Raw genomic sequence first — 54,271 nt, 5'->3', positions numbered from 1 at the left:
GGCCTACCAGCAGCAGTATCTGCACAAAGACGAGGCCGGAGGCGAGCGCACGTTTCATGCCCCGAGAGTACGCCCGCGTCACGGTGCTGGGCAGGGCACCCGGCGCGTCGTGTCTGCAGGCGGAACGGCCCGCAGGTCAGCTTCAGGGAGCAATGCCCCCTCAACCTGGGCCGCGGGCCGGTCAGGTGATGAAAATGTGCCTGGTGGGTTAGTACCAGCCCACAGATTCGGATTTGGCCCAGGCCGCGCACGGTGTGCCGTAGGAGCCCGAGATGTAGCCCAGGCCCCAGGAGATCTGGGTGGAGGCGTTCGTCGCCCAGTCCGACCCGGCCGTGGCCATCTTGCTGCCGGGCAGCGCCTGCGGAATACCGGTGGCACCGCTCGAGGCGTTGTACGCGTTCACGTTCCAGCCGGACTCCTTGTCCCACAGGCTGACGAGGCAGCCGAACTGGTCGGCGCCCCAGCCGTACTTGGCGGACATCATGTCGCGGGCGACGGCCTGTGCGCCGCTCGGGTTGGACGGTGCAGACGGGGCCGGAGCAGTGCTGGTCTTCGGGGCAGCCTTGGCGGCCTGGGCAGCCTCGGCAGCCTCAGCTTCGGCCGCGGCTTGTGCCTCGGCGGCCTCCTGGGCCGCGGCGGCAGCGGCAGCCTCCGCGGCGGCCTGCTCGGCAGCCACTCGATCAACCTCGGCCGTTGCGGCCTGCAGGGGTGGGAGCTCTGCGTTCGTCTGGCTGACGAGCTCGTAGATTCGCTCTGGTGCCAGGTACTTGTAGTTGTTGAGCATCGCGACGGGCGTGGCCACCTGCGTAGCGTCGACCTTGTTCGCGGCCGCAGCGATCACGGGGGTCGCGCCGGCGATGGTGTCGGTGGCAGCCTTCTCAGCGTGGGCGTGCGTGATGCTGCTGTAAGCCTCGAGCTGCTCTGAGTGCGCCGCGCTGGCTGAGAGGGTCTTGGTTTCGGACGCGCGATCGTTCTGGGCGGCCATCGCAGGCTCCAACACGAATCCAGTTCCGACCATTGCACCGATGGAGAGCACAGCGATCGCTGCAGCTGAGCGACGGGTGACGCGGGTGCGATGGGTCTTCGACGCGCGGGTCTCGATGGGCACCGCGGGGATTACGGCGGTAGCGGATGTAGCTGATGTCTTGGGTGTTGCGGGAGTGCGGGAGTTCGGGGTAGTCACAGTTCTGTATGTCTCTCACTGAGCGAATCGCATGTACGAGGACGCAAAGCGGTTCTTAGTCGACGTCCACGGGCGGGGGCCCACCCGGGCGAAGTGACTAACCCTGCAGTATGTTTCTGCATAGATCCTCACCGCTCACCGGGAAGGTCCTCCGAATCGGCGTACCCCTGTTGCATGCCGCCCGGAGGTCTGGATCACTTCTCGATTGCCGGTGAGATGCCTATTCGACCCGCAGTTGCCGGGTCAATCCGGGCTTCGAAGCGCCGTCACGCGACCCAAAACTTTTCTCAGAATTTTCGCAACCCCCCTTGAAAAATCATCCGTGAGCGCCAGCAGATTGTAGGTCCAGGCCGGGTGTCGTTCGCGGGCTGGTGCGAGTGAGCGGCGCGGCGGCCGAGCGAACGAGGTGCACACCTGTGGACATGCGACCAGTCTGGACCCGTCGCTCCGGAGCCGCTGGGGCGCTCGTGTCCCGTATCGGTCATCGGCGCCACTAGAGGCTTTAGCCTCCCTCGGCCGGGGGTAGCGGTTGTTAGCGTAAGACTCCCCATCTACTCCCCGCACCACTTCCCCACACGTCAGGAGCCGGCATGCTGTCCCCCCAGTCCCACCCCCTCATCGAAGCAACGCTCCCCCTGGTCGGCGAACGGATGCCCGCCATCGCCACCGGGTTCTACGCGCGCATGTTTACCGCGCATCCCGAACTCTTCGACGGCCTTTTCAGCCGCTCGAACCAGAAGAGCGGCGTGCAGCAGCAGGCCCTCGCGGGCAGCATCGCCGCGTTCGCCGCCCATCTCGTGAAGGACCCCCTCAGCGCGCCGGAGATCATGCTCTCCCGCATCGCCCACAAGCACGTCTCCCTCGGCATCCTGCCCGAGCAGTACGACGTGGTCTACAAGTACCTTTTCGAATCCATCGCCGCCGAGCTCAGCGATGTCATCACGGCCGAGATCGCGGATGCCTGGACCGAGGTCTACTGGCTGATGGCCCACGCCCTGATCAAGCAGGAGAGCGGCCTGTACGCCGCCGCGGCCAGCGACAAGCCGCTCGCGCCGTGGACGGTCACGCGCCGGGACCCCGCCGGCAGCGACGCCGTGACGTTCACGCTCGTGCCGTCCGATGACACCCCGGCGTCCGCGTCCCGGCCCGGCCAGTACGTGGGCGTGACGGTGCGGATGCCCGATGGGATCCGCCAGGTGCGGCAGTACTCGCTCTCGGCCGGCACCGGCACCGAGACCCGGGTGTTCACGGTGAAGCTGGACAACGACGGGGAGGTCTCCCCAGTCCTGCACCGCGACGTGCAGGTCGGCGACCAGCTGACGCTCTCCAACCCCTGCGGCGACATCACCCTCAGCACGGGCGACGGCCCCCTGGTGCTGGCGTCGGCCGGTATCGGCTGCACCCCGCTGGCGTCGATCCTGCGCTCGCTGGTCGAGACGGGGTCGGAGCGGAAGGTGCTGGTGCTGCACGCCGAGAGCACCATCGAGCGCTGGGCCCTGCGCGAACAGATGCGCGCCGACGTCGCAATCCTGGAAACAGCCGAACTGGAACTCTGGCTCGAGGCGCCGAGCGCCCAGGACACCGCGCACGACGGTTTCATGTCTCTGGATTCGGTGACCATCCCGCTCGACGCCTCGGTGTACCTCTGCGGGCCGCTGCCGTTCATGCGGGCGATGCGCGCACAGGCGCTGGCGTCGGGGGTCCCGGCCGCTCGCATCCACTACGAGGTCTTCGGCCCTGACCTCTGGCTCGCGAGCGCCTAGGCGCAATTCTCAGAGACGCGGCGAAACGGTGATGGCAGCGATTTCTTTCACCCGGGGCCTCGCCCGGCCATCGCCCCGGTCGATGCCTGTGATCCAGCGGAACCGTAGCCCCGCCGGCGTCGCCGAGACGCTGGCGAGGCAGTTCTCGAACCACGGCCCAAGGATCCCCCGCCACCGCAGGGGTGACGCGGGCACCCCGGCCGACCGAGCCAGCATTTCGCTGGGACGGTTCGCGATGGCATAGGACAGCACGGCCGAGAACGACCGAAGCGGCAGGGCCAGCGGGTTGCGGATCGGCGAACAGACGGCCTGGATGATGCGGCTGCCCGAGCTGCGCTCCACCTCGGCGACATAGGAGTAGTGCACGTCGCCGGAGAGGAATGTGATGGTGTCGGGGGCCGGGCCACGTTTGCCGTCGGCCACCTCGGTGGCCATCTGCGCCACCCGGCGAAAGCTCGACTGGAAGGCGGCCCAGTGTTCGAGGTCGAGGGCCTGGCGCAGCTTCTCGCCGACGACGGCCATCGGCCCGCCCCAGGCGCCCTCTGCGGTCGCCTCGTTCCAAGCCTCCAGGTGGTGCAGGCCCGTCGGCAACAGGAAGGGCAAAGACGTGCCCACCAGCAGATGGCGGAAGCCGCCGCGCATCCGCTCGTCGAGCCAGCCGGATTCGTCGTCGTCGATCAGGGCCCGGTCTTCGGGGTCGAGCCTGCGCGCAATGCGGGAATCGACCACAATCAGCCGGCTGTCGCCGTAGTCCCGGCAGTAGCTCCAGCGATAGCTGGCCGGCTCGGCGTCGGCGCGCTCGACGAAAGCGTCGAGCCTGTCGCTGAGGTCAAGCTCGGCGTCGCCGGCGTGGCCGGCGATCAGCCGCCAGATCACATCGGCTGCCCGCTCGACGGGCGACAGGTTGCCCAGATGCTGGTACACCCAATACGAGGCCAGGCCGGCGACCAGCCTCCCGTGCCACCAGGAGGTCTGCTCCATCTCGCGCTTCCAACTGAGCGACGCGTTCCAGTCGTCACGGATGTCGTGGTCGTCGAAGACCATAGCGGTGGGCACCGTCGACAGGAGCCACCGATTCGCCGGGTCGGACCAGGCGAGGCCGTAGAGATGCGCATACTCCTCGAAGTCGGCCAGCTCCTCCCCGGGAGGCTCGTTGAGGTCCCGCCGGGCACGGATGAACTGCTGCATCTGCTCGCTCGTGGTGTCGGCGTAGACCTGGTCGCCCAGGAAGAGCACGAGGTCGGGCCAGGAGAATCGGCCCGGCTGCGCGGCCATCTGCAGCGCGTAGCTGCGCAGGGCATCCACACCGTGGGTGCGGTTGCCCTTCGCGTCGTGCGGCACGCTGGTTCGGCACGATCCGAATGCCAGCCGCAGGGGTGCGCCGGGCGTGAGCGTGCTGATGACGGATGCCGGAAAATGTGACGGCGCCGTCGGCCAGACCTGCACGCCGTCGATGTCGACCGCATACGGAGTGGTCGTGCCCGGTGCCAGCCCGTCGACCTGCACCAACGCGTAGTGGTGCGCGTGCACGGCGAAGGTGCGCGCCGACCACGTCCTGGCGTCGGCCCTCACCGTGACCTGCCCGGCCCGCGCGGTCTCGACCCACACACTGGCGGAGTCGGTATCGACGTACCGCAGCATCGGACCGAGGATCAGCGCCGACGTCGTCATGGCTGAGGTGTGGCGCTGTCTGCACGGCTCTTGGACATGCCGCCATTCTGGCCCGGTCGTCGGCCGGGCGCAGCAGGAATGTCCGCGCCCGTACGGCTCAGTCCGCGAGGATGAGGTACAACGCGCGGCGCACCTCGTCGAGCTTCTCGGTGGCGGCGGCACGCTGGGCATCGGTCGCCGACGAGCGGAACTGATGCACAACACCGAAGAGCTTGCCGACGCTCTCGTGGAAGGCGGCGTCGGCGTCCGACTGTCCCGGGGTGGCTTCCCACGCCTTCTTGAGGTCGTCGGCGTGCTCGGCCAGATAGGCCCGGCCGGCTTCGGTGAGTTCGTAGTCCGTGCGGCGTTCGGTACCGGTCGGCGAGATGAGCTCCTCGTCGACGAGCTGCTGCAGGGTCGGGTAGATGGAGCCGGGGCTGGGGCGCCAGGCGCCGCCGGTCTTCTCCTCGATGGCCCGGATGAGTCCGTAGCCGTTGAAGGGACCGTCGGCCAGCAGGGAGAGGATCGCCGAGCGAACGTCGCCCCGGTTGGCGCGACGGGAGCCGCGGGGACCTCCGGGGCCGAATCCGGGACCGAAACCGCCGAAGCCGGGACCGCCCGGACCGAATCCCCGGCCGAAACCGCGACCGTGGCCCTGCGGCGAGTCGTGGTGGGCGCGGCTCATGCCCGGCCCGAACTGCGGGGCACCGAACTCAGGGGCGCCGGAATCTGAATGGTGTGTGTGGTGATAGCGCTTCATGATCGTCATCGTCCTTTCACGATGTCGTGCCTCGCTGGTGTCGCGAGCACGCGCCGCGGAACTTCCACGACACTCAACGATATATCGCTGAATGTCGCAATGTCAATAATTTTGTCGAGCCCGAGAAAAATTCTCGAGAGTCTTTTGGCCGCTCTCGCCACTCTGGCCATCGTGCGCCACGACTGCGAACGGCGCGCCTGCTCGGCTGATTCGCCGATGGTATTACGGCCGATTCAGAGCGAAATATCGCGGCCCGACCAATCCAGGGGCGCAGAGGCTCCGGACCACCTATGCGGCCCGGGTAAACACCGAGGCCGGAGCGAAACTAATGAATTGGAGTTCAGACAATGAAGACCATCACGAAGCGAATCACTGCATTTGGCGTTACCGGTGCAGCAGCATCTGCCCTCATCGTGGGAGGCCTCGTGGCTCCCGCCCAGGCCGCGGAACTCGACAACGCCGGCTCCACGGTGACAGACAGTTCCACGTCGGCCACGAGCACCCAGGCCATCGACGACATCCTGCGGGATGCCGTCACCGGGAACAGCGCAGTCGGCACAGGCATCCTGGCCCCCGTGGTTTCGGGTGCCGACGTTTCCGGCACGGAAGTGTCCGGCAACGGAGTCTCCGGCACCGACACCTCCGTCAACGACGGTGGCATTGTCAATGGCCCGGTCGTCAGCGGTCCCATCGTTGAGGACTCGCTGAACAGCGACACCGGCGACGTCGCCTCCGGCAACAACGTCGCCAACGGGATCGACGCCCCTATCGCTTCCGGCAACGGACCGGTGGCATCGGGCAACGACACCTCCGCCAGCGTTCCCGTCACCGCGCCGGTCGACGCACCGGTGGAGGCCCCGGTGGGTTCGGCGAATGAGGCTGACCTGGGCGATGTCACCGGCGGCGATGTCACCGGCGGTGATCTCGGCGCAGAGATCAGCGACGCTGTCGACTCCACTGTGGGCGACTCCCTCGGCGACGTCGACCTGGGCGCCGTCCTCGGCGACTAACCCTCTCCAGCAGTCACCGTTCAGCACTGGACGGTCAGAGCGGGCGGCTCCCTTCCGGGAGTCGCCCTGTGATGGTTAAGGCGCACTCGCCCTGCCGGCTTCACAGCCGGGCCGGCCTCGGTCACACCGGATCAGCGGCGGTCGCGCCTGTCGTCCCGGCGGTCGCCGCGGCGGCGCACCCGGTGGGCGACGACAGCCGCCGTCCCCACTGTGGCGGCGGTGCGGGCCATGGGTGCCCCGATCACCCCTGGCCAGCCAACTCGTCTGCGTGCGATAGGCATATCAGGCTCCTTCCGTGTCATCGGCTTCGATCGCGGCGAGGAGTACCTGTACCGGGATGCGGCCGCTGGCCACCAGCTGGCCGCCGGCGTGCCGCACCGACGCTCCGAACGGAGCGGCCCAGAGGTTGTCCCAGACCAGGAGCGCGGCGGTGCTGCCGGGCTCGATGGCCTCGGCCGCCGAGATCACGTCATCCTCGCTGAGGAGGGTGGCCAGTTCGGTCTCGAAGGCTCGCAGTTCCCCGAGTTCGCCGTCTTCGAGGTCCGAAAGTTCGGCGATTTCCAATGCGCCGTCGGCGTCCTTCATGAGGATCAGCAAGTCCAGGATCTTCACCAGACCCCGGTCAACGAGCGACGTGATCTCCGGAGCGATCGACCCGTTGAAGGTGCTGCCCGGAAACTCCACTACGATCCAGTCGACCGGCCCGAGTTCGATGGGCACGGAGGTGCGCCGTCGTCTCAGTCTGCCGGAGGTGTCAGTGTCCAACCCTCCGGCAGCGCCAGCGTCACCCGCGATGGGTGAAGGTCATTCAGAGGGTCGGCAGCACCTGCTCGCGCACCTTGCGGCGCAGCACCTTGCCGAGCATCGTGCGCGGAGTGTCGGTGATCTGCACGATCCGTCGGGGAATCTTGTACGCGGCCAGGTGCTCCCGGCAGTGGTCCTGCAGGGCCTTCTCGTCCAGGGTCGCCCCGGGTTCGAGCTCGACCGCGGCGACGACCATCTCGCCGCCCCGCTCCAGTGTCTTGCCGAACACCGCCGCATCCACCACCGAGGCATGCAGGCGCAGCACGGTCTCCACCTCGGTGGGCGACACGTTGAAGCCGCCGGTGATGATCAGGTCCTTGGCCCGGTCGACGATGGTGGAGAACCCGTCTTCGTCCACGGTCACGATGTCACCGGTGCGCAACCAGCCGTCCGGGGTCAGGGTCTTGGCGGTCTCCTCAGGGTTGTTCCAGTAGCCCTGGAACACCTGCGGTCCCTTGAGCAGCAGCTCTCCTGGCTGTCCCTGCTCCACCTCCACGGTCGGGTCATCGGGGTCGGTGACCTTCATCAGGGTCGAGGAGAACGGGATGCCGACGGTGCCGGGGCGGCGGGTCGGGTAGAACGGATTGCCCATCGCCACCGGCGACGCCTCGGTCATGCCGAAGCCCTCTACAAGCAGCCCGCCTGACACCGACTCCCACAGCTCCACGACATGGTCGGGCAGGTTCATCGCCCCCGAGATGCAGAATCGGCAGGAGCGCAGCGAGATGCCGCGTTCCTTCGCGGCGAGCGCGGTGCGCTCATAGATCGGCGGCACCGCGCAGTACACCGTGGCCGGGGTCTTCTTCATGGTGTCAAGCACGGTCTTCGGGTCGAACTTGGGGAACAGCACCAGCAGCGCCTGCTTGTGGATGCCGTACGTCAGGTACAACGTGAGGCCGAACGAGTGGAACATCGGCAGGATCGCGTAGAAAACCTCTTTGCGATACTCGGCGCCGTGCATCCACGCCTCGCCCTGCAGAGCGTTGCAGTGCAGGTTGTAGTGGGTGAGCATCGCACCCTTGGGCCGGCCGGTGGTGCCGGAGGTGTACTGGATGGCCGCGAGATCGTTCAGCGCCGGACGGGGGTGGGTCGGGTCGATCGCACCGTGGCTGAACAGGTCCTTCCACGGGGTTGTCCCCGGCGCCGAGCCGGTCAGTGCCGCACGGGACTCGCGCAGGCTCTTCACGGGAAGGTAGAGGGCCAGCCGTTTCACGGTGGGAAAGGCCTGCAGCAGGTTGACCGAGACGATGTGGTCGATCTCGATGTCGGCCGGGAACGCGCGCACCGTCGGGGCGACCTTGTCCCAGGCGATCACGATGCGGGCCTGGTGGTCTTCGAACTGGTGTCGCAGCTCGGGTGACGTGTAGAGCGGATTGTGCTCAACCACCACGCCGCCCAGGCGCAGCACGGCGTAGAACGCCACGACGTGTTGCGGGCAGTTCGGCAGGATCAGCGCAACCCTGTCGCCGGCCCGCACCCCGAGCAGGCGCAGCCCCTCGGCCGCCTTGTCGATCAGGGCGCCGAGTTCGGCGTAGCTGGTGCGGCGTCCGAAGAATTCGAGCGCCGGATGGTCGCCGGCCTCCGAGACGGCATGCTCGAGCATCTCCACGAGCGAGGTCGTGGGGTAGTCGATCTCGGCGGGCACGCCCGGCTGATAGTGCTTAACCCAGGGCTGTTGCTCAGTAGTGGCCATGCAGACATCCTCCCGCGAACCGCTCCGCGGGGTCGGCACAACACGGTGCGAGGCGGAGCACGTCTGTGCAGACCCGGCAGATCTTCCGGCGCTAGCCGGTTGACCGCTCCCCTCACCCGGTGGCACGGTGTGAGGGAGAAGCTCTGCCGTCGCAGGACATTCCGACCCCGACGAACCATCGAAGGAGACACCATGCCCACAGTCAGGTCGCCCGACGGCACCACGATCGCCTTCGACAGCCTCGGTGCCGGGCCCGCCCTCATCCTGGTCGACGGCGCCACGTGTTACCGCGATGCCGGGCCGATGCGCCTCCTCGCCGCGCTGATGGCCGACAGCTTCACCGTGTACGTCTACGATCGCCGCGGACGAGGCGCAAGCAGCGACACCATGCCGTTCGCGGTTGACCGGGAGATCGATGACATTGCCGCTTTGATCCAGCTGGCCGGCGGCAACGCGGCCCTCTTCGGCATGTCCAGCGGCGGCGCCCTGGTCATCGCAGCTGCCGCTCGGCTCGATGGGTCGGTGAGTGAACTGGCGCTCTACGAGGTGCCGGTGAGCATCGACCTCGATCCCGTCGTCATCGCATACTCCCGGGAACTCGCCGCGGCGCTGGCCGCCGGGCGCCGCGGGGACGCCATGGCCCTCTTCCTGGCCCGGGTGGGCATGCCCGCCGAGCAGATCGCGGGCATGCGGCAGACGCCGATGTGGGCCGGGTTCGAGGCGATCGCTCCCACGCTTGCCTACGACGATGCCGTTCTCGGCGACGGCCTGCTCCCCTACGACCGGATCGAAGCCATCCAGGTTCCCGCTGTGGTGATGAGCGGCGAATTCGCAGCGGAGTTCATCCGCGAGTCCGCCAGGGCCCTGGCCACCGCCCTGCCGAACGGGAGGCACGTCGAGCTACCCGGCCAGTCCCACGATGTGGACATCGCCGTTCTCGCCGCCGCACTGCACCGGAGCCTGACCTCGAGCACACCAGCGTCCGGCAGCGCGGCAAGCGCCGTCGACGACTGACGCTTCCAGCTCAGTCCGTGTCGGCGGCGGACGCTGCCGCGTTCCGGGACTCCCGGGCCAGGAAGGTGCCGAGTTCGCTGATGGTGCTCATCAACGGGGCGGGGAACACAACAATGGTGTTCTTGTCAACACCGATCTCGACGAGGGTCTGCAGGTTGCGCAGCTGCAGGGCGATGGGATGCGCCATCATGATATCCGCCGCCTGGCCGAGTGTGGCGGCGGCCAGCTGCTCGCCCTCGGCGTTGATGATCTTTGCCCGCTTCTCCCTTTCGGCCTCGGCCTGCTTGGCCATCGACCGCTTCATGGTGTCCGGCAACATGATGTCCTTGAGCTCGACGAGGGTCACCTGCACCCCCCAGCCGAGGGTTTGGGCATCCAGAATCTCCCGCACACTCACGTTGAGCACCTGGGTATTGGTCAGGGTCTCGTCCAAGACGTGCTGACCGACCACCTTGCGGAGGGTGGTCTGGGCGATCTGTTCGATCGCGGTGCGGACGTTCTCGATTTCCACGATCGACTTCACCGAATCGATCACCCGGTAGTAGGCCACCGCCGAGACCCCGACGCTCACGTTGTCCCGGGTGATGATGCCCTGCGATTCGATGGGCAGGGTTACGATGCGCAGAGAGACCCGGTGCATGACGTCGACGAACGGGATGATGAAATGCAGGCCAGGCTTCAAGTTGCCGACCAGCCGGCCGAAACGCAACAGCACGCCCTGCTCGAATTGCGTCACCACTCGGATCGACATTGCCAACAGCACGATCAGCAGTATCACGACGAGTGCCAGCAGCACCCAGAACGCCACCATCAGGAACACCTTCCACGGGACGGATGCCTCAGTCACATTCACCGTCTATGGGTCATTTTGCGCCTGTCCGGACCCTTCCACCAGTGCCGGCAGCCGGTCCGCAGCCGGCCGATGTGGTGCTCCCGAACGGGGTGAGCACTTCGACCGGCTACCGTAGTACTATGACGCCTCCTGATTCAACTGCACCGACCGAGGCAGCCACTGCCCGCCCGACCATCACGTTCTCCGAGCTTGGGCTCAGTGACTCCGTTCTCAAAGCCCTCAAGGATGTCGGCTACGAGACCCCGTCGGCCATCCAGGCTGCCACCATTCCTCCACTCCTCGACGGCCGCGACGTCGTCGGACTCGCCCAGACCGGCACTGGCAAGACCGCTGCGTTCGCGCTGCCAATCCTCTCCCGCCTCGACATGTCCCAGAAGAGCCCCCAGGCCCTGGTGCTCGCCCCCACCCGCGAACTCGCCTTGCAGGTCTGCGAGGCCTTCGAGAAGTACGCCGCCCACATGAAGGGCGTGCACGTGCTGCCCGTCTACGGCGGACAGGGCTACGGCATCCAGCTGTCGGCGCTCCGCCGAGGCGTGCATGTTGTCGTCGGTACGCCTGGCCGCATCATGGACCACCTCGAAAAGGGCACCCTCGACCTCACCCAGCTCAAGTACCTGGTGCTCGACGAGGCCGACGAGATGCTCAAAATGGGCTTCGCCGAGGACGTCGAGACCATCCTCGCCGACACCCCGGACGACAAGCAGGTGGCCCTGTTCTCCGCCACCATGCCCGCCCAGATCCGTCGCATCTCCAAGCAGTATCTCAACGACCCCGAAGAGATCACGGTCAAGAACAAGACCACGACCTCGGTGAACACCACCCAGCGTTACCTGCTGGTCTCTTACCCGCAGAAGGTGGATGCGCTCACCCGCATCCTCGAGGTGGAGAACTTCGAGGGCATGATCGTCTTCACCCGCACCAAGAACGAGACCGAGACGCTCGCCGAGAAGCTGCGCGCCCGCGGCTACTCCGCGACCGCGATCAACGGCGACGTTCCCCAGGTACAGCGTGAGCGCACCGTGGAGCAGCTCAAGAGCGGCAAGCTGGACATCCTCGTCGCCACGGATGTCGCCGCCCGCGGCCTCGACGTCGAGCGCATCAGCCACGTCATCAACTACGACATCCCGATCGACACCGAGTCGTACGTGCACCGCATCGGCCGCACCGGCCGCGCGGGCCGCAGCGGCGCCGCGATCAGCTTCGTCACCCCGCGTGAGCGTCACCTGCTCAACGCGATCGAGCGGGCAACCCGCCAGCCGCTCACCCAGATGCAGCTGCCCAGTGTCGAAGACGTCAACGTCACCCGGCTCGCCCGCTTCGACGACGCGATCACCGCCGCACTCGAGGAAACCGCACGTATCGCCGCGTTCCGCGACATCGTGGGTCACTACGTCGAGCACCACGACGTGCCGGAGGCCGACGTGGCCGCCGCCCTCGCCGTGGTCGCGCAGGGCGAGACCCCGCTGCTGCTCAACGCCGACGACATGCGCGCCGCGGCGCGTTTCGACCGTGAGCGCACCGAGCACCGCGACCGCGACCGGCCCGTGCGCAACGACCGCAGGGACGACCGCGGCAGCCGCGACGACCGAGGCGGCCGCGACGACCGCCCGCTGCGCAGCGAACGGCCCGAACGCCGCTCGCGCGACAGCAGCCGGGCCATGGCCTCGTACCGCATCGAGGTGGGCAAGCGTCACAAGGTGGAACCGCGCCAGATCGTGGGCGCGCTGGCCAACGAGGGCGGTCTGAGCCGGGAAGACTTCGGCGCGATCCAGATCCTGCCCGAGTACTCCCTGGTGGACCTGCCCGCCGACCTGACCAGCGACGTGCTGGGCCGCCTCTCGGCGACCCGCATCAGCGGCAAGCTCATCGAAATCCACGCCGACAACGGCGCCTCGGCCGGTCGCAACGACCGTGCGCAGCAGGGCGACCGCTCGGAGCGCCCGCCGCGCCGCTACTAACTCACCTGCCAGCCTCGCTGGTTGAGCTTGTCGAAACCTCGTGACATACGTCGATAGGTCGACTCACCGGGTCTCGACAAGCTCGACCAGCGGACGGGGCTCGACCAGCGGACGGTACTGATACCCCCGGGGGCAGGCCGGGGCCTCGTCGACCAGCAGGGTTTCAGCACGGCCCAGGACCCGGTTTGAGCAGTGCGCGCACCCTTAGCGTGTTCGTGGGCCATGCCTTAGTCTGGAATGTGCACGGGAGCATCGACCGATCCTCCTGCCCTGGAGCTCTCCTTGAACATCACTCCCCTGACCTGGATCATCACCATCGGCGTGACGATCGCGTTCTTTGCCTACGAGTTCTTCGCGCACGTGCGGAAGCCGCATGAGCCCACGGTGGGCGAGTCCGCACGCTGGTCGGTCTTCTACATCAGCCTCGCCCTGGTGTTCGGCGTCGGCATCGGCCTGGTGTCCGGCTGGCGGTACGGCGGCGAGTACTTCGCCGGGTACCTCACCGAGAAGGCGCTGTCGATCGACAACCTCTTCGTGTTCCTCATCGTGATGGCCGCGTTCTCGGTGCCCAAGGCGTACCAGCAGAAAGTGCTGATGTTCGGCATCATCATCGCGCTGATCATGCGTGGCGGGTTCATCGCCGTGGGGGCTGCCCTCATCGAGAACTTCTCCTGGGTGTTCTATCTCTTCGGCGCGCTGCTGTTCGTGCTGGCGTACCTGCAGGTGCGGGGCCACGAGAGCAACCCCGCCGACAATCTCTTCGTGCGCCTGGCTCGTCGGGTGTTGCCCGTCACCGACGAGTACGACCGCGACAAGCTCACCACCAGGATCAACGGCAAGCGCTACGTCACCCCGATGCTGCTCACCATCATTGCGATCGGCTTCATCGACCTGGTCTTCGCCATCGATTCAATCCCCGCGATCTACGGACTCACGTCGGAGGCGTACATCGTCTTCACCGCCAACGCCTTCGCGCTGATGGGCCTGCGCCAACTGTTTTTCCTCATCGGCGGACTGCTCGAGCGCCTGGTCTACCTGTCCCAGGGCCTGGCCGTGATCCTCGCCTTCATCGGCCTCAAGCTCGTCTTCCACGCGTTGCACGTCAACGAGGTGCCGTTCATCAACGGCGGCGAGCCGGTACTGTGGGTGCCCGAGATCCCGATCTGGTTCTCGCTGGTCTTCATCGCCGCCACGGTCACCGTCGCGACCATCGCGAGCCTGGCCAAGACCCGCGGGGACGCCGCCAAGGCCGACCGCGCCCAGGTCGACGGCGAGCCCACCACGAAGGCCGGGGACTCGAACTAGCCGAGCAGGATCGTCGCGAGGTTATCCACGCTCACACTGCGGTAGCCGCGGAACTCCACCGGGACTTCGATGACCGTCGTCCACGGGATGCTGGGTTCATTGCAGCCGTCCTGGCCGGCGGGAATGATGACCTCGCTGACGATCTCCAGGCTGCCGGTCGGCGCATCGTGCCGGTACTGTGTCGGCCTGGAGGCACAGCCAGACCCGAAGATCACCAGCGTGAGCTCGTTCCGGCCCGGCCCGGCCAGGGCGTAGGAATCCCGGGCCCCGTCGTCCGCCGGCAGGGCCGGCATGGCGACGTCCGTGCTGACCATCCGCACGGGTGAGAGGTCGTCCTCTGCGAACTCCACGGTGAACTGCGCGCGGGGAAAGTAGCAGGCGTCGGGCGTGTCCGCTGCCATGGCGGCCTCGGTGCAATCTGATTCGGCGGGCGGTATCGCGGTGATCACGGCCCGCTCGAGCCGGATGTCCGTGGGCACCGGCATCGTGGCCTCGAATGACCCGTCGGTGCCGACAACCACTGCGGTGGTCTGCCGGGCGGAGTCGTTCGCGACGATCGAGCGCAGCTAGAGGGTTTGGGTAGTGCCGGGGGCCAGCGTGGTGCAGATCTCACCCGACTCAGTGGCGGGCCGGGAGATAGTCACGTTTTCGCCGACGACCGCCCGCTGCGGTGTCACCACGATGCCGCAGCCGAACGGGTCGGTGGGTGCATCCGGTGCGCCGGACGCACCCGCGCAGCCCGCCAGCAACACGGAGCAGGCCAACAGCAGCGTGACCGCGGCGGCCAGAGGGCGCCTCACGGGGTCAGCCCGGCTGGATCGAAGTACCCCAGCACGGTCACGCCGTCGACGCGATAAATCGGCACCCGCCCATCGTCGCCCGACGATTCGACGGCATCGTGGGTGGCGCCCAGATGAGCGAGCTTCGCCTCCTGAATATCGCTCCGGTAGGCGTAGCCGGTCTCGCCGTTCAGCTCGAGGACCGGCGTGAACTCCTCGGCCGCGGCCGCGGTGACGCCGACGTCCGTGTCCGCTGATGCGTCGGCGGGCCCGCTGGCGTCCTGGGCGACGAGATCGTCTGACCACCGGTCGTAGGCCACAACGGTGCCTGCCCCGATGCCGCCGGCGAACAGCAGCGCCGCGGTCGCGGCCAACGAGAACGCTGTCCGGGAGAGTCGCGCGGCGCGGGGCCGCGGGGTTGCTGACACCGTGCGGACGAGCAGGGCCCGAATCTCGGCGCTGCGGCCCGGGTCCATCACGTGGTGGTCAGGGGGACCCTGGGGGCGGTCGGGGGTCATCACTGGCTCCATCCTTCTCGCACATCGGGTGCGCTCTGCATCATCAACTCGGCCATCCGGTTCTTAGCCCGAGACAGCCGGGACTTCACGGTGCCGATCGGGATCCGCAGCGCCAGTGCCGCCTCGGCGGTGGTCAACTCCTCCAGCACGCAGAGCGTGAGGATGTCCTGGTCGCGGGCGCTCAGTTGGGCGAAGACCTCGCGCACGCCCGGCGCCTTGCGGTCGCGGTCCAGCGCCGCACCGAGCTCGTCCGACGGGTCCGGATGCGAGCGTTCGGGCGAGAGCTTCGACAGGGCCAGCCGGTATCGCCGCGCCGAGCGGGCCTGGTTGCGGCAGACGTTGTTGGTGGTCACGAGCAGCCAGCCGATCACCGAGCCGTTCACCACCCGCACCCGGCGCCGGTGGCGCCACAGCTCGAGGAACACGATTGCCGTGGCGTCCTCAGCGTCGTGCCGCGAGGCGAGCGCGCGCAGGGCGTGACCGAAGACCCGGTCACGATGCTCATCGAAGAGCGCCCCGAACGCCCCCGCATCCCCCTCGACGGCGCGAGCCCACACCTCGTACTCGTTGGTCCCCCGGGCTGCCGTCATACCCTAATAATGTCCGCACCCCCGCAAATGGTTCCATCCGGCCATGTTGACGTTCCGTCCCCACCCGCCGCCGCCCGCATGCCGTCATTGCGCCCCCTGTGGCGGGGCGCGCCAGTTATAGAGGGCGCATTGGGCCACACGGGGTGCACCGAGCAGTACTGAGCACCCGAGCACCACCGAGCGCCCCGGCACAAGCGCGCCCGCTAGCGGTCGAGCTGCACGATGCGATCGTGGTCCCAGGGCCCAGCCCAGCCGAGCTCGTCGAACATGCGCGAGAGCACAATCCCTGTGAAGCCCCAGACCAGCCGGCCGCCCACCGTGAACGCCGGCGCCCGATATTCGGTGCCGCCGACGTTGTGCACGGTATTCGCCCGGTTGGCGGGGTCGAGCAGATCCGCCACGGGCACCCTGAAGACGTCGACGGTTTCGGCGTGATCCATCGCGGCCACCTGGGAGGGGCTGGTCCACCAGGCCGGTACCGGGGTGACAAGGTGGTTGCTCACCGGCACCGGCATGGCCGGCAGCGTGCCAAGCGGTTCGAGGCCGGCGACATCCAGCCCGGTCTCTTCGACGGCCTCCCGCAGCGCCGCCGCGATCGGGCCCGCATCGGATGCTTCGAGCCGGCCGCCTGGGAAGGCGATCTGCCCCGGGTGACTGCCCAGGGTTGAGGCGCGGCGCAGCAACAGCACATCGAGGTCCCTGGGCACCCGGCCGGGCCCGGCCGGCGACTGCGCCGGAACCGCGTCGAGCACACCGAACAGCACGAGAACCGCGGCCCGGCGAGCGCTCCGCAAGTCGGGGAGGTCGCGGCTTCGGCCGGTCCCCCAGTCCAGCCCACGCTCGCAGAGCGCCACGAGTTCGGCGCGGGGGTCCTTCGATGCAGCAGGCATGCATCCACCATACGCAGCGGGGTTGACGCCTCCCCCGGCTGCGTAGGCGCGATCCGCCGGGTCGAGCGTTGGCAACGGCATCGTCAGGGATAACTGTGGTGCGCACCGACCCGCCCCGCTACCACCGTCAAACGGAGGTCACCCGCTTATGAAATTCCCGCCGATCGCCGACTACGCGTTCCTCTCCGACTGTGAAGTGAGCACCCTGATCGCCACGGGCGGTGCCGTGGAATGGTTGTGCCTGCCCCGGCCGGACAGCCCGAGCGTCTTCGCCGCGCTGCTCGACCGCACCGCCGGCCTGTTCAACTTCTCCCCCACCAACACTGCGGTGCCTGAGCAGCGACGCTACCTCTCCGGCACCATGGTGCTGGAGACTACCTGGCACACGCCCACCGGCTGGATGACGGTCAAGGATGTGCTGGTGATGGGTCCGCTGGCCGAGCACCGCCGCGAGGGCTTCCGGCGCTCCCCCGGAGACTCCATTGCGCAGCGCACCCTGTTGCGCATCGCCACCTGTTTCGACGGTCGCGTGGAACTCCAGGTCAACTGCTTCCCCCTGTTCGACCACGCCAGGCAGCAGGGCGTCTGGAACTTCGAAGGCCCCGGCTACACCAGGGCAAAGGTCGTCAACGGAGACGTCTCGCTCGTCCTTGGCGGCAGTGTCAGGTGCGGATGGAGTTTACCTACCATGGCGGCGGGCTGGGCAAGGGCGGCGATATCGCTCTGTACTACGACATCAAGCTGGTGGGCACCGGCCGGGTGGGCGCCACCCAGGCCATGATCTTCTCGGCCGACGAGACCACCGACGTAGGCTACGGGTACGGTACCCCGGTCACGGCCGACTACACCACGAAGGACAGCCGCTCTAAGGGGCGGATCAATCGGGTGCAGATCGACCTGGGCGACGACGAGAACGACCACTTCATTGACCCCGACGAGCGGATGCGCATAATCATGGCCGGCTGAGCGGTGCGGTCACCCAACGCCTGGTACGCACCGTTTCGCGCGCGGCCAATGCTCATGTCAAGAAAGTGTAGCGCCGGGCCTGCAAAACAGCGCGTCCCCACTTCGAGGTCGGAACGCGCCCCCTCACCCGCCCTCAACCGCCTAACATTGCGAGATGAACACGGGCAAGCATCCTGAGGTTGCGGCACAGCCGCGGACTAAGCGCCTCTCCCACTGGTGGCCGGTGGTGAGCGGCCTCCTCGCCCTGGGCCTCGCCGTCGGCCTCGGGGTGTTGATCGTGAGGCGGGGTATGCCCCTCTCCATCGACACTGAGTGGTCGGACGAGCTAGGGGAGAATCGCGCGCCTGTCTGGGATTCCCTTGCGCTCATAATGGACACGCTCGGCGGTGGCGTGATTGCGACCTTTGTGCTGCCGGCTGTGGTCGCCGCCGCCCTGGTACTTGTCGCGAAGCGGCCGTGGGCGGCCGGGTACTACCTAGCTGTCAGCATCGTCACCGGCGGCCTCGTGCAACTACTCAAGCATCTTTTCGGTCGGGCACGACCCGACAACATCTTGACGAATCTCGACTTCGGATCGTTCCCTTCCGGGCATGTGGCCAATGCGGCGGCGACAGCCGCCGTGCTGGCAATCCTTTTTCCGCGGGTCTGGGTGTGGGTGGCCGCGGCGCTGTACACGGTCCTGATGATGATGAGCCGCACCTATCTGGGTGCGCACTGGCTCACCGACACCGTCGGCGCCCTATTCCTTGGCGTCGGGGTCGCAGTTGCGCTCTGGGCTCCGGTGGCCGCGAAACTCGACGGCGAGCACAAACTCGCCCGGAAGCATTCGCCTAAACAGTAGACGAGCGACGCCATTTGGACATGCGGCCTCAACGATGTCGCTATTGCCCTAGACCCCGGCACTATTTCATCTATTTACCGCGACAGCAGGGGCGATATCGTGACAACATTCGGTCCCGACGGGGACGACGCGAACGCAGGCATCCTGCGGGGACGCTATCGGCTACGGAAAGTCATCGGGCGCGGTGGTCTCGGATCGGTTTATCGTGCTCGCGACCAGTCCCTGGGCCGAAAGGTCGCGGTACAAATCTTCGACACGACCGCCACCTCGAAGGACGACATCCACCTTCAGGAGAACGAGGTGAACGCGCTGGCCAGCCTGACCCACCACAGCCTGGTCACCCTGTTCGACGCCGGCGTGGACAGGTCAGATCCCGACCGGCCGCACATCTATTTCCGGGGCCTCCTGTGCTGGCCGACCGTCCGCTGATCTACACCGCCGGACGGCGCGTTCGACCGGATCACAGCGATGGCCGCTCGCGTCTTCTCAGCGCCTATCTCGCTGGTGAGCATCGTCGACCATGACCGAATTTGGTTCTAGTCCAGTCATGGACTGGGCATCGATCAGATCGACCGGGAGCCGGGATTGTGCTCTTGGATTACGAGTTTCGTACCGCCACCGAGGAGGAACACCGCCAGTGCCCCATCCCGCCACACCAGCGTCATCGACCCGGGCGCACCCGATAGCTAGGGTGGCGGGTGCAGACTATCGTCATGACCGTACGTAATGAACGCACACTACTCGTGCTTCGGCACGCCAAGTCCGGTTGGTCGGGCGGCGAGGCCGACATCGACCGCACGCTCAATTCACGCGGGCACAGTCAAGCTACGGATGTCGGCAGCTGGCTGGCCGAGCAGTTCAGCATTATCGACGTGGCCATCGTCTCCCCCGCCACCCGGGCCCGTGCCACCTGGGCGTTGGTGGCAGCGGAACTGAAGTCGAGCCCCGAGGCTCGGGTCGATGAGCGAGCATACGCCGCATCCGTTTCAGACCTGCTCCAGATCGTGCAGGAACTGCCCGACGAACTGCGCACCGTGATTCTCGTGGCCCACAATCCTGGGCTCGAGGAACTTGTCTCCGTGCTCACCGGCGAGAGCGTCACGCTGCCGACGTCGGCCCTGGCTGTGCTGGGCGTGCCGGGCACCTGGGCAGAGCTTGCGGCCTCCACGGCCGTTCTCGTGACCAGCGGCCGTGCCAGCCGGGCCGGACTCGCCTAGGCACGCGCAAAAATCCAGCGTCATTCCGCTCCTGTGGCCTCCGCCGGCAGCGGCAGCCTTCGCACGCTCTCGAAGCGTCGCAGGGCACCGTCGATTGGATCGGTGAAGGCCAGTTCGCTGGCCAGAAGTTGGAGCGGCCGCCTGAAATCATGCACCGATACATCCTGCACCACGGGGTAGAGCGGGTCGTCGATGATCGGGATGCCGAGACCCAACATGTGCAAGCGCAACTGGTGGGTGCGCCCGGTCCGGGGTGTCAGCCGGTACTGTCGGGGATCCCCGTGTGCACCCTCTCGTTCGATCAGAGACTCGGCGTTGACCGGGGCGTCGGGCACAACTTCGCTCTGCCAGTGGCCCGGCCGGGTTCGGAGGTGGTTGCGCACGGTCACGGGCAGCTCGAGGTGCGGTCGCAGCGGCGCCAAGGCCCGATACACCTTGCTCACCTCGCCGCGCTGGAAGAGGGTCTGGTACGCCCCGCGCCAGCGGCGTTCGGTGGCCAGGACCAGCAGGCCGCTGGTCACCCGGTCCAGGCGGTGCAAAGGGGAGAGTTCGGGTAGTTCCAGTTGGGCGCGGAGGCGAACCACGACGCTCTGCACGACGTGCCTTCCCCGCGGGATGCTGGAGAGGAAGGGCGGTTTGTCGATCACCACGATCCGCTCGTCCCGATAGATCAGGTGCAGAGGGCCCGGCACCACCGGTTCGTCGGCCAGGTCGCGGTGAAACCAGACAAAGGTCGTCGGCCGGTACCGGTCCGCCCCGGCTACCGACGTGCCGTTCTCGTAGACGAACCGACCGTCGGCCAGGAACTCGGCCACATTCACACTCTCGGCCAGCCGGTCGTGGAGCCAGGCTCCCATAGTCGGCCAGGTCGGCTTCGGCGAGCCGGGCCGGCCGCGCTCCGGGGTGCCCAGCCACGCCGCATCGAGCCCGTGTCGTGGCGGAAGGGGCGAGCGCGGGGGCATCCTCCGATCGTACGTGCTGACCGTCCCGGCTACGAGGTGGGGAGCGCCGCGCCGATGATCGCGTCGAGTTCGATCTCCACGAGGAGGTCGGGGGCGGCCAGCGCGCCAACCGCCACGGCGACGAGAGCCGGGCGGATGGCGCCGAAGATCTCGCCGTGCACCGCACCGACGGCGTCGAAGTCGGCAATGTCCGTCAGGTAGACACGGCTGCGCACGACTTCTTCGAAGCTCGCGCCGGCCTGCTGCAGGGCCGCGCCGATGCGCACGAAGATTTCGCGGGCCTGCGCCGCGGCATCCGCCCCGCCCACGGCCCCGTCGGGCGAGCTGGCGGTGGTGCCGGCCACGAACACGAAGGCGCCGGCACGCACGGCGCGGGAGTAGCCGACGACCGGCTCCCAAACCGAGCCGGACGAGATGTTCTGACGGGTGTACTCGGTCATGGGGTCCTCACGTGGGGTGGGCTGTGGCCGTCGCGATACGACGGCGAATCACCGACATTACCGGGTCGTCGGTGCCCGTCGCCGGCATCATCGTGCTGGTCATCCGCTGGTGCGAGCCGACAAGACCCGGCGTTCCCACGACCTGACGGGCGCGCAGACTCGCTCTCAGGAGGCGGCGGCCCGCGCGGCTTCGAGCGCCCAGACGACCAGGTCGTGGTCGAGGTTCTCGACCAGGCCCGACACCCCGACAGCGCCGATGAGGGAACCGTTCACCCGCAGCGGGAACGCTCCGCCGGCGGCCGCGTACTCCGCGATGGGCAGACCGGTGACCTCGTTGAAATCCTGGCCCCTGGCCCGGTACTTGGTGCTGATCAGGAACGACGGCGCGTTGTACCGGGCCACCACGCGGAACTTCCTGGCCAGCCAGTCATCGTTGTCTGCGGTCGTGCCTGGCCGCGCCGCGTGGAAGACGCGCTGCTGACCGAAGGACATCGCCACCGTGATCTTCAGGTCGTCGGCGGTTGCGCGCGCCATGATCGCGCTGCCGAGCCTGTACGCATCGTCGTAGTCGAAAGAGGTGAAACCGATGCTGGAATTCTGTTCCTCCAGGAGCGGCAGGAGGGCCTGGGCGGCGGGGTCAGGGGTGAGTGACATGGCAGAGTCCGATTTCGTTGGGGTGTCGGCAGCGGTGCGCCGCACTACCGAGCACGATACCGGTGCCGGCCGGACCTGGTAGGGAGCGCGGCCTGGAGTTGGGCGGATGCTCCGCCGAAGGTGACTCCCCAGAGCACGGTGGCGGCGACGATCGCGGACCCGCCACGCTTGGCTGGCCGCGAAGATCCCGTAGCGCTCGAGCAACGTGCATGTCGACGGCCACTCCCGACCGGCTGATGGATGCCATTGGCGACGGTACGCGCGTCCGGCACGACCGGCAACTCGCCGGTCGACGAACCGGTCACGGCGTCTCGGGCGCCGGGGCATCCGCTCGCACGGTCTTGATATCGGCGGGGTCGTTCTGGCGCCGGCTGGCGAGCATGATCGGAACACCGATCAGTTCCACGAGGCCGCCGATCATCAGGGAGGCGCCGTAGCCCCAGAGGTCGGCGGAGCGGCCCAGGGCGGGCTGGATGAACACGCCGCCCAGGCTGCCGAACAGCGAATCGAACGAGAGCACCGTGGCGCGTTGCTTCGACGGGATCATGTCATTGAGGTAGGCCTGCCGCACCGGCTCGGCGACCGCGAACACGAACCCCCAGACCATCAGGAAGACCACCGCGAGCCAGAACAGGCTGTTCAGGCCGAGCACTACGAGCGAGACCACGCTGAGCAGGGAGGCGCCGATCACGGTGCTGGTGCGCTTGGCGAAGAGGGTGCGAATGCGGGGCGCGACGACACCGCCGACCACCTGCGCCAGCGAGAGGATGGCGGCGGCCAGCCCGGCGATGGAATACGCCGACGGGTCGCCGTACAGCTCGAGCAGGTAGGGCTGCAGCGCGTAGAAGGCGTAGAAGCCGACGCCGGAGGCGAACGGCGCGGAAAGAATCATGTAGCGCACCGACCGCCGCTTCAGCCCGTGTTCGATCGACTCCGACAGCACGAGGCGGGTCGCCTTCACCGGGCCCCTCGAGCGGTCAGGGGTGAAACCAAGATCCCTCATCACGACGAACGCGTAGATGAACATGATCACGAGCACCCCGGCGCGCACGAGGAACGGCACGCCGAGATTGGTGGCTTGAGCGATCACTCCGCCGAGCACCGAACCGGCGAACATGGCGATTCCGGTCACCACCAGCCCGCGGCCGAAGACGGCCTCGAGGCTGCCCGTGTACCCGGTCGACGTGAGCGCGTCGACCAGCCAGGCCTCCACGGCGCCGGAGAAGAAGGTGAAGCCCAGGCCCAGCAGCACCGACACGATGGCCCACCAGACGAACGGCGAATGCCAGACCCAGAGCATCCAGTACAGCGCCGTGGTCACCGACAGTGTGATGGTGCCCAGCAGATACGAGGCCTTGCGTCCCACGGTGTCCGCGACCACGCCGGTGGGGATCTCGAAGATCACCATGCCCACGGTGAAGAACGCGTTTGCGGCGAACGCCTCGAAGTTGCTTAGCCCGGCGTCGAGCAGGAACAGTGTGTTGATGCCCCAAATGAACGACGCCGCCAGGGTGTTGCCGAGCAGCAGAATCAGGTACGTGCGCTGGACGCGCTGGGACGCCGGGTTCACGACCCGGGTCCGATCGGCGCACCATGTCCCGTCACGAAGTAATCATCGACCCCCGCAGGGCGGATGGCTAGGTCACGCGGGAACCCTTCCTTAGCGACGAAACGGCACTACGCTGCCGCTGAAGCAGTGAGCTTCTCCCCCGAGAGGCCGATGAAGGGTCATAAACATGAGCGATGTTGACAAGGCAACACTCGAGAAGGCCGCCGCGGTGTCGATCGACGGCCGGCATTTCCAATTCGTGGGCGCCACCGGCTCCCGGTTCGAGCCGGGTGGCCTGGTGATCCTGCGGTCCACTGATGAGGGCGAAGAGGAGACGGATCAGCTGGGCCAGGTTGAGGAGGTCGCCGTCACGATCGGGGGCGCCCCGCACGGCTCCGGTCGCATCCTGGGTCTGCTCGATGGGGATGGGCGGCACCTCGACGTTCGTCGCTCCGTCGCGTTCGGATCGGCCACGATCCAACCGACGGATGCCCGCACGACCGAGGTGCTATACGGCGACGCCACGGCGTCCCTGCCCATCGGCTCCTTCCTGGCCTCCCAGCACATCCCGGCCCGGCTGATCGCCCAACGCTTCAACAGGCACACCTTCTGGTGCGGGCAGAGCGGATCGGGCAAGACCTACGCCCTGGGCGTGGTGCTGGAACAGCTGCTGATCCACACGGCGCTGCCCATGGTGATCTTTGACCCGAACGCGGACTTCGTGCACATGAGGCAGGCCCATCCGGCGGGCGCCCCAACGGATGCGCAGCGGGCGCTGGCGTCCCGGGACATCCGTGTACTACGCCCGTCGTCGTCGAGCCCGGATGCCCTCCGGGTGCGATTCCTGGACCTGTCATTGCGGGCGAAGGCGGCCGTCTTTCGGCTCGATCCGCTCGATGATCGTGCCGAGCACAACGAACTGATGCACATCGAAGACACCGTAGGCCTGGTCGATGCGACGAGGGTCGTCCCCGGCCTGGTGGAACGGGGCACCCCGGCCGCGCGGGACCTGGCGGCGCGCACCGAGAATCTCCGGGTCACCGACTGGAGCGTCTGGGCGAAGGGGCTAGCTGCCGTCACCGACATCCTGGAGACCCGGCCCGATGCGACGGTTCTCGACCTCGGTGGCTTCGCCTACCCGGAGGAGTCGCTGGTCGTCGCTTTGGCGGTGCTCGATGACCTGTGGGACAAAAGGGAGCAGCGCCGTCCACTCCTGATCGTGATCGACGAGGCGCACAACTTCTGCTCACCCGACCAGACCAGCCCGTTGCACGTGGCGGTACGGGAGAGGATCGTGCAGATCGCGGCGGAAGGACGCAAATTCGGTCTCTGGCTGTTGCTGTCCACCCAGCGGCCGTCCCGGGTGCACCCCAGCATCATCTCGCAGTGCGACAACCTGGCGCTGATGAAGATGACCTCTCCGGTGGACCTCGCCGAGCTCGCGACCATCTTCGGCTTTGTGCCACCCGCGATGCTCGCCCGGGCGTCGCGGTTCAAGCAGGGCGAGGCCCTCTTCGCCGGCGGTTTTGTGCCCGCGCCCACCATGGTCACGATGGGTTCGCGGCTCACCCGAGAGGGCGGAGCCGACGTTGGAGTACCCCTGCGGACGGGGTGAGATTCCCAACCGCGAGCTGTGAGAAAAGCCCCAAGAAATCGAAGTTTTTGGGGCTTTGCTCACAGCTCGCGGGCCAGGTAACCGGCGAGCAGCGTCAGCCGGGGCAGGCCGGCGGCGTTCTCGTCGTCGCCGAGCATCCGCGCCAGCCGGAGGGTGTCGGTGATCTCGCCCCGGCGAAGGAATGCGGCGGTCGAGACCACGGCGGTGCGGCGCTCGGGCCAGAACGACGACCCCGCGAGGGCGTAGAGCGGGTCACGTGGTTTGTCGATGAGCCAGCCGCCGACCACCTGTTGCGCGACCAGGTCTACGAGATCCCAGGTGTCGATCCGGTCGCGGCGCCGCAGGTACAGCTCATAGAGTTCTTCGCGCCGTTCGACGCTGGCCTTACGGTGCGTCGCCGCTTTGCCCATGATCGAGCACGCGCCGACCCGCACCTCGTGGATCGGGCTCTCCAACAGCGTCTCGATGTCGTGCGCCGGCATGGCGAGCACCCGGCCGGCCAGGGCGAACACGTCGCCCATCCGCACGCCGATGAAGGAGTCGTCTCCCGGGAAGTACCGGGTGTACTTCTGCCGCTGCTCCGGGCTGGCCAGGGCCACCAGGCTCTCGTGGAACTCCGCGGCGGTGATCTCATCCGTCATGCAGTCAGGATGCCACCGGCTCCGGCCGCCCTCAACGCTCGCGTTTGGCCCGGCGGCGTTCCCGCCAGGTCATGGCGGCGAGAGCCGCCGCGTCGCGGTCCCGGGCCCCGTCCCGTTCGATCCGCACGGCCTCGCGGCGTGCCTGCCAGCGAGCGACCTCCGCATCGACGTCGCGGATCGCCGTGACGACGGGCGGGCCGCCGCGTAGCTGCCGGCGGGCCTCGATCACGCGCCGGTTGAAGTCGTCGAGGGTCTCGCGCACCTGTCGTTCGGAGACCACGGCGTCGAGGCGCGCGTTGAGTCCGGCATCCTCGGAGCGCAGGGTGAGGGCAGCCGGTCCGAGGCCGGTGATCTGCTCGCGATCGATCTTCTGGCGGATCCACCAGTCAGGGTCGTACGGGGCGGTGAGCCCCGGGATCGGCTTGCCCGTGCCGGGCAGGTTGTCGAAGTCGCCGCGACGCATGGCCTGCTGGATGGAGATCTCCACGTACTGGGCGCGGGCATCCATCATGGCCTGGCCGGCCTCGTTGGTGTCCGGCTCGACGGCCTCCGGGCGTTCGGATGCGGGAGTCTCTCGGTTGATCTTGTACCGCGCCACGTTGAGCGGCGTATCGCGGGGTTCGCGTGGGCCAGTCATGACACCAGCCTAGGTTCACCTGCTCCGTGACGGGCCGCTCCGCGTACACTGACCGGCATGTTCCGTAGCCCGCACCACGCGCCCACAGGCCAACCAGCGTGAAGGCCGTCGTCTACGACCGGTACGGGCAGCCCGACGTGCTCAGGGTCGAGGAGCTACCGAAGCCCTCGCCGGGCGTGAACCAGGTGCTGGTGGAGGTCGTCGCGACCTCCCTCAACCTGTCCGACTGGGAGGGCCTGACCGGAAGCCCCGGGTATGCCCGGATCGGCGGGCTCCGCGCCCCCAGGCGCCGGGTATTGGGATCCGACGTTGCCGGACGGGTCGCCGCGGTCGGCTCCGGCGTCACCCGGTTCCGCGTGAACGATGAGGTGTACGGCGACAATATGGGACTTCTGGGCGGATTCGCCGAATTCGCGGTGGCGCCGGTCGCGGCGCTCGCCCACAAGCCCGCGGAGCTGACCTTCGCTGAAGCGTCGACGCTGCCCCAGGCGGGAGCGATCGCGCTGCAGGGCATCGCCCGCGCTCGCCGCGGGCAGCGCGTGCTGATCAACGGCGCGGGCGGCGGGTCGGGATCATTCGCGATTCAGCTGGCCAAACGCTCCGGAGCTCACGTGACCGGCGTCGACAATGGGAGAAAACTCGACTTCATGCGCGGGCTCGGCGCCGACGAGGTCGTCGACTACACCACCTCGGACTTCACCCGGCTCGAACCGTTCGACCTGATCCTCGACCTCGTGGCACACCGGTCGGTGTTCGCCTACCGGCGTGCGTTGGCCCGCGGCGGTCGCTACCTCTGCGTCGGCGGAACCGTGCGCAGCGTGCTGAGAGTCGTGACCGTCGGCGCGACGCTCGGCCTCGTCACCGGGCGCCGGTTGGGGCTGCTCATCGCCCGGGAGGGACCGGCCTACTTCGAGCCCGTCGCCGAACGTTGCGCCGCCGGCGAGCTGAGCATCAACATCGACCGCACCTTTCCGCTGCTGGAGGCGGCGCGGGCGCTCACCTACCTTGGCGAGGGACGTGCGCTCGGCAAGGTTGTCGTCACCGGCTAGGGAGGACGTATGCATTTATCGCAGAACATTCGCATCGTGGTGGAGGACGGGACAGTGTCGGGCGCGTTCGCCCGGCCGGCCGACGCTGTCGCCACGCTCGTTCTGGCTCCGGGCGCGGGTTCCAGCTTCGATCATCCATTCCTCATCGGGTTCAGCGAGGCGATGAACGCTGTCGGGGTGGCGACTTTGCGGTTCAATTTTCCGTACCGGGAGGCCGGCCGACGGCTTCCGGACCGGTCACCCAAGGCGATCGTCGCCTGGCGGGCGGCCATGGCAGCGGCAACCGACCTCTCCCCCGATGAACCCGTCTGGGCGGCCGGTAAGTCCTTCGGCGGGCGGATGGCCTCAATGGCGGTGGCCGCGGGCATGCCGGCGGCGGGCCTGGTCTTTCTCGGCTACCCGCTGCATCCGCCCGGCAAACCGGAGAAACTACGCGATGAGCACCTCTACGGGATCGACCTGCCGATGCTGTTCGTGCAGGGAACGCGGGACCCGTTCGGCACCCCGGACGAGCTCACTCCGGTGGTGGACAGAATCGGCGCGGCGACCCTCCAGTTGATCGACGAGGCGAACCACTCATTTGAGGTTCGGGGAGCCAAGCGCCCGCCCGCCGGCGTGGGCGCGTCTCTTGCGCCGATCGTGGCCGAGTTCATGCGCGTGAGCGTGGCGTAACCGCTGCTACTCGGCGGACGGCCGCTGTCGTTGCGCCTTCGTTGCTGAGCGCTGCTGCTTGGCGGCGAGGTGCCGCCGGCCGGAGCCGCGGGTGGGTTTGGTAGCCCGGCGGCTCGGCCCATCGGGGGCGAGACCCGCGGACACGAGTTCCGCGAGCTTGGCCAGTGCGATCTCACGATTCCGCAGCTGGGAACGCTGTTCGGATGCGGCCATAGTGACGACCCCGTTGATCAGGCGCCGGTCAAGTCGGGTGAGCAGCAGTGTCCGCTGCTCGTCGGTGAGCACCGCAGACTCGACGACGCTCCAGGACACCTGGACACGGCTGTCCGACGTGTTCACGTGTTGGCCGCCGGGTCCGGACGACCGGGAGAACCGCCAGCCGAGTTCCGTCGACGGAATCGTGAGCGCGGGCGATACCTCAAGATCCATGCATCAAGGGTCCCACGATGTGGGCGCGGCCGGTGCCGTTCGGCGGGAATCGTTGACCGGGACCGTCAGAACAGCGGCCACGGCACCGCGGGCATCTGGCCCTCCGGGGCCGGGAAGCGGCCATCGGTGCGCAACCGGTCGCAGCGGGAGGCCAGGGCGACGATTTCGGCAGGAGTGAGCAGGCCGGCGAGCTCAAGCCCGAGCCCGGCAGTGAGCCCGGCGCTGACCCGGTCGATTCCGGCCAGCTCGTCGATGCTGAGGTCCTCGCCCAACCACCCCCAGAGCACGGTGCGCAGCTTGTGCTCGGCGTGGAAGGTGAGCCCGTGGTCGACCCCGTGCCGGTGCCCGTCGGGCATGGCCAGGATGTGGTCGCCCTTGCGGTCGGCATTGTTCACGATGATGTCGAACACGGCCATCCGGCGCAGCGCCACGGAGTCCTCGTGGATCAGCGACACCAGCCGATCCTGCTCGTCCTGGCCGTCGAGCACGTGCCGCCAGCCCTGCTCCGGCATGGCCTCGGCGGGGATCAGGTCCACGGCATCATGGTCGGGGTCCCGCTCCTGCCAGAGTTGCGCCATCCCCGGGCCCATCGGGCCGTCGCGCAGCCAGGTGCGGGGCACGACGTTCCAGCCGAATACTTCCGAGACCAGGTACGCCGCGGCCTCACGGCTGGCCAGGTTGCCGTCGGGGAAGTCCCACAGGGGGTTTTCCCCCGCGATGGGCTTGTAGACCACCGTGACACCGTTGATGCTGCCCAGGAACGTCGCGTTGGACGCGGTCGTGATGCGGCCGGTGAGTTCGAGGTCGCCGTCGGCGAGGTCGGCATCCGGCATGGTCAGGTGCCGGGGAGGGTGCAGGTGTGCCCGTCCGCGTCGATGGGATGTCCACAGAGCGGGCAGATGGGCCGGCCGGCGCCCACCACCTCGCGGGTGCGGGTGGCGAACGCCCGTGCGGTGCCGACGGGCATCCGTACCAGCAGCATTTCGGCCGGTTCGATGACAGCGACGTCGAGCAGTTCGTCGTCGTCCTCGTCCACGAACGGGAAGGCCTCAAGGACGATCTGCACCGTCGTCGGGTCCCAGCCCAGGCTCATCGAGCCGGTGCGGAATTCCTCCTCGACGGGTTCCAGCGGGTCGTTGTCGACCAGTTCGATGGGGGTGACCGTGGGGATGCTGAACGGGTTGCCCTCGTAGGCGATCAGCTGGTCGAGGATCTCATCGATCTTCTCGGCGAGAAGAGCGGATTGTTGCTTCTCCAGGGCGATGCTGACGATCTGTGCGCCGGTGCGCACCTGCAGGTAGAAGGTACGGGAGCCGGGCAGACCGACGGTGCCGACGACGACCCGATCCGGCCAGGCGAACTCATGGACGATTGTAGGCATGCAGGTATTTTAGGCGCGCGATGCGTGCGGAGTCTGATGACCCGCGCCGCCGCCGACCGGAGCGTCCTCCGCTGGGGCGCTCGTCGCGAGCCAGGAGAGGTCCCCCGCGTCGGTATTGGTGGCGTGCACGGTCGGACGACTGGTGCCGTAGCGCACGATCGAGACGGATGCCGGACCAACGTTGATGCGTTGGAACAGGTCCAGGTGCATGCCGAGGGCGTCGGCCAGGATCGACTTGATGATGTCACCGTGACTCACCGCCACCCAGACGGCATTGGGGCCGTGCTCCGCTTCGAAGGCGGCGTCCAGGCGGCGGATCGCGGCGACCGACCGGGCCTGCATCGCCGCCATCGCCTCCCCGTTCGGGAAGGTGACGGCGGACGGTTGAGTCTGCACAACCGACCAGAGCTTCTCCGCCGACAGGTCCTTGAGGGTGCGGCCCTGCCAGTCGCCGTAGTCGCACTCGGAGAGCTCGTCCTCGATCGGCGTCAGCAGGGTGCCGGGCTGACGGTCGATGATGTGCTGCGCGGTTTCGCGGCAGCGTTCCAGGGGGCTGGAGACCACCCCGACCAGCGGCACCGCGGCCAGGCGCCCTCCCGTGACGGCGGCCTGGTCCCGCCCGGTCTGGTCGAGAAGAACGCCGGCGGTTCGCCCGGCCAGCAGGCCGGTCGCATTGGCGGTGGTGCGGCCGTGCCGCACGAGGAGAACTGTGGCCATGGCTACAGCCTAGACAGCCATCCGGGCCCCGAGTGATCGCACGCTTGTGGGGACTTCGTGAGGTTTCTGGGACGCAATAGCCCGCAAGCATCCTAGAAACCTCACTATCTCCTTGTTGGGGCCGTGGCGAGATGTAGGCCCTGGGCCATAGCTTGGAGGATTTCGGCCTCAACGCGTGGCCAGTCGAACAGGATTTGTCGGTAGTCATAGCGGAGAACCGTGTAGCCCAGCAGGGCGAGCCTCCGATCGTGAGAGATGTCCGCCCGCCGCTGCTCCGCTGTGGAGTGGAAGCTGAATCCATCGCTCTGCAGCACAAGCCGGTGCCCGATGAGCCCATCGACTCTGTGTCCTTCGAGCATGACCTGTTGGTTGACCCGGATGCCCATGGCCGCAAGCCGAGAGACAGGCAGCGTCTCCAGGCCAGAATCTGCGAGCCCCGACGAGGCCGCTCGCACGGCGCAGGCCGCGGCGCTGCGCAGGTGAAGCCTCGCGAGTGATGCCTCGGTCACAAGCTTCTTGTTCAAGGCGGAGTCCCAGACGACGAGAGCGTTCTCGAAGGGTTGGCACTCGGCGATGTGCACGAGCGCGTTCTCGATCGGTTCCACCAGAGCGAACCGGGCAACCGGGATCGGTCCGACACTCCAATGCACCCGCAGGGTGTCGGATGCCGGCACCGTGGCGTTTCTCGGCACGCTGACGTGGTTCATCCCGTCGGAGAGATGCCACAGCTCGAGTCGCCTGGCCGCGCTGAGGCACGCCACCCGCCCGCCGAGCGCCGCTGCGGCGCACAGATCGGATGGAGCCGTGGGCAGAGCCAGCCAATCGCGTCGGATCCGGGCACACTCACCGCCGGCGATGCGCTGCCTGATCGCGTAGCGGGTGAAGCCGGTGCGCGCGGCCTGCTGGGCGTGCGCAATGCCCCCGTGCTGGGCGAGCCAGATGCCAAGTTCCATGCGCCCAGTGTCATGGCCGGCATCCGCTCACTCACAGACACCGTACTCACCTGTTGAAACTCGCCCCGCCCGCGTCCCTGTGCAGAAACAGCACCTCGAAAACAGGACATAGTGAGATTACAAGGATGCGATTGGACACAGAGTCCCTATTTGCGGCCTCTATCGCAATAATCGTTCGAAGACCACAGGCGACTTAGTCGGTCACCCGGAACCCCGCCGCCAGCAGCACCTCGGCGCGAGACGACGGGCCCACGAGCAGCGAGAACTCCCCGGCTTCCACCACCCGGTTGCCGCGCGCATCCACCAGGCTGCAGTCGGCCACAGGTACCCCAATGGAAACCGTGACGGTCTCCCCCGGGGCGATGCTCACCTGAGTGAAGGCCTTGAGCTCCTTCTCGGCCCAGCTCACCGAGGTGACCCGGTCGCTCAGGTAAGCCTGCACCGTTTCCACGACCGGACGCTCACCACTGTTGTGCAATGTGATCTCGGCCCGAACGGTCTCGGTTCGGGTCAGCTCCTGCTGCCGAAGCCGCAGGTCGGAATACTCGACCTTCGTGTAGGAGAGGCCGTCGCCGAAGGCGTAGGCGGGGTCCTGGGTCAGGTCCGCATACCGGTCGCCGTGCTGCCCGCGGATCTGGTTGTAGAAAGTGGGCTGCTGGCCCGCGTGCCGGGCGAACGAGATCGGCAGCCGTCCGGATGGTTCGATCAGGCCCAGCGCCACCTCCGCGATGGCCCGGCCGCCCTGCATGCCGGGGCTGGCGACCCAGATCACCGCTGCCGCGTTCAGCGCCGATGCCGGCAACACCAGCGGCTTCGAGGCCATCAGCACCACGATCATCGGGGTGCCGGTCGCCGCCAGGGCATCCAGGAGCGCGATCTGGCCGCCCATCAGTTCGAGCGTTGCGGTGGACCGGCCCTCGCCGGCGAGTTCGATGCGGTCGCCGACCACGGCCACCACGTAGTCGGCGGCGCTCGCGACGGCCACGGCCTGGGCGATGAGGTCGGCATCGGGCTCGCAGGGAATGACCACCGGGGGTCGAGGCTGTCCGTCCGGGAAGGACTCCCCCTCGGGGTTCGGGGCCAGTCGCAGGATGTCTGCCCCGTGCGCCTGGCTGAGTTCCCACTCCGCGGGAAGCAACTCGCGCAGCCCGTCGAGCACCGTAGTGATCATCTGCCGCGGGTGGCCATCCGGCAGCCAACCGGCCTGGCCCGACGAGCCGGCCCAGTCGCCGAGCTGGGTTTGGGCGTCGTCGATCAGCGGACCGACCACGGCGACCTTCTTCGCCGCGGACCCGCCGATGGGCAACGGCAGGACACCGTCGTTACGCAGCAGCACCACCGAGCGGCGGGCGATCTGCAGGTTCAGGTCGGTGTGTGCGGCACTGGCAACGGCTGAGCGCTGCGCCTCCGCGTCGGGCAGCCGGGGGTTCTCGAACAGCCCCAGTTCGAACTTGAGGGTGAGGATGCGCGACACGGCCGCGTCCAGATCGGACTCGGCCAGCAGGCCCAGCTCGATGGCCTCGAGCGCGCCGGCGAAGAACCCCGGAGTGGTCATCACCATGTCGTTGCCGGCCTTCACGGCCGCGGCCGCGGCGTGGGCGTAGTCCGGTTGCACCTGCTGTTCCCAGACCATCCGGCCCACGTTGTCCCAGTCGGTGATCAGCGTGCCGGTGTACCCCCACTCGCCGCGGAGCACGTCGTTGAGCAGCCAGTCGTTCACGGTGATCGGCACACCGTCGATGGACTGGTAGCCGAGCATGAACGTGCGGCAGCCTTCTCTGGCCACCCGTTCGAACGGCGGCAGGAACCACGAGCTCAGCTTGCGCTGCGAGATGTCGGCCTCGCTGGCGTCCCGGCCGCCCTGGGTCTCCGAGTACCCGGCGAAGTGCTTGGCGGTGGCCAGGATGGCCGTCGGGTCGGTCAGTCCGTCGCCCTGGTAGCCGCGCACCATCGCCGAGGCCAGCTCGCCGATCAGATACGGGTCCTCGCCGAACGTCTCGCCGACGCGGCCCCAGCGCAGGTCGCGGGCGATGCAGAGAACCGGTGAGAAGGTCCAGTGGATGCCGGTCGACGCGACCTCGACCGCCGTGGCCCTAGCGACCCTTTCGATCAGTTCCGGGTCCCACGAGGCGGCCATTCCCAGTTGGGTGGGGAAGATCGTGGCACCGATCCAGAACGAGTGTCCGTGGATGCAGTCCTCCCCCACGATCAACGGAATCCGCAGCCGGGTCTGGGCGGTGAGGCCCTGCGCCTGGTTCAGCCGCTCCGGCGAGGCATGCAGGATCGAGCCCACGTGCTTGGCCAGCACGTGATCGTCGATGTCGTCCCGGGCATCCAACTGCATCATCTGCCCCACCTTCTCCTTCACTGTCATGCAGCCGAGCAAGTCGGCGACGCGGTCGCCGATGGGAATGGTCGGGTCGAGGTACGCGACGAACGGGGTGACGACTGCGCTCACGATGAATCTCCTACTGCTTGGTGCCGGCGTGGGTCACGCCTGGATCTGTTGAGGTGCTGGGGCGGGGGCGCACGGCCGTGGCGGTGTCCGAGAGCACGAAGCCCTTCTTGCGCATGGCACGGGCCCGCTCGCCAGCTGAACGCAGGCGAGGATTCACGTACTCGTCGATGCCGAAATTGATCAGCGACAGTGCCATGCCCAGCAGGGCGATGCACAGGCCGGCCGGCACGTACCACCACCAGAAATCGGGGAACGCCCCGTTCTGCTGGGCCCAGAACAGGATCGTTCCCCAGTTCAGGTTGGTGATCGGGATGACGCCGATGAACGCCAGGGTGGTGAGGCCCAGGACCGCGGCAATCACGGTGCCCACGAAACTCGACGCGATGATCGCCGTGAGGTTGGGCAGCATCTCCACCGCGATGATGCGGTACAGCGGCTCCCCGTTGGCGCGTGCGGCCTGGATGAAGTCGCGGTTGCGCAGCGACATGGTTTGGGCGCGCAACACCCGGCCACCCCAGGCCCAGCCGGTGATGGCGAGCACCGAGGAGATCAGCAGCAGGCTGGGGTTCTCATATTGTGAGGCGATGATGATGATCAGCGGCAGTCCGGGGATGACCAGGAACACATTGGTCAGGGCGGACAACGATTCGCTGCGCCAGCCGGTGACGTAACCGGCCGTCACCCCGATGGCGACGGCGATGACCGTGGCGATGACGCCGGCGGTGAAGCCGACCACCAGCACACCGCGGGTGCCGTAGATGATTTGGCTGAGCACATCCTCGCCCATGTGCGTGGTGCCCAGCCAGTGCACCCACGACGGTGGTTGCCGCAGGGCCGTGAAGTCCTTCTCGAGCGGGCCGTACGGGGCGATCCAGTCGCCGAAGATCGCAATCAGCACGAAGACGCCCAGGATGCTCAGCCCCGCGAGGGACTTGCCGTTGCGGAACATCGCGAAGGTCTGGCCCAGCCGGCTCAGGGCCGTGCGCTGGCGGGTGCGGCCGGGCAGAAGCGCGGGAACCGCTGTGGCTACGGGGTTCGGGAACGTCATGGCTCAGGCCTCCATCTGGCGGGTGCGCGGGTCGAGGATCGCGTAGGCGACATCGGCGAGGATGTTGGCGACGAGCACCGCCAGCGTGATCACGAGGAACAGCCCCTGCATCAGCGGGTAGTCCTTGGCCGTCGTCGCGTCCAGGAGCAATTTGCCGGCGCCCGGGTAGGAGAAGACGAGTTCCATCACCAGGGTGCCGCCCACGATGAAGCCGAGCGACATCGCGAAGCTCGACAACTGAGGCAGCGAGGCGTTGCGGGCGGCGTAGTTGACCAGCACGCGGGACGGTCGGAGCCCCTTGGCCTGCGCCACGGTGACGTAGTCCTCGTCGAGGACCGTGATCATCATGTTGCGCATGCCCAGGATCCAGCCGCCGAGCGACCCGATCACCAGCGTCAGCGCGGGCAGGAAGCCGTGCTGGATCACCTGGCCGGCGAACTCCAGCGTGAAGCTGGGTTGGGACCCCTTGTCGTAGGCGTGCGACGCGGGGAACCAGCCCAGGGTGGTGGAGAAGATCGCGATGGCGATCAGGCCCATCCAGAAGTACGGCACCGTGGAGAAGAAGGTTGCCACGGGAACGATCCCGTCCGCCCTGCTGCCGCGGCGCCAGCCGATGAACGCACCGATCGCGGTGCCGACCACGAACGAGACCACCGTGGCGATGCCGACCAGGCCGACGGTCCACGGGATGGCCGAGGCGATCACATCCGTCACCGGGGCGAGGCCCTTCGAGAACGAGCGGCCAAGGTCACCCGAGAACAGCAACTGCCAGTAGTCGATGTACTGCTCGAGCATGCTCTTGTTCGAGTCGAGCCCGAACAAGGTGCGAAGCGAGTCGATGGCCTCCGGGCTGATGCGACCCTGGTTCTTCTGCAGGTAGGCAGAGACCGGGTCGCCCTTCATCATGCGCGGCAGGAAGAAGTTGATCGTGATCGCGGCCCAGGCGGTGAAGGCGTAGAACGCGGTGCGGCGCAAGAAGAATCTCACGAGGTGGCTCCTGGAGTTGTCGGTGCCGCGAAGTGCTTCTCCGGGTCGGGAGAGGCATTGCGCAGCGCGAGGGTGTACGCGTGCTGCGGGTGCAGGATGACGTCATCGGCCTTGCCGTGCTCGACCACCGTGCCGTGGTGCAGCACCATGATCTCGTCGCTGAAGTGCCGGGCGGTGGCGAGGTCGTGGGTGATGTACAGCACGCCAAGGTTCGCTTCGCGCTGCAGTTCGGCGAGCAGGTTGAGCACCTCGAGCCGGATGGAGACGTCGAGCATGGAGACGGGCTCGTCGGCGATGAGCAGCTTGGGCCGGGACGCGAGGGCCCTGGCGATGGCCACCCGCTGGCGTTGGCCGCCGGAAAGTTCGTGCGGGCGCCGGTCGATGGTCTGCTCGGGTGAGAGCCGCACCCGGGTGAGAAGTCGGAAGACCTCTTCCTCGACCTGATCGGCGGGCACGACCTTGTCCAGCCGAAGCGGCCGCTCTATGTGGTGACGGATGGTGTGCGCCGGATTCAGGGACGCGAACGGGTCCTGGAACACCATCCGCACCGTCTGCCGGTAGCGCCGGAGCGGACGCCCCCAAGTGGGGATCGGGGTACCGTCGAGCAGCACCTGCCCGGAGCTGACCCGTTCGAGCTGGGTGAGGATCTTGGCGATGGTGGACTTGCCGCTGCCGCTCTGGCCGACCAGGGCGATGGTCTGCCCGGAGGTGAGGGTGAAGTTGACCTTGTCGAGGGCGAGTAGTTCGCCGGATCCCCGCACCCGGTACTTCTTCGAGACGTTTGTGAACTCGAGGGTGGTCATCAGATGCTCCCTGCTTCGACGGCGAGCGCGGGCTCGCCGGGTCGCCGCACGAAGCCGCCGCGTTCGCCGGTCAGGCTCGGGAAGGAGGCCAGCAGCCGACGGGTGTAGTCGTGGGTGGGGTTCTGGTAGAGGTTGCGAGCGGTGTCGATTTCCACGATGCGGCCTTCCCGCATCACCGCGATCCGGTCGGAGATCTCCAGGAGCAGCGGAAGGTCGTGGGTGATGAAGATCACCGAGAAGCCGAACTCCCGGCGCAGGTCGGAGATCTGCTCGATGATCTCCCGCTGCACGAGCACGTCCAGCGCGGTGGTGGGCTCGTCCATGATCATCAGCTGGGGTTTGAGGGCCAGCGCCATCGCGATCATCACCCGCTGCCGCATCCCGCCGGAGAGTTCGTGCGGGTAGGAGCGCAGCCGGCCGCTGCCGACACCGACGATGTCGAGCAACCGCCCGGCCTCCGCCCGCCGTTCGGTGCGCGACATCGCGGGTCGGTGGGTGGAGAAGACGTCTTGTAGCTGCGCGCCGATTGTGATGATCGGGTTGAGCGCGTTCATCGCGCCCTGGAAGACCATGGAGGCCTTCTCCCACCGGAAGGCGCGCATTTGGGTTTCGTCCATCGTGTTGATGTCGAAGTCCTCGCCGGATTCATCGTGGAAGACGGCGGAGCCGGAGGTGATCACGGCGGGCGGCTTGAGCAGCCGCTGGATGCCGTAGGCGAGTGTGGTCTTGCCGCAGCCGGATTCGCCGGCGAGACCGAGGATCTCGCCTCGGCGCACGGTGAGGGATACGTCTCGCACGGCCTCCACGGGTGGAGTCACGTCGTACGAAACACTGAACTGGGAGACCGTCAGGAGATCGTCGGTAGTCATGGATGGTTACGGCTCTTTCGTGGTGTGGAACGCCCGAGTGAGGCCACCGGGCGGAGGAAAAACTCCCCCGCCCGATGGAGTGCGAGATGCGGCCGGGTTACTCGGCGGCTTCGAGTTCGGTCAGGATCAGCACCGACGTCGGCTGGGTCGGGTCGGCCGGCGCGTACGGGTTGTCCTCGCCGGGCCAGCCGGTGTAGCTGCGCGTGTTGTAGGCGCCGATGAAGGGGCGGGTTCCCACGGGCATCGACGGCACCTCGTCTACGAAGATCTTCTGCACCGTCGCGAGTGCTGCGGCGCGAGTGGCGTCGTCAGCGGCGTTCGTGTACTCGCTCAGCGCCGCCGTGGCCTCCGGGCTGTCGAAGCGTCCGAAGTTGAAGTCGGCGCTCTCGCCCAGCGGCTTGAGCCACCGGCCGTCCATGATGTCGCTGTACAGGTCGTACGGGGTGGCGCCGGTGTCGGTCCAGTGCAGTATCGCCTGGAAGTCGCCGGTTCCCTTGGCTTCCCACCAGCTGTCGGAGTCCGGGGTGTTCACCGTCGCCTCGACGCCGAGGGTCTTGGCCGCGTCAGCGATGAGGCTGATGCCGGTCACGTAGTCATTCCAGCCCTGCGGCACCGAGAGGGCGAAGCTGACCGGTGCGCCGGACGGGTCGACGAGAACCTTCTCGCTCCAGGTGTAGCCGGCATCCGTCAAAATGCTCTTGGCGGCATCCAGGTCGACCTCGTATGACACGTTCTCGTACTCGGCGGAGATGTACGGGTCGCCAACGGGGGTCGGCAGGCCGGTGACGGAACTGACCACGGGCACGCTGCCTTCTCGGGCGATCTCGGCGTACTGATCACGGTCGATCACGAGGTTCATCGCCTGGCGGAAGGCGACGTCGTTGAACGGCTTGGTCTCGGTGTTGACGAACATCGTGTCGACGGCCAGTCCGGCGGCCGCCCAATAGACGTTGTGCTCCGGGTCCTTGTCCACGTACGCGGACTGCACGTTGGGGATGAAGGCCTGCGCCCAGTCGGCGTCGCCGTTGGCGAGGGCCGTGGTGAGGGCGGTGTTGTCGTTGTACGACACGTAAAAGAGGGTGGGCACGGCCAGTTCGCCGCCCCAGTAGTCGTCGCGGGCGGTCAGTTCCACACTCTGGGTGTCGAACTGGCTGAGCACGTACGGTCCGGTGCCCACCGGGTTCGGGTTCTCGAAGGTGGCGGGGTCGTCCACGCTCTCCCAGATGTGCTGGGGAACGATGAGCTTGTGCAGCACCTTGTCCTGCTTGGAGAACATCGAGCCCGCGAAGCTGACGGTCACGCTGGACCCGTCCAGGGCCACATCCGTGATGCCCAGGGCCGCGGTGTCCAGTTCGGGGTTGTCCTTGAACATGGTGAAGGTGAACGCGATGTCTTCGGCGGTGAAGTCCTCGCCGTCGTTCCAGGTCACGCCGTCGCGGGCGACGAGGGTCACTGCCTTGAAGTCGGCGGCCCAGGTGATCTCTGACGCGAGCCAGGGCTTCACCTCGTCGCTGGGACTGATGAGGTTGACGATGCCGAGCGGTTCCAGGATGGCGTTGATGTAGCCGAGCTTGTTCCCGGACGATTCACCGACCCACGGGTTGTTGGATTCGGTGGCAATCGCTCCGTCCGGCTTCGCGATCGTCAGTGACGCTCCGCTTTCGGGAGTGCTGCTGTTGTTGGCACCCGAGCAGCCCGTGACCGCGAACGCGGCCACCAGCCCCATGGCGACCAATGTGGTTTTCACCCTCATGAATCTCTCCTTCGAGATTAGGTGTCTGGCAGAGCTGCCGCGACACGGATAGCGCTGTGTGAATGCAAGAACCCAGGGCACCGGGAGTCCCCCGGCGGGCAACTTCTCGCCCTTGAGTTGGTAGCAGGTAAAACTTACCGCCTTGTCAGTAAGTATTCAAGAACTGATTTCCGCGGGGCGTGCAGTGCGTAGAATTCGGTACATCGACTCTGAGACGGCATAGGTGATGACCCGGATGGTTACGGCACGACGACAGTCACACCCCCGCCCGCAGACCCTCGCGCGCCGCCGGGAGATTCTGGAAGCCGCCGCCGAGATCTTCGGCAGCAAGGGCTACACCAACGGCACGCTCTCCGACATCGCCGAGCAGGTCAACATGACCCATCCGGGGATCCTGCATCACTTCGGCTCGAAGGATCAGCTCCTCATGGAGGTGTTGCTCTTCCGCGATGAAACCGACGTGCAGAACCTGGCCGGGCAGCACATCCCCGACGGCATCGAGTTCTTCCGACACCTGGTCACCACGGCCTTCACCAACGCTCAGCGAGCCGGCATTGTGCAGGCCTTCGTGGTGTTGTCGGCCGAATCGGTCACCGACGACCATCCCGCCCGCGAGTTCTTCATGGACCGGTACCGCACTCTCCGCGCGGAGGCACTGCACGCCTTCGAGGTGATGTGCGCGGAACGTGGCATCGTGCCACCAGAGACCATCGCCCTGGCGTCCGCCGCGGTCCTGGCGGTAATGGACGGACTCCAGGTTCAGTGGCTGCTGGATCCCACCAACGTCGACCTGGCCAAGGCGAGCGAATTCGCGATCGAGGCCATCGTCGCCTCGGTTCTCGAGCCGCGCGACCCGATTCTCGCCCATGACCTCCCGTGACCGGAGCCGTCGGCTTCAGTTGAGGCTGGCGGCCGGTGGCGTCTATCCGGAAACCGCGAACCCGCGTACGGTCGCTCCATGGCGAACCTCATTGAGAAATTAGCGGATTCGGTGCCTTCATGGGGCGCAAAGTTGGCGTACGGCGAGAAGACCACATTGGGCGGCCACGACCTCGTTCCCGTCGCGCTCGTCGGCTTTGGCTTCGGCGGCGGCGAGGGCACCAGCGAGATGCCCGACGGGGGCCTGGGTCCGGCGGGCATGGGTGTCGGTGAAGGGCGAGGCGGCGGTGGCGGTGGCTACGCGGTGCCAATCGGCGCCTACGTCGGCGGACCGGACGGCCTGGAGTTCCGACCCAACCGCATCGCCCTGATGGTGGTTGCCGTGCCCGTGATCACGGCCGTCGGGCTGGCGCTCGCGCAGATCATCCGCGCGTTCCGGGGCGCCGCCCCGAGCTGATCCGGTCTACGCCGGCGATTCACCGGGCACCACTCACGACCTCGCGATCTCCGCCTGCCCCGGCGCATCCATCGCTGGGCCCGGTCCGGGGCGTGCGCGGCCCTGCTACGCGGCCGGGTTCAGCGTCGCGACAGCGGCGGCGTAGCGTCCCTCAACCTCCGCGAACCGCAGGAATTTCACGGTGTCAACGAGGATCTCCCGGGCGTCGGGCTGGGCTTCGAGAAGGTCCATGACCTCGTCGGCGAAGGCGTCGAGCGGCATGAAGTGCTCGTTCACCGAATTACCCGCCATCAGTTCGGTCTGCACGGCCGGCGGCACGAGCTCGATGACTTGCACCGTGCTCCCCGCGAGCTGGAGCCGGATCGTCTCGCTGTACTGGTGGATGAACGCCTTCGTGCCGTTGTAGGTCGGGGTGTGCATCAGCGGGGTGTGCGCCAGACCCGATGACACGGTCATCAGGGTGGCGTCGGGGCGGGTCTGCAGGTGCTCGATGAATGCCGCGACCAGCCGCAGCGGTCCATTGATGTTGGTCTCGACGATGCGTTCGGCTTCGGCCAGGAAGCCGGCCCCGCGCACATCCTCGCCGTTCATGACCCCGGCCATGGCGATGAGCACGTTCAGGTCGACGTGCTCGGCCAGAACCTGGTCGCGAGCGGCCAGGACGGAGGCGGGGTCGGTGGTGTCGATGGTGACGGTCGACAGACCGTGCTCGGCAGCGAGGCGCTGCAACACGTCGGCGCGGCGCCCGCCGATCACGACGGTGTTGCCGGCGGCCTGCAGTCGCAGGGCCAGGGCGAGTCCGATGCCCGACGTGGCGCCGGGGATGAAAATGGTGTTTCCGGTGATATTCATGATTCGAGTGTGCAGGGCGGCGACCGGATGTGGGAGAGGAGCCGTTGTCGTAGGACTGCCGGTCCCTGGAGAGCGGCGCGTCGGTGGCGGATGATGGAGGCATGGACCAAGCTGCCCTCGCCGATTTTCTCCGCTCCCGCCGGAGCGGGCTCCGCCCTGAGGACGTCGGCCTTCCCGCGGGACCGCGACGCTTGGTGCCCGGGTTACGCCGCGAGGAGGTCGCCGCGCTGGCCGGGATGTCCGCGGACTACTACGTGCGGATGGAGCAGGCCCGCAGCCCGCAACCATCCGAGCAGATGCTGGGGGCGCTGGCCCGGGCGCTGCGCCTGAGCAACGACGAGCGTGACTACCTGTACCGCCTCGCCGGCCACAACGTGCCCGCGCGCACCCCGCTGGACACGCACGTTGCCCCCTCGCTGATGCGGGTCTTCGACCGGCTCGAGGAGACCCCGGCGCTGATCCTCTCCAGCCTCGGCGAGACGCTGGCGCAGAACTGGCTGGGCGCGGCGCTGCTCGGCGACCACTCCAGGTACACCGGGCCGGCCCGCAGCAGCGTGTACCGGTGGTTCATCGACCCCGCCGAGCGGGAGATCTACCCGCTGGCCGACCGGCCGCGGCACAGCCGTGCCCAGGTGGCCGGCCTCCGAGCGGCCGTCGGAGCGGCGGGTTAACGCTCCCGTGCGGGTGCCCTGGTGCGGGAGCTGAGCCGGGTGAGCACAGAGTTCACCGAGATCTGGGAGCTGCAGGATGTGGCCACCCGGTTCGAGGACCACAAGACCCTGATCCATCCCGAACTGGGGGCGATCGAACTGGACTGCCAGACCCTGTACACCGAAGACCAGGGTCAGGCATTGCTCATCCTCACCGCGGCGCCGCGGAGCGAGGCCGCGGAAAAGCTGGCGCTCCTGGCCGTGCTCGGTCACCAGCGATTCGCGCCGGCGCCCCTGACCAACGGCCCACCCGCCGAGTAGTGGCTTTTCGCGAGCTCGTCGGTGCTCACTGCACCCCGTGTGGCCCAGCGCGCCCGGTATAGCTGGCGCATCCGACCATACGAGGTGCAGCGACGCTCGCCACCGACGCCAACCCGCGTCAGCCAGTGTCGAAACCTCATCACCGCGTGTATTTTCATCGCTAACGGGAGGCTCGGTCCAGTCGTGAGGTAAGAGCGGAAGCACAGGGTTTCAGGCGACATTGTCCGAGGTTGCGCCAAGCAGACCGCGACTGGTCCCGCCCGCCGCCGAGTGTCCCGTTGCGCCCCTCGTCGTAGGCTGGATCCCATACCTGAGGGACGGGAGGCCACGATGGCCCAGACGATACTGGACGGCACGACGGTTGCCGAAGTGATGGCCGAGCTGGCCGCGCTCGAGGATCCGCAGATCCGCGCGGTGAACGCCAATCACGGTGACGACCACGGTGTGAATCTCACGAAGTTACGCGCGGTCGCCAAGCGGCTCAAGACCCAACAGGAGCTTGCCCGCGAGCTGTGGGTGACCGGGGACACCGCGGCACGCCTACTCGCGTTGCTGATCTGCCGCCCGAAGGCGTTCGAGAGTGATGAATTGGATGCCATGCTGCGCGAGGCGGGTACGCCCAAGGTGCAGGACTGGCTCGTGAACTACGTGGTGAAGAAGAGTCCGCACGTGGAGGAACTGCGGGTGGCCTGGTTCGCCGACTCGGACCCGGTGGTCGCGAGCGCCGGTTGGGCGCTGACCACCGACCGCGTGGCGAAGAAACCCGACGGACTCGACCTCCCCGGGCTGCTGGACATCATCGAGGCCGAGATGAAAGATGCCCCGAAGCGCTTGCAGTGGGCGATGAACCACTGCCTGGCCCAGATCGGGATCGAGCATCGCGAGTATCGCGCTCGTGCCCTCGCCATCGGCGAGCGCCTGGAGGTGCTCAAGGACTACCCGACTCCCCCGGGCTGCACGTCGCCGTTCGCGCCCATCTGGATCACCGAGATGGTGAGCCGCCAGCAGCCGAAGTGACCTCGCGTCGGTGAGGCCCGGTCGGGTGCAGCGGGGTCACCCCACCAGCGGTGCAGCAATTCGGACCGCCGTGACCACGTCGAGGATGGCCTGAGTCGTCACGGCGGCATCGTCTTCGTCCGAGATCAGGGACGGGTGGATCGCACCGTCGACGACGCGGTGTGCGCTGTTCGTCGACAGGGCGGCCATGGCCTCCTGCTTTGCGGGCCCGTCGGGAGCACTTCAGCCGAGATCGGGGCGGGGCGGGCGGTCCTTACCTCAGGGGGCGGTGGTCACGATGAACTCGATTCCATGCACTGCTGGCGTGGCGCGAACGCAGCTGCTCTGCACGCACGGCACCTGCCGTCACCTGGAAGCTACCACCACAGCTGAGCCGTGGGACTGGATTCCGGGCGCTCAGCGTCGCAGGCGGGACACGAAAGGAGTCATCGGCCGCTCCGCCCTGCAAACAACGCGTGCAACAGCGGGATGACCGACCCGATCATCAGTACCGCGCCGAGCACAGCATCGTCCGCGCGGAGAACCGCGCCGGCAATGAGCATGGCACCGAACAGGACCGCCGACACGACTCTTCCTGCGGTGCGCTCCAACCGGGCGACCCGCCGCTCGAGGCCCGGGTTCGCGACCGCCACAGTGCCGTCTTCGAGGCGACTGACAAGCCCGTCCAGCCGCTTCGGCAGCCCCCAGGCGATGCCGGCGTTCTCAAGTGCTTGCTTCCCGAGGTCCTGCGCCACGTTGCCGCGCTCGTCGCGCAGGAGTTGCGACGCGTAGGGCTCGATGGAGTCCCAGAGATTGAATGCGGGATCCAACGAGCTGCAGACCCCGGAGGTGAGCGACATCGCCCGGATGATGAGCAGGAAGTTCTCCGGCAGCTGGAACGGCAGTGAGCGCACCACATCGCCGAACTGCTCAGCGAAGTCGCGGAACTCCCGGGGGTCCACCTCGCGCAACTCGGCGAAGCCCATGCCGCCGAATCGGGCGAAGAGCTGCGTCATCGCCCTCTCCAGCTCGCTCGTGTCAGAGGAGGGAAGCAGCACTCCCACATCGCGCGCCGCGTCCACGAGGCCCGTGCCGTCCCGCGAGGCGGCAGCGATCAGCATCTTCCGCAGACCGCGGCGGGTGCTTGTCGGAACCTCACCCATCATGCCGAAGTCGATGAATGTCAGTCTCCACCCGCGGCCGCTCGGATCGTCGGCGAGCGGGGTGACGAAGATGTTGCCCGGGTGCGGATCGGCGTGGAAGAAGCCCTTGGTGAACAACTGGTCGAACATCACGGCGGCAAAGACCGGGGCCACCTGCCCGGGATCGATGCCTGCCGCGCCCAGCGCATCCGCATCGGTGATCTTGATCGCCGTCACGTCTTCGAGGGTGAGGACGCGCCTGGTGGTGCGCTCCCAGACGATTTCGGGCACGCTCACCCGCTCGTCGTCGGCGAAGTCCTCCGCGAAGCGCACCGCGCTCGCGGCCTCGTGCAGATAGTCGATCTCCTCGAGGCAGGTCTGCGCGAACTCCTCGACCAGCGCCGGCGCATCCACCCGATCGGACACGAGCCGCACGTGGCTGAGCCATCCGCTCACCCTGCGCAACGCCGCCAGGTCGACGTCGACGATCGCATCGATGCCGGGCCGTTGAACCTTGATCACGACGCCGTGCAGCCCGGTATCGGCGGCATCGAGCGGGGCGAGCCGTGCTCGATGGGCCTGACCGAGGGATGCCGCCGCAACCGGCGTCTCGTCGACCGACGCGAAGGCCCGCTCCAGCGGCATTCCCAGCTCGGCCTCGGCGAGCGCCCGGATCGCCCTGAAGGCAACCGGCGGCACCTCGTCCTGCAGCCCCTCGAGTTCGGACGTGATCTCGGGTGGCAGCACATCGAGGCGCGACGACAGGAACTGGCCGACCTTGATCATCAGCCCGCCCAGCTCCACGGCGAGCACGTGGAAGCGCTGCGCGAAACGGCGCATCCGCTTCGCGCGGGTGCGCTCCGCGACCCTCGTGAGCCCGATGCGCGGCAGGAGCAGCTCGTAAAACCACGTGACGGCGAGGTTCCAGCCGGCGAATCGCAGGATCCGGCGGTACCGCGCACGGGTGTCCCCAGCGCCGGGGTTCACGCGCATTCGGCTCCGGCGACCCGGCGTCACCCTCTAGTCCTGGGCGAGGATCGAGTAAATCCGGCGACGTGCCTCGTCGATAGCCGCTACGGCCTGCTGGATCTGCTCCGGGGTGCCGGTGCGGCCGACCTGGGTGGCTGCCTGCGCGAGCTCGAATCCGGCCTTGGGCAGAGCCGTGAATCCGGGGTCGTCCGCCGTGCTTTCAGGCGACCATGGCGCCGACTCCCCGGAACTGGCGGCCTCGGTGCGGCCCGCGTCGGTCAGTGAATAGGTCTTGCGGCCGTTCGACTCTTCGGCGCTGATGAGCCCCTCGTCGGCCAACAGCTGCAGCGTCGGGTAGACCGAGCCGGCGCTGGGCTTCCAGGTGCCGCCGCTGCGCTCTTCGATCTCGTGGATGATCTGGTAGCCGTGCATCGGCTGCTCCGCGAGCAGGGCGAGCACCGCCGCTCGCACGTCTCCGCGCCCCATGCGGGTGCCTGCGCGCTTTTCGAAGCGTGAACGCAACTGGTCCATCGCTTGCCACATGCCCTCGGCATGACCGCCGCCGAACCCGCCGGCCGGGAATGAACTACCCATGATGACCTCCTCAGTGAATCGCTAACGATACTCAACGATATAGTCCGGCGCGGCCAATCGAAAGAGATCACGGGGTCCGAGACTCGACTCTCAGCGAACTCGCGCAAACAGCGCGGAAAACTAGGATGGTCTGATGCAGTTCTCTCTGTGGGTGGCCCTTGTCGGCGCGGGCACCTTGATCAGCTTCACGCCTGGCGCAGGGGCCATAAACACCATGAGCAACGCCCTCAACGCCGGCTTTCGACGCTCGATCTGGGGAATCCTCGGCCAGCAGGCCGCGCTGCTCATCCACATCGTCATCGTGGCGCTCGGTGTCGGTCTGCTCGTGGCCAGTTCGCCGATCGCATTCAACATCATTCGCTACGCGGGTGCCGCCTACCTCGTGTATCTGGGCATCAGGCAGTTTCTTGCCAAGCCGGAACTCGATGCCGAGCGTGCCAGGGCCCTGAGCGATGAGCCTCGCTGGTCGATGTTCCAGCGCGGGCTGTGGGTGAACATGCTGAACCCCAAGGCAATTGTGTTCTTTCTGGCGTTCCTGCCGCAGTTCATCCGGGTCGACCGGCCCTTGCCCGCCCAGTATTTGATCGTCGCCGCCACTGTCGTCGTGATCGACATTCTGGTGATGTGGTTTTTCTTCGCCGTGACGGCGCGCTCATTCCAGCGATTCACCCGCGACGCTCGGGGTCAGCAGGTGTTGAACCGCGTCTTCGGCGTGCTCTTCGTGGCCGTCGGCGTGCTGCTCGCGGTCATCCACTGAGACCTCAGCGCGGGCGGCAGATGATTCCGACCCACCATTAGGGTGAGCACATGCGATGGGGTCGAACATATTTCGCCGTGCAGGCGATTGCGGGTGCCGCGTGGTGGATCGCTGTGTTCACGTTTCCGTTCGTGCGCGACGTGACCCTCGGCGGCCTCAACCCGATCGTTGTCGCCGCCTTCGACATCCCACTCTTTGTCGGGGCCTCGGCACTGGCGGCGCTGGGCGTGCGGGCCGCCGCGGTCGTGAGTACCTGCTGGACGGTCGTCGTCACCATCGCCCTGGCGGGCTACGCCACGGTCACAGGCGAAGCGGGCTGGGGCGTGGTCATCATGGCTGCGGCCACCGCCGGATCCGCGTTAGCGCTGTGCCTCGTGGTGGTCGGGCGCATTCCCACAGACTGGATGATTCGCGGTCCGTTCGCCTTTCGGCCCGCGGCCGTTCGACCCGCCGCGGCAACCCACGTGGTGGCGACCTTTATGCAGATAGCCGTTTTCTGGGGTCTGTTCCTCGTCGTGATCCCGCTCATCGCCGCGCTCCTCGAGCAGCGGTGGGCAATCGCGATCCCGCTCCCGGCCTTCGCCGGCCCCGTTGGCGTTGCCGTGCTCGTGGCCGCCAGTGCCCTGGGCATCTGGTCGGCCGTGGTGATGTCGACGCTGGGAAATGGCACACCGTTGCCCTCGGCGATGCCCAACAGCCTGGTCATCGCCGGACCGTACCGCTGGGTGCGCAACCCGATGGCGGTATCCGGCATCGTGCAGGGCGTCGCGGTCGGCCTCATCCTCTCGTCCTGGCTGGTCATCGTCTATGCGATCGCCGGCTCGATGCTCTGGAACTACGCCATCCGACCGCACGAAGAGGCCGACCTCGAACGACGCTTCGGCGCCGAATTCCGACGGTATCGCGATGCGGTGCGTTGCTGGCTGCCCCGAGTGCCGGTGGCGCCGTCCAGTCCGTGAGTTTACGAGGGGCGGGCCGAGAGAACGCAGAACTCGTTGCCCTCGGGATCCGCGAGGACCACCCAGGGAACGTCAACCTGACCGACATCGGCACGGCTGGCGCCCATTGCGATCAGACGCTCAACCTCGACAGCCTGGTCGTCGGGCACGAAGTCGAGATGGAGGCGGTTCTTCACCCTCTTCTCTTCGGGCACCGAACCGAACAGCAGTGTCGGATGGGCACCCTCCGCGGGCGCAATCTCCAACTCGTCGTCGCTTTCGCCGACCACGACCCAGTCCAAGGCATCTCGCCACCACAGCCCGAGCACCCTCGGGTCGCGACTGTCGATGACGACTTCTTCCCACATCAGTGACATGTCCCACACAGTACCTGACCTGGCCGTTGGTCAGACGGAGAACACCGTGCGCGGGTCTTGCAGCAGCGCCGGATACGGAAAGGAACGCCGCGCAAGCTCGCCCCGAAACTCGACCGGTAGTCGTAGCACCGGCTCGCCGTCCTCATCCGCCGTGGTCACAACGGAACCGGAGACGGTGCCGCGAATGAGCCTCTCGCCGTCGACGGCGAGCACGGCAATGGGCGTGCCGGGTTCGAGCGCCGCGAAGGCTTCCAGCTGCGTCTTCCATTTCGCGGTGCGCTTGCCGAGCGGGGACAGCCCCCGCAGAGAGACGATTCCCCCGGTCATCCACTCCTCGTACTCGCTGGAACTGCGTGGCCGCAGTATCCACACCGGCGAAAGGGACTCCCCCGCGGTCCCGCTCACAGCGCCCGCAGCGTGCCCGGAAACGCCCGGGTCAGTGCCCGGCCAGACGTAGGGAAGGTCGTCCGGCGCCCCGGGGAACAGTGGTGCATAGAACTCCGGTGCCTTCCGCACCAGGTTCGAACGATGGCTCAGGTGCAAGGCCTCATTGCCGAGCCAGGAGGGCACGGGAAACGTCGCTTCATCTTTCGCCGCGTCCGGCGCGAACTCCGTGATGAGCGGGCGGGTGCTGTCAGCATTGCCCCGGCCGGTCCACTCGTCCACCATCGCCAGCGCGTAGCGGGTGAGTTCGGGTACGTACCCCCGCCACATCTGCATGGCGGGATGGCTCTGCCAGCCGTAGGCCGGCAGCACGATCGCACGAAGCACCTGAAGCGCCTCGACCCGTTGTTTGCCCAACCGCGCGGAATCCAGGACCTGCGCGCTCTCGGCAAAGTCGGAAAAGGGAAGAAACGTCTGCACCCCTACAGTCTTACCCGCTGCGAAACGTCCGTGAGGCGCAGATGCTCCCGCTCCGGCCGCACTGTACTCTGGTCACCTTGACGTCGCCCCGAACGAGGACGACGCCCCGATCCAAGGAGAACCAGATGTCGGTCGGCTTGCTCGCCGTAGTCGATGACATTCTTACCGCCGCCCTCAAGGCGAGCGCTAAAACCGCAGGCGTCGTTATCGACGACGCGGCCGTCACCCCGCAGTACGTTCAGGGGCTTTCCCCGGCGCGGGAGCTGCACGTGGTCTGGCGGATCGCACTGGGTAGCCTGTTCAACAAGTTCGTCATCATCATTCCGCTCGCACTGCTGCTGTCCGCCTTCGCGCCCTGGGTGTTGCCGTTTCTCTTGATCATCGGCGGCACCTATCTCTGCTTCGAGGGTGCAGAGAAGGTCACTGAGTGGTTCGGCGTTCATCACGCCGCGGGCGAAACCGAGTCGCGGGATGAGAAGAAGCTCGTCTTCGGCGCCATCCGCACCGACCTCATCCTCAGCACCGAAATCATGCTCATCGCGCTCGCGAGTCTCGATCCCGATTTTGGGATCTGGATGACGCTCGGCGCTCTGGTGGTCATCGGCCTCGGCATGACGGCGCTCGTCTACGGCGCCGTCGCCCTGCTGGTGAAGATCGACGACATTGGGCTGTCGATGATGAAGAACACCGCACGCCGCGTGCGGCGCACCGGCGCCCGTATCGTGGCCGCCATGCCCACCGTGTTCAAGGTGATCAGTGTCATCGGCACGGTCGCCATGTTGTGGGTCGGCGGTCACCTGGTGATCACCAACCTGGCCGAGACGATCTGGCACGGCCCCTACGACGTGCTGCACGTCGTGACGCACGCGGTGGAAGCCGCAGGGCCGGTCGTCGTCTGGGTCACCGACACCGCGATGTCGGCCGTGTTCGGGCTCGTGCTCGGAATGATCGTTGTGGGAATTGTTCTCGGAGTGTCTCGTCTGCTCAAGCGCAACCAGACGGAGAGCGTCTCGCACTGACGCGCCGTTCGCGGTCAGCTTGCTCGTGACACCAAACTATGGCGCGCGATAAGCCGGCTGGACAGGGCGATCACCCAGGCCCAGAAGATGAAGTACGGAATCGTCCAGCCGTAGCCCTGCCGAGGTCGAAGGCGAAGAAGGCGACGCTCGCATCCAGCTCGTCCCCGCAATTGAAGGCGGCGTCCCAGCTGGCGTCGATGACTCCGTAGGCGGCGACGAGTACGGCGGAGACCGGAGCCACCGTCGAGCGCCACGCGGGCACGTCTTCCGCCCGGCGAAGCAGGGTGGTCTGTCCTAAGAGGAGGATGGGTTGCGAGGTTGTCGGCGAGGCCGGTCATCCGTTCGGGACCGAGCCACCTGTCCCGTTTGTGCACGCCGTGGTCGTCGATCATGTTGCCTCCCCTTTCGTCAAGGGCGAAACCGTTCACGTCTCAAGCGCCATTTTCAACCGCTGCAGGTGGTCACCGTCTTCCTTCTTCAACACGGCAGCGACCATGGGGACCATCAACTTTTTTGCTCCACTCGCCGTGATATCACAGACCAGGTCCACGCGTGTGCCAGTCGCCTCAGGGTGAAACGCGTACTGATAGACGGTTTCGATTCCCTCGGTCAGATTCTTCACGGCATACTTCTGACTCGGCTCATAGGCAACGACCTCGAGCTCGGCCTGTTCTTCCTTGCCCCTCATCACGCGGGTCTCACGATAGAGCGTTCCGACTTGAATGGGTCCGCCCGTAATCTTGACCATGTTCTTGACAGAGGGAACAATCTTGGGCGCGTTGTCGGGCGTGGTGACAAAGTCGAGTACGTCGTGTGGTGGTCGAGAGATCCATTCACTCATCGTGAATCCGGCCATTTTCTTCTCCTCCGTCAGGTCGATCGTAATCAGCCCGAGGGGCAGGCGCTATGAGGGTGGCGCGGATGCGTCTCTCTGATTTATCGGTCAGCTCGACGGAAGGCGGCGACCCTTGATAAACAGCCAAAAGATGAGGACGACTTCGCCCACGAAAAGGAACTTGGCGAAAACGGCGGTGAAGTCGGGGATGAGGGCCACGCCGATGGCATCCGCCAGATAGCCCACGCCTGCGACGGCGAGCAGGATACCGAAAAACTTCGCCATGAAACCGGAACGGAACGCCAGGTAACCGACCAGGAGAAGCGAGGCGCCGAACAGGCCCAGGCTGATAACCCAGATGGTGTTAAAGGACTCCAGCACGGGCAAGGCGGCCTCGGGATCGTCGAGTAGCGAGAACCCGACCACCAGCTGACTGACGGCCGCCAGAAGCAGCAGCGCGTAGACGGTTCTCAACCAGCCGGCCGCCGCCGACAGCCGACGGTTCACTGGCCTGAACAAGGTGTACAGGGCGCCCGCCACGAGGATGTCGAGCAGAGCCACAATGATGAAGCTCGCGACACCCGACCAGAAAAGGAATGGGGCGGCGGAGAGGTTCTGGGCGGTCTGCGTGGGGTCCCCCGGAGCGATCAGGGCCATCGCACCGAAGTTGGCGAAGCCGCCGAGCACCGCCATGACGGCGAGGCCGGCTCCGGCGACCAGTGCCGCTGAACGCGGCGACCAGGTGGTGAAGCCCAGCCCTCGCCGTGGAACGACAGCCTTCGGGGAGTTGATGCTTGCCACACTCATGAGATCTCCTTACGTCGTAAGCTTATGATGTAAGTACCATACGGTTACGTAGTAAGGTTGTCAACGAACAGTGAGGGGCACGCATGGCGAAGCCGGCAGGCAAGGCGGACAGGACGCCCCGGGGACGGCTGAGCCGCGAAGAGGTGTTGAGCACGGCCATCACGCTCGCGGACAAGGGCGGCATCGAGTCATTGACCATGCGCCGGCTCGGGGACGAGCTCGGGGTCGAAGCGATGTCGCTGTACAACCATGTGGCCAACAAGGAAGACCTACTCAACGCCATGGTCGATGCGGTGTTCAGCGAGATCGACCTGCCGTCGCACAGCGAGGGCTGGAAAACATCGATGCGCAAGCGATCGATCTCTTTCCGCGCTGCCCTGTCACGCCACCCCTGGGCTACGGGGCTGACGGACTCCGGGACGAACCCAGGGCCCGCCACGCTGCGGCATCACGACCGCGTCATCGGCACCTTTCGGAACGCCGGATTCTCCGTGGCCATGGCCGCTCATGCCTTCTCTGCCTTGGACAGCTACATCTACGGGTTCGCGATGCAGGAGAAAAGCCTGCCCTTCACGACCGAGGAAGAGACAGCCGCGATGGCGCAGATAATGCTCGCCCAACTCCCCGCCAACGAATACCCCTATCTCGCCGAGCTGACCGCGGACCACGTTCTGAAGCCGGGTTACAACTACGGCGACGAATTCCCGCTCGGCCTCGATCTCATCCTCGACGGGCTGGAGCGCTGGCTGACCTCGGCCGCACGGTAACCAGCCCGCTCCGCCCTCTTTCTTGATGTCATAGCGCAGAAGTACCACGCCATTTTCGAATGGGGTGGCCTCGATCAGCTTCAGGTCGTGCCGATCCTCGAAAATACGCGTTCCCTTGCCGCGTGACGCCGGGCAGACCCGCATCTGGACTTCGTCAACGACGTCGGCGTCCAGCAGGGAGTGCATGAGTTGCAGACTCCCCCATAGCCAGATGTCCTTGCCACCCTGCTCCTTGAGCTCCCGGATGGTGGCGGCCGCGTCGCGCGTCACGGTCGCTGGTGAAAAGTCGCCCCAGGGCGCGTCATCCAGCTTCGACGAGGCAATGAACTTGGTGAGGTTGTTGAGCTTCTCGCCGTACTCGCCCTGATCGGCGGCGTACGGCCAGTAGTCCTTGGACTGGGCGTAGGTATTCGCGCCGAGAATCATCGTGTAACTGTAGCCGGATAGCTCTCGGTCAACGCGCCCCCTCTTACTGCTGCTTCGGTACCTCGCGCTGCGCAGGATGCCGCTGGCGCAGCCAGAGCACGAGCATGACAGCACAGGACACGATTTAGAACGTGTGAAGCGCCCAGATCGGGCCGAACGGCAGCGTGAACACGTAGAGCGAATACACACCGTTCGCAGCGTTGATCATGACCTCGGTGGAGACCGTGCCGGCGACGTCACTAGGCAGCGGGTACGATCACGGCGTCTGAGCGCGCCAGACCGTCAAGTGGAGAACCTCTATTCGGGCGTCCCGTTGGGCGAGCTTGCACGCCGCAGCAGGTAGGCAGTGTCAGACCTGCCAGACCTGCACGACCGACGGACGCGGGGCGGCGACCAGCGCGCCGCCGCTCATTGTTGTGTAGTCAGGGAAATAGGAGTGCGGACTGGCGAAGCTGCCGTCCTCGCCCGGGTGCTGTACGGCTACATAGACCATGCCCTCGTCATCCCGGATGACGGGGCCGCAGGTCTCCGCCTCGCGCGGCACGGCGAGGAACTGGTCGACGCGGCCACGGTTTGCGCCGTCGAGGCCGACCCGGAACAGACCGTCGTTGTAGCCGATGGTGCCAGGCTGGCCGTCGGTGGAGATCCACAGGTTGCCGGCCTTATCGAAGGCCAGATTGTCGGGGCAGGAGATCGGCGAGACCTGGTCGACCGGAAAGCCGGCGAAGTACGCCGAGCCGGACACGGCGGGGTCGCCGCAGACCAGCAGGATGAGCCATCCGAAGCTCGTCGCAGTGGCGTCGTTCTGCGCCTCGGTAATCTCGATCACGTGACCGTCGCGGTTGACCGTCCTCGGATTGACCTCGTCGACGCCGGCCTTGCCAAACGTGCCGCGCTGCGTGTTGTTGGTGCAGGCGACGTACACCTTGCCTGTGGTGGGGTGCGGTTGAACGTCTTCCGGTCGGTCCATCTTGGTGGCACCGACAGCGTCGGCGGCGAGGCGGGTGTGCACGAGCACTTCCTCGACGGTGAAACCAGGCACGGCGCTTGCCCCGTTCAGCGTAAGCGGGATCCACTGGCCACTGCCGTCGAAGGCACCGTCGGTCGGCAGGGCGCCGGTGCCGGTGATCTCAGCCGCGGGCGAGTTGCCGCTGAAGCGGGCTACGTAGAGGTCGCCGGACTCGAGGATCGTCTTATTGTGCGCGCGCGC

At 67.0% G+C, this 54,271-nt stretch carries 60 protein-coding genes and 2 pseudogenes (2 of these 62 only partly in view); 21 read left to right on the top strand and 41 right to left on the bottom strand.

The window, feature by feature from the left end:
- Positions 1 to 58 carry the 5' end (the start) of a methyltransferase family protein gene (locus E3O42_RS01070; protein WP_134452085.1) on the bottom strand. The gene continues 404 nt to the left of window position 1, outside the view, so the window shows 58 of its 462 coding nt (coding positions 1–58); it begins with the start codon at positions 56 to 58; the stop codon falls past the left edge of the window.
- Positions 59 to 208: 150 nt separating this feature from the next.
- Positions 209 to 1,108, bottom strand: a complete 900-nt coding sequence (locus E3O42_RS18155) for an aggregation-promoting factor C-terminal-like domain-containing protein (RefSeq protein WP_206751220.1) — start codon at positions 1,106 to 1,108, stop codon at positions 209 to 211.
- Positions 1,109 to 1,773: 665 nt separating this feature from the next.
- Between E3O42_RS18155 and E3O42_RS01060 the strand changes: the two genes are divergently transcribed.
- Positions 1,774 to 2,946: a globin domain-containing protein gene (locus tag E3O42_RS01060; protein ID WP_134452084.1), complete on the top strand. Its 1,173-nt coding sequence runs from the start codon at positions 1,774 to 1,776 to the stop codon at positions 2,944 to 2,946.
- A gap of 9 nt (positions 2,947 to 2,955) precedes the next feature.
- On the opposite strand, the gene E3O42_RS01055 is transcribed toward E3O42_RS01060, so the two are convergent.
- Positions 2,956 to 4,617, bottom strand: a complete 1,662-nt coding sequence (locus E3O42_RS01055) for an alkaline phosphatase D family protein (protein WP_134452083.1) — start codon at positions 4,615 to 4,617, stop codon at positions 2,956 to 2,958.
- Positions 4,618 to 4,714: 97 nt separating this feature from the next.
- Positions 4,715 to 5,356 (bottom strand): PadR family transcriptional regulator, encoded by a 642-nt coding sequence (locus E3O42_RS01050; protein ID WP_134452082.1) that lies wholly within the window; start codon positions 5,354 to 5,356, stop codon positions 4,715 to 4,717.
- A gap of 347 nt (positions 5,357 to 5,703) precedes the next feature.
- Here E3O42_RS01050 and E3O42_RS01045 point away from each other — a divergent pair, with 347 nt between their 5' ends.
- Positions 5,704 to 6,366: a hypothetical protein gene (locus E3O42_RS01045; RefSeq protein ID WP_134452081.1), complete on the top strand. Its 663-nt coding sequence runs from the start codon at positions 5,704 to 5,706 to the stop codon at positions 6,364 to 6,366.
- A gap of 131 nt (positions 6,367 to 6,497) precedes the next feature.
- On the opposite strand, the gene E3O42_RS17850 is transcribed toward E3O42_RS01045, so the two are convergent.
- From E3O42_RS17850 to E3O42_RS01035, 3 genes are all read right to left on the bottom strand, one after another.
- Positions 6,498 to 6,647 (bottom strand): hypothetical protein, encoded by a 150-nt coding sequence (locus E3O42_RS17850; RefSeq protein WP_166787852.1) that lies wholly within the window; start codon positions 6,645 to 6,647, stop codon positions 6,498 to 6,500.
- 1 nt (position 6,648) lies between these two features.
- Entirely contained in the window at positions 6,649 to 7,086 is a 438-nt protein-coding gene (locus tag E3O42_RS01040) for a DUF6325 family protein (RefSeq protein ID WP_198414021.1), read from the bottom strand.
- An 88-nt stretch (positions 7,087 to 7,174) separates the two neighbouring features.
- A complete protein-coding gene (locus E3O42_RS01035) occupies positions 7,175 to 8,863 on the bottom strand; it encodes a long-chain-fatty-acid--CoA ligase (protein ID WP_134452080.1) in 1,689 nt (562 codons plus the stop codon).
- A 192-nt stretch (positions 8,864 to 9,055) separates the two neighbouring features.
- Between E3O42_RS01035 and E3O42_RS01030 the strand changes: the two genes are divergently transcribed.
- The gene (locus E3O42_RS01030; protein WP_134452079.1) at positions 9,056 to 9,877 is read left to right on the top strand and encodes an alpha/beta fold hydrolase; all 822 of its coding nucleotides are present in this window, start codon (positions 9,056 to 9,058) and stop codon (positions 9,875 to 9,877) included.
- A 10-nt stretch (positions 9,878 to 9,887) separates the two neighbouring features.
- Here the strand turns inward: E3O42_RS01030 and E3O42_RS01025 are convergent, their stop codons facing one another.
- The gene (locus E3O42_RS01025) at positions 9,888 to 10,724 is read right to left on the bottom strand and encodes a slipin family protein (RefSeq protein WP_338144909.1); all 837 of its coding nucleotides are present in this window, start codon (positions 10,722 to 10,724) and stop codon (positions 9,888 to 9,890) included.
- A gap of 125 nt (positions 10,725 to 10,849) precedes the next feature.
- Between E3O42_RS01025 and E3O42_RS01020 the strand changes: the two genes are divergently transcribed.
- Together E3O42_RS01020 and E3O42_RS01015 are read left to right on the top strand one after the other, a co-directional pair.
- On the top strand, positions 10,850 to 12,688 hold the full coding sequence (locus tag E3O42_RS01020; RefSeq protein ID WP_134452078.1) for a DEAD/DEAH box helicase: 1,839 nt from the start codon (positions 10,850 to 10,852) through the stop codon (positions 12,686 to 12,688).
- 282 nt (positions 12,689 to 12,970) lie between these two features.
- Positions 12,971 to 13,993, top strand: coding sequence for a TerC family protein (locus tag E3O42_RS01015; protein ID WP_134452077.1), 1,023 nt, complete (start codon positions 12,971 to 12,973; stop codon positions 13,991 to 13,993).
- On the opposite strand, the gene E3O42_RS01010 is transcribed toward E3O42_RS01015, so the two are convergent.
- The 5 genes from E3O42_RS01010 to E3O42_RS00990 form a co-directional block, all read right to left on the bottom strand.
- On the bottom strand, positions 13,990 to 14,514 hold the full coding sequence (locus tag E3O42_RS01010; protein ID WP_134452076.1) for a hypothetical protein: 525 nt from the start codon (positions 14,512 to 14,514) through the stop codon (positions 13,990 to 13,992). The genes E3O42_RS01015 and E3O42_RS01010 overlap by 4 nt on opposite strands.
- A 45-nt stretch (positions 14,515 to 14,559) precedes the next feature.
- Positions 14,560 to 14,793: a hypothetical protein gene (locus E3O42_RS01005; protein ID WP_134452075.1), complete on the bottom strand. Its 234-nt coding sequence runs from the start codon at positions 14,791 to 14,793 to the stop codon at positions 14,560 to 14,562.
- The gene (locus E3O42_RS01000; protein WP_134452074.1) at positions 14,790 to 15,290 is read right to left on the bottom strand and encodes a hypothetical protein; all 501 of its coding nucleotides are present in this window, start codon (positions 15,288 to 15,290) and stop codon (positions 14,790 to 14,792) included. Before E3O42_RS01000 ends, E3O42_RS01005 begins: the two co-directional genes overlap by 4 nt.
- Positions 15,290 to 15,880, bottom strand: a complete 591-nt coding sequence (locus tag E3O42_RS00995; RefSeq protein ID WP_134452073.1) for an RNA polymerase sigma factor — start codon at positions 15,878 to 15,880, stop codon at positions 15,290 to 15,292. Before E3O42_RS00995 ends, E3O42_RS01000 begins: the two co-directional genes overlap by 1 nt.
- A 203-nt stretch (positions 15,881 to 16,083) precedes the next feature.
- Positions 16,084 to 16,770, bottom strand: a complete 687-nt coding sequence (locus tag E3O42_RS00990; protein WP_134452072.1) for an NUDIX hydrolase — start codon at positions 16,768 to 16,770, stop codon at positions 16,084 to 16,086.
- A gap of 148 nt (positions 16,771 to 16,918) precedes the next feature.
- Between E3O42_RS00990 and E3O42_RS00985 the strand changes: the two genes are divergently transcribed.
- From E3O42_RS00985 to E3O42_RS00960, 5 genes are all read left to right on the top strand, one after another.
- Positions 16,919 to 17,551 carry a trehalase-like domain-containing protein gene (locus E3O42_RS00985; protein ID WP_134452071.1) on the top strand — a complete coding sequence of 211 codons (633 nt, stop codon included), beginning with the start codon at positions 16,919 to 16,921 and terminating at the stop codon, positions 17,549 to 17,551.
- Positions 17,515 to 17,736, top strand: a complete 222-nt coding sequence (locus E3O42_RS00980) for a hypothetical protein (protein WP_166787851.1) — start codon at positions 17,515 to 17,517, stop codon at positions 17,734 to 17,736. The genes E3O42_RS00985 and E3O42_RS00980 overlap by 37 nt, the downstream gene beginning before the upstream one ends.
- A 154-nt stretch (positions 17,737 to 17,890) precedes the next feature.
- Positions 17,891 to 18,577 (top strand): phosphatase PAP2 family protein, encoded by a 687-nt coding sequence (locus tag E3O42_RS00975; protein WP_134452069.1) that lies wholly within the window; start codon positions 17,891 to 17,893, stop codon positions 18,575 to 18,577.
- A 99-nt stretch (positions 18,578 to 18,676) separates the two neighbouring features.
- Complete coding sequence (locus E3O42_RS00970; RefSeq protein WP_166787850.1) at positions 18,677 to 19,006, top strand: protein kinase domain-containing protein; 330 nt, start codon at positions 18,677 to 18,679, stop codon at positions 19,004 to 19,006.
- A 284-nt stretch (positions 19,007 to 19,290) separates the two neighbouring features.
- Positions 19,291 to 19,794, top strand: coding sequence for a SixA phosphatase family protein (locus E3O42_RS00960; RefSeq protein ID WP_134452067.1), 504 nt, complete (start codon positions 19,291 to 19,293; stop codon positions 19,792 to 19,794).
- Between the two features lie 20 nt (positions 19,795 to 19,814).
- Here the strand turns inward: E3O42_RS00960 and E3O42_RS00955 are convergent, their stop codons facing one another.
- The 4 genes from E3O42_RS00955 to E3O42_RS00940 form a co-directional block, all read right to left on the bottom strand.
- Positions 19,815 to 20,756: a pseudouridine synthase gene (locus E3O42_RS00955; protein WP_134452066.1), complete on the bottom strand. Its 942-nt coding sequence runs from the start codon at positions 20,754 to 20,756 to the stop codon at positions 19,815 to 19,817.
- A gap of 29 nt (positions 20,757 to 20,785) precedes the next feature.
- Complete coding sequence (locus tag E3O42_RS00950; RefSeq protein WP_134452065.1) at positions 20,786 to 21,196, bottom strand: Rid family hydrolase; 411 nt, start codon at positions 21,194 to 21,196, stop codon at positions 20,786 to 20,788.
- A gap of 165 nt (positions 21,197 to 21,361) precedes the next feature.
- Positions 21,362 to 21,850: a heme-degrading domain-containing protein gene (locus E3O42_RS00945; protein ID WP_134452064.1), complete on the bottom strand. Its 489-nt coding sequence runs from the start codon at positions 21,848 to 21,850 to the stop codon at positions 21,362 to 21,364.
- Positions 21,851 to 22,151: 301 nt separating this feature from the next.
- On the bottom strand, positions 22,152 to 23,420 hold the full coding sequence (locus E3O42_RS00940; RefSeq protein WP_134452063.1) for an MFS transporter: 1,269 nt from the start codon (positions 23,418 to 23,420) through the stop codon (positions 22,152 to 22,154).
- 166 nt (positions 23,421 to 23,586) lie between these two features.
- Here E3O42_RS00940 and E3O42_RS00935 point away from each other — a divergent pair, with 166 nt between their 5' ends.
- Entirely contained in the window at positions 23,587 to 25,014 is a 1,428-nt protein-coding gene (locus E3O42_RS00935) for an ATP-binding protein (protein ID WP_134452062.1), read from the top strand.
- Between the two features lie 59 nt (positions 25,015 to 25,073).
- Here E3O42_RS00935 and E3O42_RS00930 read toward each other — a convergent pair whose 3' ends face one another.
- Together E3O42_RS00930 and E3O42_RS00925 are read right to left on the bottom strand one after the other, a co-directional pair.
- A complete protein-coding gene (locus E3O42_RS00930; protein WP_134452061.1) occupies positions 25,074 to 25,655 on the bottom strand; it encodes a DNA alkylation repair protein in 582 nt (193 codons plus the stop codon).
- A gap of 31 nt (positions 25,656 to 25,686) precedes the next feature.
- Positions 25,687 to 26,292, bottom strand: coding sequence for a DnaJ family domain-containing protein (locus tag E3O42_RS00925; RefSeq protein ID WP_134452060.1), 606 nt, complete (start codon positions 26,290 to 26,292; stop codon positions 25,687 to 25,689).
- 98 nt (positions 26,293 to 26,390) lie between these two features.
- Here E3O42_RS00925 and E3O42_RS00920 point away from each other — a divergent pair, with 98 nt between their 5' ends.
- On the top strand, positions 26,391 to 27,341 hold the full coding sequence (locus tag E3O42_RS00920) for an NAD(P)-dependent alcohol dehydrogenase (protein WP_134452059.1): 951 nt from the start codon (positions 26,391 to 26,393) through the stop codon (positions 27,339 to 27,341).
- A 9-nt stretch (positions 27,342 to 27,350) separates the two neighbouring features.
- Entirely contained in the window at positions 27,351 to 28,013 is a 663-nt protein-coding gene (locus E3O42_RS00915; RefSeq protein WP_134452058.1) for an alpha/beta hydrolase family protein, read from the top strand.
- A 6-nt stretch (positions 28,014 to 28,019) separates the two neighbouring features.
- Here the strand turns inward: E3O42_RS00915 and arfB are convergent, their stop codons facing one another.
- From arfB to E3O42_RS00860, 11 genes are all read right to left on the bottom strand, one after another.
- The gene (gene arfB / locus E3O42_RS00910; protein WP_134452057.1) at positions 28,020 to 28,442 is read right to left on the bottom strand and encodes an alternative ribosome rescue aminoacyl-tRNA hydrolase ArfB; all 423 of its coding nucleotides are present in this window, start codon (positions 28,440 to 28,442) and stop codon (positions 28,020 to 28,022) included.
- 65 nt (positions 28,443 to 28,507) lie between these two features.
- A complete protein-coding gene (locus E3O42_RS00905; RefSeq protein WP_134452056.1) occupies positions 28,508 to 29,275 on the bottom strand; it encodes an SCO1664 family protein in 768 nt (255 codons plus the stop codon).
- Between the two features lie 2 nt (positions 29,276 to 29,277).
- Positions 29,278 to 29,823 carry a DUF3090 domain-containing protein gene (locus E3O42_RS00900; protein ID WP_134452055.1) on the bottom strand — a complete coding sequence of 182 codons (546 nt, stop codon included), beginning with the start codon at positions 29,821 to 29,823 and terminating at the stop codon, positions 29,278 to 29,280.
- A gap of 9 nt (positions 29,824 to 29,832) precedes the next feature.
- Positions 29,833 to 30,540, bottom strand: a complete 708-nt coding sequence (locus tag E3O42_RS00895) for a histidine phosphatase family protein (protein ID WP_134452054.1) — start codon at positions 30,538 to 30,540, stop codon at positions 29,833 to 29,835.
- Positions 30,541 to 30,644: 104 nt separating this feature from the next.
- Positions 30,645 to 31,493, bottom strand: a complete 849-nt coding sequence (locus E3O42_RS00890; protein WP_134452053.1) for an endonuclease domain-containing protein — start codon at positions 31,491 to 31,493, stop codon at positions 30,645 to 30,647.
- Between the two features lie 193 nt (positions 31,494 to 31,686).
- Complete coding sequence (locus tag E3O42_RS00885; protein ID WP_241984544.1) at positions 31,687 to 33,951, bottom strand: exo-beta-d-1,3/1,6-glucosidase; 2,265 nt, start codon at positions 33,949 to 33,951, stop codon at positions 31,687 to 31,689.
- Positions 33,952 to 33,961: 10 nt separating this feature from the next.
- Positions 33,962 to 34,999: an ABC transporter permease gene (locus tag E3O42_RS00880; protein WP_134452052.1), complete on the bottom strand. Its 1,038-nt coding sequence runs from the start codon at positions 34,997 to 34,999 to the stop codon at positions 33,962 to 33,964.
- Between the two features lie 3 nt (positions 35,000 to 35,002).
- On the bottom strand, positions 35,003 to 35,986 hold the full coding sequence (locus tag E3O42_RS00875; protein ID WP_241984543.1) for an ABC transporter permease: 984 nt from the start codon (positions 35,984 to 35,986) through the stop codon (positions 35,003 to 35,005).
- Entirely contained in the window at positions 35,983 to 36,789 is an 807-nt protein-coding gene (locus E3O42_RS00870; protein WP_134452051.1) for an ABC transporter ATP-binding protein, read from the bottom strand. The genes E3O42_RS00875 and E3O42_RS00870 overlap by 4 nt, the downstream gene beginning before the upstream one ends.
- On the bottom strand, positions 36,789 to 37,658 hold the full coding sequence (locus E3O42_RS00865; protein ID WP_134452050.1) for an ABC transporter ATP-binding protein: 870 nt from the start codon (positions 37,656 to 37,658) through the stop codon (positions 36,789 to 36,791). The genes E3O42_RS00870 and E3O42_RS00865 overlap by 1 nt, the downstream gene beginning before the upstream one ends.
- 97 nt (positions 37,659 to 37,755) lie before the next feature.
- Positions 37,756 to 39,411, bottom strand: a complete 1,656-nt coding sequence (locus E3O42_RS00860; RefSeq protein ID WP_134452049.1) for an ABC transporter substrate-binding protein — start codon at positions 39,409 to 39,411, stop codon at positions 37,756 to 37,758.
- Positions 39,412 to 39,646: 235 nt separating this feature from the next.
- Here E3O42_RS00860 and E3O42_RS00855 point away from each other — a divergent pair, with 235 nt between their 5' ends.
- Together E3O42_RS00855 and E3O42_RS00850 are read left to right on the top strand one after the other, a co-directional pair.
- Positions 39,647 to 40,291 (top strand): TetR/AcrR family transcriptional regulator, encoded by a 645-nt coding sequence (locus E3O42_RS00855; RefSeq protein ID WP_134452048.1) that lies wholly within the window; start codon positions 39,647 to 39,649, stop codon positions 40,289 to 40,291.
- Positions 40,292 to 40,369: 78 nt separating this feature from the next.
- Positions 40,370 to 40,747 carry a hypothetical protein gene (locus E3O42_RS00850; RefSeq protein ID WP_134452047.1) on the top strand — a complete coding sequence of 126 codons (378 nt, stop codon included), beginning with the start codon at positions 40,370 to 40,372 and terminating at the stop codon, positions 40,745 to 40,747.
- A gap of 105 nt (positions 40,748 to 40,852) precedes the next feature.
- Here the strand turns inward: E3O42_RS00850 and E3O42_RS00845 are convergent, their stop codons facing one another.
- Positions 40,853 to 41,599 carry an SDR family oxidoreductase gene (locus E3O42_RS00845; RefSeq protein WP_134452046.1) on the bottom strand — a complete coding sequence of 249 codons (747 nt, stop codon included), beginning with the start codon at positions 41,597 to 41,599 and terminating at the stop codon, positions 40,853 to 40,855.
- Positions 41,600 to 41,700: 101 nt separating this feature from the next.
- On the opposite strand from E3O42_RS00845, the pseudogene E3O42_RS00840 reads away from it, so the two are divergent.
- Positions 41,701 to 42,570: pseudogene (locus tag E3O42_RS00840) on the top strand (helix-turn-helix transcriptional regulator).
- A gap of 330 nt (positions 42,571 to 42,900) precedes the next feature.
- Complete coding sequence (locus E3O42_RS00835) at positions 42,901 to 43,587, top strand: DNA alkylation repair protein (RefSeq protein WP_134452045.1); 687 nt, start codon at positions 42,901 to 42,903, stop codon at positions 43,585 to 43,587.
- Between the two features lie 36 nt (positions 43,588 to 43,623).
- Here the strand turns inward: E3O42_RS00835 and E3O42_RS17845 are convergent, their stop codons facing one another.
- The 3 genes from E3O42_RS17845 to E3O42_RS00825 form a co-directional block, all read right to left on the bottom strand.
- A complete protein-coding gene (locus E3O42_RS17845; RefSeq protein WP_166787849.1) occupies positions 43,624 to 43,776 on the bottom strand; it encodes a hypothetical protein in 153 nt (50 codons plus the stop codon).
- 236 nt (positions 43,777 to 44,012) lie between these two features.
- Positions 44,013 to 45,701: an ABC1 kinase family protein gene (locus tag E3O42_RS00830; protein WP_134452044.1), complete on the bottom strand. Its 1,689-nt coding sequence runs from the start codon at positions 45,699 to 45,701 to the stop codon at positions 44,013 to 44,015.
- A 27-nt stretch (positions 45,702 to 45,728) separates the two neighbouring features.
- Positions 45,729 to 46,271, bottom strand: a complete 543-nt coding sequence (locus E3O42_RS00825) for a PadR family transcriptional regulator (RefSeq protein WP_134452043.1) — start codon at positions 46,269 to 46,271, stop codon at positions 45,729 to 45,731.
- Positions 46,272 to 46,404: 133 nt separating this feature from the next.
- On the opposite strand from E3O42_RS00825, the gene E3O42_RS00820 reads away from it, so the two are divergent.
- Together E3O42_RS00820 and E3O42_RS00815 are read left to right on the top strand one after the other, a co-directional pair.
- Complete coding sequence (locus E3O42_RS00820) at positions 46,405 to 47,028, top strand: LysE family transporter (protein WP_134452042.1); 624 nt, start codon at positions 46,405 to 46,407, stop codon at positions 47,026 to 47,028.
- A gap of 50 nt (positions 47,029 to 47,078) precedes the next feature.
- Positions 47,079 to 47,987, top strand: a complete 909-nt coding sequence (locus tag E3O42_RS00815; protein WP_134452041.1) for a methyltransferase family protein — start codon at positions 47,079 to 47,081, stop codon at positions 47,985 to 47,987.
- 2 nt (positions 47,988 to 47,989) lie between these two features.
- Here the strand turns inward: E3O42_RS00815 and E3O42_RS00810 are convergent, their stop codons facing one another.
- Complete coding sequence (locus E3O42_RS00810; protein WP_134452040.1) at positions 47,990 to 48,343, bottom strand: VOC family protein; 354 nt, start codon at positions 48,341 to 48,343, stop codon at positions 47,990 to 47,992.
- 30 nt (positions 48,344 to 48,373) lie between these two features.
- Positions 48,374 to 49,207 carry an MSMEG_6728 family protein gene (locus E3O42_RS00805; protein WP_134452039.1) on the bottom strand — a complete coding sequence of 278 codons (834 nt, stop codon included), beginning with the start codon at positions 49,205 to 49,207 and terminating at the stop codon, positions 48,374 to 48,376.
- 125 nt (positions 49,208 to 49,332) lie between these two features.
- Between E3O42_RS00805 and E3O42_RS00800 the strand changes: the two genes are divergently transcribed.
- Positions 49,333 to 50,226, top strand: a complete 894-nt coding sequence (locus tag E3O42_RS00800; RefSeq protein ID WP_134452038.1) for a DUF808 domain-containing protein — start codon at positions 49,333 to 49,335, stop codon at positions 50,224 to 50,226.
- A gap of 70 nt (positions 50,227 to 50,296) precedes the next feature.
- On the opposite strand, the gene E3O42_RS00795 is transcribed toward E3O42_RS00800, so the two are convergent.
- The 3 genes from E3O42_RS00795 to E3O42_RS00785 all read right to left on the bottom strand — a co-directional run bounded on the left by E3O42_RS00795 (position 50,297) and on the right by E3O42_RS00785 (position 51,868).
- Positions 50,297 to 50,488, bottom strand: a complete 192-nt coding sequence (locus E3O42_RS00795; RefSeq protein WP_134452037.1) for a hypothetical protein — start codon at positions 50,486 to 50,488, stop codon at positions 50,297 to 50,299.
- Between the two features lie 162 nt (positions 50,489 to 50,650).
- The gene (locus tag E3O42_RS00790) at positions 50,651 to 51,082 is read right to left on the bottom strand and encodes an SRPBCC family protein (protein WP_134452036.1); all 432 of its coding nucleotides are present in this window, start codon (positions 51,080 to 51,082) and stop codon (positions 50,651 to 50,653) included.
- Positions 51,083 to 51,169: 87 nt separating this feature from the next.
- On the bottom strand, positions 51,170 to 51,868 hold the full coding sequence (locus tag E3O42_RS00785; RefSeq protein WP_134452035.1) for a DUF4386 domain-containing protein: 699 nt from the start codon (positions 51,866 to 51,868) through the stop codon (positions 51,170 to 51,172).
- A gap of 83 nt (positions 51,869 to 51,951) precedes the next feature.
- Between E3O42_RS00785 and E3O42_RS00780 the strand changes: the two genes are divergently transcribed.
- Complete coding sequence (locus tag E3O42_RS00780; protein WP_134452034.1) at positions 51,952 to 52,635, top strand: TetR/AcrR family transcriptional regulator C-terminal domain-containing protein; 684 nt, start codon at positions 51,952 to 51,954, stop codon at positions 52,633 to 52,635.
- Between the two features lie 51 nt (positions 52,636 to 52,686).
- Here E3O42_RS00780 and E3O42_RS00775 read toward each other — a convergent pair.
- Together E3O42_RS00775 and E3O42_RS00770 are read right to left on the bottom strand one after the other, a co-directional pair.
- A pseudogene (locus E3O42_RS00775) lies at positions 52,687 to 53,061 on the bottom strand (dihydrofolate reductase family protein); the annotation flags it as partial.
- A 349-nt stretch (positions 53,062 to 53,410) separates the two neighbouring features.
- Positions 53,411 to 54,271, bottom strand: partial view of a PhoX family protein gene (locus E3O42_RS00770; protein WP_134452033.1) — the 3' portion only. The gene runs 1,197 nt beyond the window's last position; only the last 861 of its 2,058 coding nucleotides appear in the window; the start codon falls outside the window, past its right edge; it ends in the stop codon at positions 53,411 to 53,413.

The sequence above is a fragment of the Cryobacterium adonitolivorans genome (assembly GCF_004402695.1).
In the GTDB taxonomy this organism is placed as follows: domain Bacteria; phylum Actinomycetota; class Actinomycetes; order Actinomycetales; family Microbacteriaceae; genus Cryobacterium; species Cryobacterium adonitolivorans.
The sequence above is the reverse complement of the archived record's forward strand: the minus strand, read 5'-3'. Positions and strand labels throughout refer to the sequence as shown.

Coding starts and splice junctions, on each gene's coding strand:
- E3O42_RS01060 (WP_134452084.1), top strand. CDS start 1,774: ATGCTGTCCCCCCAGTCCCACCCCCTCATCGAAGCAACGCTCCCCCTG.
- E3O42_RS01055 (WP_134452083.1), bottom strand. CDS start 4,617: ATGACGACGTCGGCGCTGATCCTCGGTCCGATGCTGCGGTACGTCGAT.
- E3O42_RS01050 (WP_134452082.1), bottom strand. CDS start 5,356: ATGAAGCGCTATCACCACACACACCATTCAGATTCCGGCGCCCCTGAG.
- E3O42_RS01045 (WP_134452081.1), top strand. CDS start 5,704: ATGAAGACCATCACGAAGCGAATCACTGCATTTGGCGTTACCGGTGCA.
- E3O42_RS17850 (WP_166787852.1), bottom strand. CDS start 6,647: ATGCCTATCGCACGCAGACGAGTTGGCTGGCCAGGGGTGATCGGGGCA.
- E3O42_RS01035 (WP_134452080.1), bottom strand. CDS start 8,863: ATGGCCACTACTGAGCAACAGCCCTGGGTTAAGCACTATCAGCCGGGC.
- E3O42_RS01030 (WP_134452079.1), top strand. CDS start 9,056: ATGCCCACAGTCAGGTCGCCCGACGGCACCACGATCGCCTTCGACAGC.
- E3O42_RS01020 (WP_134452078.1), top strand. CDS start 10,850: ATGACGCCTCCTGATTCAACTGCACCGACCGAGGCAGCCACTGCCCGC.
- E3O42_RS01000 (WP_134452074.1), bottom strand. CDS start 15,290: ATGACCCCCGACCGCCCCCAGGGTCCCCCTGACCACCACGTGATGGAC.
- E3O42_RS00995 (WP_134452073.1), bottom strand. CDS start 15,880: ATGACGGCAGCCCGGGGGACCAACGAGTACGAGGTGTGGGCTCGCGCC.
- E3O42_RS00990 (WP_134452072.1), bottom strand. CDS start 16,770: ATGCCTGCTGCATCGAAGGACCCCCGCGCCGAACTCGTGGCGCTCTGC.
- E3O42_RS00985 (WP_134452071.1), top strand. CDS start 16,919: ATGAAATTCCCGCCGATCGCCGACTACGCGTTCCTCTCCGACTGTGAA.
- E3O42_RS00975 (WP_134452069.1), top strand. CDS start 17,891: ATGAACACGGGCAAGCATCCTGAGGTTGCGGCACAGCCGCGGACTAAG.
- E3O42_RS00960 (WP_134452067.1), top strand. CDS start 19,291: ATGACCGTACGTAATGAACGCACACTACTCGTGCTTCGGCACGCCAAG.
- E3O42_RS00955 (WP_134452066.1), bottom strand. CDS start 20,756: ATGCCCCCGCGCTCGCCCCTTCCGCCACGACACGGGCTCGATGCGGCG.
- E3O42_RS00950 (WP_134452065.1), bottom strand. CDS start 21,196: ATGACCGAGTACACCCGTCAGAACATCTCGTCCGGCTCGGTTTGGGAG.
- E3O42_RS00945 (WP_134452064.1), bottom strand. CDS start 21,850: ATGTCACTCACCCCTGACCCCGCCGCCCAGGCCCTCCTGCCGCTCCTG.
- E3O42_RS00935 (WP_134452062.1), top strand. CDS start 23,587: ATGAGCGATGTTGACAAGGCAACACTCGAGAAGGCCGCCGCGGTGTCG.
- E3O42_RS00930 (WP_134452061.1), bottom strand. CDS start 25,655: ATGACGGATGAGATCACCGCCGCGGAGTTCCACGAGAGCCTGGTGGCC.
- E3O42_RS00925 (WP_134452060.1), bottom strand. CDS start 26,292: ATGACTGGCCCACGCGAACCCCGCGATACGCCGCTCAACGTGGCGCGG.
- E3O42_RS00915 (WP_134452058.1), top strand. CDS start 27,351: ATGCATTTATCGCAGAACATTCGCATCGTGGTGGAGGACGGGACAGTG.
- arfB (WP_134452057.1), bottom strand. CDS start 28,442: ATGGATCTTGAGGTATCGCCCGCGCTCACGATTCCGTCGACGGAACTC.
- E3O42_RS00905 (WP_134452056.1), bottom strand. CDS start 29,275: ATGCCGGATGCCGACCTCGCCGACGGCGACCTCGAACTCACCGGCCGC.
- E3O42_RS00900 (WP_134452055.1), bottom strand. CDS start 29,823: ATGCCTACAATCGTCCATGAGTTCGCCTGGCCGGATCGGGTCGTCGTC.
- E3O42_RS00895 (WP_134452054.1), bottom strand. CDS start 30,540: ATGGCCACAGTTCTCCTCGTGCGGCACGGCCGCACCACCGCCAATGCG.
- E3O42_RS00890 (WP_134452053.1), bottom strand. CDS start 31,493: ATGGAACTTGGCATCTGGCTCGCCCAGCACGGGGGCATTGCGCACGCC.
- E3O42_RS00880 (WP_134452052.1), bottom strand. CDS start 34,999: ATGACGTTCCCGAACCCCGTAGCCACAGCGGTTCCCGCGCTTCTGCCC.
- E3O42_RS00870 (WP_134452051.1), bottom strand. CDS start 36,789: ATGACCACCCTCGAGTTCACAAACGTCTCGAAGAAGTACCGGGTGCGG.
- E3O42_RS00865 (WP_134452050.1), bottom strand. CDS start 37,658: ATGACTACCGACGATCTCCTGACGGTCTCCCAGTTCAGTGTTTCGTAC.
- E3O42_RS00860 (WP_134452049.1), bottom strand. CDS start 39,411: ATGAGGGTGAAAACCACATTGGTCGCCATGGGGCTGGTGGCCGCGTTC.
- E3O42_RS00855 (WP_134452048.1), top strand. CDS start 39,647: ATGGTTACGGCACGACGACAGTCACACCCCCGCCCGCAGACCCTCGCG.
- E3O42_RS00850 (WP_134452047.1), top strand. CDS start 40,370: ATGGCGAACCTCATTGAGAAATTAGCGGATTCGGTGCCTTCATGGGGC.
- E3O42_RS00845 (WP_134452046.1), bottom strand. CDS start 41,599: ATGAATATCACCGGAAACACCATTTTCATCCCCGGCGCCACGTCGGGC.
- E3O42_RS00835 (WP_134452045.1), top strand. CDS start 42,901: ATGGCCCAGACGATACTGGACGGCACGACGGTTGCCGAAGTGATGGCC.
- E3O42_RS17845 (WP_166787849.1), bottom strand. CDS start 43,776: ATGGCCGCCCTGTCGACGAACAGCGCACACCGCGTCGTCGACGGTGCG.
- E3O42_RS00830 (WP_134452044.1), bottom strand. CDS start 45,701: ATGCGCGTGAACCCCGGCGCTGGGGACACCCGTGCGCGGTACCGCCGG.
- E3O42_RS00825 (WP_134452043.1), bottom strand. CDS start 46,271: ATGGGTAGTTCATTCCCGGCCGGCGGGTTCGGCGGCGGTCATGCCGAG.
- E3O42_RS00820 (WP_134452042.1), top strand. CDS start 46,405: ATGCAGTTCTCTCTGTGGGTGGCCCTTGTCGGCGCGGGCACCTTGATC.
- E3O42_RS00815 (WP_134452041.1), top strand. CDS start 47,079: ATGCGATGGGGTCGAACATATTTCGCCGTGCAGGCGATTGCGGGTGCC.
- E3O42_RS00810 (WP_134452040.1), bottom strand. CDS start 48,343: ATGTCACTGATGTGGGAAGAAGTCGTCATCGACAGTCGCGACCCGAGG.
- E3O42_RS00800 (WP_134452038.1), top strand. CDS start 49,333: ATGTCGGTCGGCTTGCTCGCCGTAGTCGATGACATTCTTACCGCCGCC.
- E3O42_RS00790 (WP_134452036.1), bottom strand. CDS start 51,082: ATGGCCGGATTCACGATGAGTGAATGGATCTCTCGACCACCACACGAC.
- E3O42_RS00785 (WP_134452035.1), bottom strand. CDS start 51,868: ATGAGTGTGGCAAGCATCAACTCCCCGAAGGCTGTCGTTCCACGGCGA.
- E3O42_RS00780 (WP_134452034.1), top strand. CDS start 51,952: ATGGCGAAGCCGGCAGGCAAGGCGGACAGGACGCCCCGGGGACGGCTG.